The sequence below is a fragment of the Flagellimonas sp. B-3 genome, assembly GCF_056857835.1.
Genome location: NZ_JBSXNW010000020.1, coordinates 1 through 57,671 on the forward strand (window position 1 = coordinate 1; position 57,671 = coordinate 57,671).

48 protein-coding genes and 1 pseudogene (1 of these 49 running past the window's edge) are annotated in these 57,671 nt (G+C 42.8%); 24 read left to right on the plus strand and 25 right to left on the minus strand.

Going from position 1 to position 57,671, the window contains the following annotated elements; genetic code table 11:
- From AC13CS_RS09310 to AC13CS_RS09360, 11 genes and pseudogenes are all read left to right on the plus strand, one after another.
- A pseudogene (locus AC13CS_RS09310) lies at positions 1 to 190 on the plus strand (gluconate 2-dehydrogenase subunit 3 family protein); the annotation flags it as partial.
- 199 nt (positions 191 to 389) lie between these two features.
- A complete protein-coding gene (locus AC13CS_RS09315) occupies positions 390 to 3,143 on the plus strand; it encodes a Two component regulator three Y domain-containing protein (protein ID WP_293162290.1) in 2,754 nt (917 codons plus the stop codon).
- 233 nt (positions 3,144 to 3,376) lie between these two features.
- Positions 3,377 to 6,415 (plus strand): SusC/RagA family TonB-linked outer membrane protein, encoded by a 3,039-nt coding sequence (locus AC13CS_RS09320; RefSeq protein WP_293162293.1) that lies wholly within the window; start codon positions 3,377 to 3,379, stop codon positions 6,413 to 6,415.
- A gap of 13 nt (positions 6,416 to 6,428) precedes the next feature.
- Positions 6,429 to 7,979, plus strand: coding sequence for a RagB/SusD family nutrient uptake outer membrane protein (locus AC13CS_RS09325; protein ID WP_293162296.1), 1,551 nt, complete (start codon positions 6,429 to 6,431; stop codon positions 7,977 to 7,979).
- Between the two features lie 24 nt (positions 7,980 to 8,003).
- Positions 8,004 to 10,376 (plus strand): LamG-like jellyroll fold domain-containing protein, encoded by a 2,373-nt coding sequence (locus tag AC13CS_RS09330; RefSeq protein WP_293162299.1) that lies wholly within the window; start codon positions 8,004 to 8,006, stop codon positions 10,374 to 10,376.
- 38 nt (positions 10,377 to 10,414) lie between these two features.
- Positions 10,415 to 11,791, plus strand: coding sequence for a glucoamylase family protein (locus tag AC13CS_RS09335; RefSeq protein WP_293162302.1), 1,377 nt, complete (start codon positions 10,415 to 10,417; stop codon positions 11,789 to 11,791).
- Positions 11,784 to 13,163 carry a glucoamylase family protein gene (locus AC13CS_RS09340; protein WP_293162305.1) on the plus strand — a complete coding sequence of 460 codons (1,380 nt, stop codon included), beginning with the start codon at positions 11,784 to 11,786 and terminating at the stop codon, positions 13,161 to 13,163. The genes AC13CS_RS09335 and AC13CS_RS09340 overlap by 8 nt, the downstream gene beginning before the upstream one ends.
- Before the next feature lies 1 nt (position 13,164).
- On the plus strand, positions 13,165 to 13,968 hold the full coding sequence (locus AC13CS_RS09345) for an alpha/beta hydrolase-fold protein (RefSeq protein WP_293162308.1): 804 nt from the start codon (positions 13,165 to 13,167) through the stop codon (positions 13,966 to 13,968).
- 26 nt (positions 13,969 to 13,994) lie between these two features.
- The gene (gene bglX, locus AC13CS_RS09350; RefSeq protein WP_293162311.1) at positions 13,995 to 16,262 is read left to right on the plus strand and encodes a beta-glucosidase BglX; all 2,268 of its coding nucleotides are present in this window, start codon (positions 13,995 to 13,997) and stop codon (positions 16,260 to 16,262) included.
- 7 nt (positions 16,263 to 16,269) lie between these two features.
- The gene (locus AC13CS_RS09355) at positions 16,270 to 17,898 is read left to right on the plus strand and encodes a sulfatase family protein (protein ID WP_293162314.1); all 1,629 of its coding nucleotides are present in this window, start codon (positions 16,270 to 16,272) and stop codon (positions 17,896 to 17,898) included.
- A gap of 40 nt (positions 17,899 to 17,938) precedes the next feature.
- The gene (locus AC13CS_RS09360; RefSeq protein ID WP_293162317.1) at positions 17,939 to 18,865 is read left to right on the plus strand and encodes a TerC family protein; all 927 of its coding nucleotides are present in this window, start codon (positions 17,939 to 17,941) and stop codon (positions 18,863 to 18,865) included.
- A 161-nt stretch (positions 18,866 to 19,026) separates the two neighbouring features.
- Here AC13CS_RS09360 and AC13CS_RS09365 read toward each other — a convergent pair whose 3' ends face one another.
- The 3 genes from AC13CS_RS09365 to AC13CS_RS09375 form a co-directional block, all read right to left on the minus strand.
- Positions 19,027 to 21,204, minus strand: coding sequence for a TonB-dependent receptor (locus tag AC13CS_RS09365; protein ID WP_293162320.1), 2,178 nt, complete (start codon positions 21,202 to 21,204; stop codon positions 19,027 to 19,029).
- 70 nt (positions 21,205 to 21,274) lie between these two features.
- Complete coding sequence (locus tag AC13CS_RS09370; RefSeq protein ID WP_313790323.1) at positions 21,275 to 21,604, minus strand: DUF6660 family protein; 330 nt, start codon at positions 21,602 to 21,604, stop codon at positions 21,275 to 21,277.
- 93 nt (positions 21,605 to 21,697) lie between these two features.
- Positions 21,698 to 22,273: a Crp/Fnr family transcriptional regulator gene (locus AC13CS_RS09375; RefSeq protein WP_293162326.1), complete on the minus strand. Its 576-nt coding sequence runs from the start codon at positions 22,271 to 22,273 to the stop codon at positions 21,698 to 21,700.
- Between the two features lie 228 nt (positions 22,274 to 22,501).
- Here AC13CS_RS09375 and mgrA point away from each other — a divergent pair, with 228 nt between their 5' ends.
- Together mgrA and AC13CS_RS09385 are read left to right on the plus strand one after the other, a co-directional pair.
- Complete coding sequence (gene mgrA / locus AC13CS_RS09380; protein ID WP_293162329.1) at positions 22,502 to 23,509, plus strand: L-glyceraldehyde 3-phosphate reductase; 1,008 nt, start codon at positions 22,502 to 22,504, stop codon at positions 23,507 to 23,509.
- 81 nt (positions 23,510 to 23,590) lie between these two features.
- Entirely contained in the window at positions 23,591 to 24,334 is a 744-nt protein-coding gene (locus AC13CS_RS09385; protein WP_293162332.1) for an NIPSNAP family protein, read from the plus strand.
- A 167-nt stretch (positions 24,335 to 24,501) separates the two neighbouring features.
- On the opposite strand, the gene AC13CS_RS09390 is transcribed toward AC13CS_RS09385, so the two are convergent.
- The 14 genes from AC13CS_RS09390 to AC13CS_RS09455 all read right to left on the minus strand — a co-directional run bounded on the left by AC13CS_RS09390 (position 24,502) and on the right by AC13CS_RS09455 (position 35,456).
- On the minus strand, positions 24,502 to 24,882 hold the full coding sequence (locus AC13CS_RS09390; protein ID WP_293162335.1) for a group III truncated hemoglobin: 381 nt from the start codon (positions 24,880 to 24,882) through the stop codon (positions 24,502 to 24,504).
- Between the two features lie 19 nt (positions 24,883 to 24,901).
- On the minus strand, positions 24,902 to 25,225 hold the full coding sequence (locus AC13CS_RS09395; RefSeq protein ID WP_293162338.1) for a hypothetical protein: 324 nt from the start codon (positions 25,223 to 25,225) through the stop codon (positions 24,902 to 24,904).
- Positions 25,226 to 25,323: 98 nt separating this feature from the next.
- Complete coding sequence (gene ric, locus AC13CS_RS09400) at positions 25,324 to 26,040, minus strand: iron-sulfur cluster repair di-iron protein (protein WP_293162340.1); 717 nt, start codon at positions 26,038 to 26,040, stop codon at positions 25,324 to 25,326.
- A 64-nt stretch (positions 26,041 to 26,104) separates the two neighbouring features.
- The gene (locus AC13CS_RS09405; RefSeq protein WP_293165222.1) at positions 26,105 to 26,539 is read right to left on the minus strand and encodes an Rrf2 family transcriptional regulator; all 435 of its coding nucleotides are present in this window, start codon (positions 26,537 to 26,539) and stop codon (positions 26,105 to 26,107) included.
- A gap of 143 nt (positions 26,540 to 26,682) precedes the next feature.
- The gene (locus AC13CS_RS09410) at positions 26,683 to 27,885 is read right to left on the minus strand and encodes a hypothetical protein (protein WP_293162342.1); all 1,203 of its coding nucleotides are present in this window, start codon (positions 27,883 to 27,885) and stop codon (positions 26,683 to 26,685) included.
- Positions 27,886 to 27,914: 29 nt separating this feature from the next.
- Positions 27,915 to 28,697, minus strand: a complete 783-nt coding sequence (locus tag AC13CS_RS09415; protein WP_293162345.1) for an ABC transporter permease — start codon at positions 28,695 to 28,697, stop codon at positions 27,915 to 27,917.
- Entirely contained in the window at positions 28,690 to 29,400 is a 711-nt protein-coding gene (locus AC13CS_RS09420; RefSeq protein ID WP_293162348.1) for an ABC transporter ATP-binding protein, read from the minus strand. The genes AC13CS_RS09415 and AC13CS_RS09420 overlap by 8 nt, the downstream gene beginning before the upstream one ends.
- Complete coding sequence (locus AC13CS_RS09425; protein ID WP_293165224.1) at positions 29,397 to 30,596, minus strand: nitrous oxide reductase family maturation protein NosD; 1,200 nt, start codon at positions 30,594 to 30,596, stop codon at positions 29,397 to 29,399. The genes AC13CS_RS09420 and AC13CS_RS09425 overlap by 4 nt, the downstream gene beginning before the upstream one ends.
- 132 nt (positions 30,597 to 30,728) lie before the next feature.
- On the minus strand, positions 30,729 to 31,196 hold the full coding sequence (locus AC13CS_RS09430) for a pyridoxamine 5'-phosphate oxidase family protein (protein ID WP_163626392.1): 468 nt from the start codon (positions 31,194 to 31,196) through the stop codon (positions 30,729 to 30,731).
- 2 nt (positions 31,197 to 31,198) lie between these two features.
- The gene (locus tag AC13CS_RS09435) at positions 31,199 to 31,633 is read right to left on the minus strand and encodes a nitrous oxide reductase accessory protein NosL (protein WP_293162355.1); all 435 of its coding nucleotides are present in this window, start codon (positions 31,631 to 31,633) and stop codon (positions 31,199 to 31,201) included.
- A complete protein-coding gene (locus tag AC13CS_RS09440) occupies positions 31,630 to 32,253 on the minus strand; it encodes a hypothetical protein (RefSeq protein WP_293162358.1) in 624 nt (207 codons plus the stop codon). Before AC13CS_RS09440 ends, AC13CS_RS09435 begins: the two co-directional genes overlap by 4 nt.
- Positions 32,254 to 32,378: 125 nt before the next feature.
- Positions 32,379 to 34,331, minus strand: a complete 1,953-nt coding sequence (gene nosZ / locus AC13CS_RS09445) for a Sec-dependent nitrous-oxide reductase (protein WP_293162361.1) — start codon at positions 34,329 to 34,331, stop codon at positions 32,379 to 32,381.
- Positions 34,332 to 34,356: 25 nt separating this feature from the next.
- On the minus strand, positions 34,357 to 34,938 hold the full coding sequence (locus AC13CS_RS09450) for a fasciclin domain-containing protein (RefSeq protein WP_293162364.1): 582 nt from the start codon (positions 34,936 to 34,938) through the stop codon (positions 34,357 to 34,359).
- A 5-nt stretch (positions 34,939 to 34,943) separates the two neighbouring features.
- On the minus strand, positions 34,944 to 35,456 hold the full coding sequence (locus tag AC13CS_RS09455; protein WP_293162367.1) for a c-type cytochrome: 513 nt from the start codon (positions 35,454 to 35,456) through the stop codon (positions 34,944 to 34,946).
- 116 nt (positions 35,457 to 35,572) lie between these two features.
- Between AC13CS_RS09455 and AC13CS_RS09460 the strand changes: the two genes are divergently transcribed.
- Complete coding sequence (locus AC13CS_RS09460; protein ID WP_293162370.1) at positions 35,573 to 36,004, plus strand: RrF2 family transcriptional regulator; 432 nt, start codon at positions 35,573 to 35,575, stop codon at positions 36,002 to 36,004.
- Between the two features lie 17 nt (positions 36,005 to 36,021).
- On the opposite strand, the gene mobA is transcribed toward AC13CS_RS09460, so the two are convergent.
- Together mobA and AC13CS_RS09470 are read right to left on the minus strand one after the other, a co-directional pair.
- The gene (gene mobA, locus AC13CS_RS09465; protein WP_293162373.1) at positions 36,022 to 36,609 is read right to left on the minus strand and encodes a molybdenum cofactor guanylyltransferase; all 588 of its coding nucleotides are present in this window, start codon (positions 36,607 to 36,609) and stop codon (positions 36,022 to 36,024) included.
- Positions 36,603 to 36,980 (minus strand): DUF7009 family protein, encoded by a 378-nt coding sequence (locus AC13CS_RS09470; RefSeq protein ID WP_293162375.1) that lies wholly within the window; start codon positions 36,978 to 36,980, stop codon positions 36,603 to 36,605. Before AC13CS_RS09470 ends, mobA begins: the two co-directional genes overlap by 7 nt.
- Positions 36,981 to 37,177: 197 nt before the next feature.
- On the opposite strand from AC13CS_RS09470, the gene AC13CS_RS09475 reads away from it, so the two are divergent.
- Positions 37,178 to 38,794 carry a carboxylesterase family protein gene (locus AC13CS_RS09475; protein WP_293162376.1) on the plus strand — a complete coding sequence of 539 codons (1,617 nt, stop codon included), beginning with the start codon at positions 37,178 to 37,180 and terminating at the stop codon, positions 38,792 to 38,794.
- Between the two features lie 278 nt (positions 38,795 to 39,072).
- On the opposite strand, the gene AC13CS_RS09480 is transcribed toward AC13CS_RS09475, so the two are convergent.
- The 5 genes from AC13CS_RS09480 to AC13CS_RS09500 form a co-directional block, all read right to left on the minus strand.
- Positions 39,073 to 40,116 carry an LLM class flavin-dependent oxidoreductase gene (locus AC13CS_RS09480; RefSeq protein ID WP_293162378.1) on the minus strand — a complete coding sequence of 348 codons (1,044 nt, stop codon included), beginning with the start codon at positions 40,114 to 40,116 and terminating at the stop codon, positions 39,073 to 39,075.
- A 36-nt stretch (positions 40,117 to 40,152) separates the two neighbouring features.
- Positions 40,153 to 40,422 (minus strand): ArsR/SmtB family transcription factor, encoded by a 270-nt coding sequence (locus AC13CS_RS09485; RefSeq protein ID WP_293162381.1) that lies wholly within the window; start codon positions 40,420 to 40,422, stop codon positions 40,153 to 40,155.
- A gap of 190 nt (positions 40,423 to 40,612) precedes the next feature.
- Positions 40,613 to 42,010 (minus strand): Gfo/Idh/MocA family protein, encoded by a 1,398-nt coding sequence (locus tag AC13CS_RS09490; protein WP_293162384.1) that lies wholly within the window; start codon positions 42,008 to 42,010, stop codon positions 40,613 to 40,615.
- A 25-nt stretch (positions 42,011 to 42,035) separates the two neighbouring features.
- Positions 42,036 to 43,394, minus strand: a complete 1,359-nt coding sequence (locus AC13CS_RS09495) for a TolB-like translocation protein (protein ID WP_293162386.1) — start codon at positions 43,392 to 43,394, stop codon at positions 42,036 to 42,038.
- A gap of 55 nt (positions 43,395 to 43,449) precedes the next feature.
- Positions 43,450 to 44,151 carry an arylesterase gene (locus AC13CS_RS09500; protein WP_293162389.1) on the minus strand — a complete coding sequence of 234 codons (702 nt, stop codon included), beginning with the start codon at positions 44,149 to 44,151 and terminating at the stop codon, positions 43,450 to 43,452.
- 43 nt (positions 44,152 to 44,194) lie between these two features.
- Between AC13CS_RS09500 and AC13CS_RS09505 the strand changes: the two genes are divergently transcribed.
- The 7 genes from AC13CS_RS09505 (at position 44,195) to AC13CS_RS09535 (ending at position 55,829) form a co-directional block, all read left to right on the plus strand.
- Positions 44,195 to 44,872, plus strand: a complete 678-nt coding sequence (locus AC13CS_RS09505; protein ID WP_293162391.1) for an ABC transporter ATP-binding protein — start codon at positions 44,195 to 44,197, stop codon at positions 44,870 to 44,872.
- A 1-nt stretch (position 44,873) separates the two neighbouring features.
- A complete protein-coding gene (locus AC13CS_RS09510; RefSeq protein ID WP_293162394.1) occupies positions 44,874 to 47,411 on the plus strand; it encodes an FtsX-like permease family protein in 2,538 nt (845 codons plus the stop codon).
- A 307-nt stretch (positions 47,412 to 47,718) separates the two neighbouring features.
- Complete coding sequence (locus tag AC13CS_RS09515) at positions 47,719 to 49,173, plus strand: efflux transporter outer membrane subunit (RefSeq protein ID WP_293162397.1); 1,455 nt, start codon at positions 47,719 to 47,721, stop codon at positions 49,171 to 49,173.
- Positions 49,163 to 50,371, plus strand: a complete 1,209-nt coding sequence (locus AC13CS_RS09520; RefSeq protein WP_293162400.1) for an efflux RND transporter periplasmic adaptor subunit — start codon at positions 49,163 to 49,165, stop codon at positions 50,369 to 50,371. Before AC13CS_RS09515 ends, AC13CS_RS09520 begins: the two co-directional genes overlap by 11 nt.
- Positions 50,372 to 50,379: 8 nt before the next feature.
- Positions 50,380 to 53,526, plus strand: coding sequence for an efflux RND transporter permease subunit (locus AC13CS_RS09525; protein WP_293162403.1), 3,147 nt, complete (start codon positions 50,380 to 50,382; stop codon positions 53,524 to 53,526).
- 85 nt (positions 53,527 to 53,611) lie between these two features.
- Complete coding sequence (locus tag AC13CS_RS09530; RefSeq protein ID WP_293162406.1) at positions 53,612 to 54,454, plus strand: ATP cone domain-containing protein; 843 nt, start codon at positions 53,612 to 53,614, stop codon at positions 54,452 to 54,454.
- Between the two features lie 4 nt (positions 54,455 to 54,458).
- Entirely contained in the window at positions 54,459 to 55,829 is a 1,371-nt protein-coding gene (locus AC13CS_RS09535) for an MBL fold metallo-hydrolase (RefSeq protein ID WP_293162409.1), read from the plus strand.
- Between the two features lie 4 nt (positions 55,830 to 55,833).
- Here AC13CS_RS09535 and upp read toward each other — a convergent pair whose 3' ends face one another.
- Positions 55,834 to 56,487, minus strand: coding sequence for a uracil phosphoribosyltransferase (upp, locus tag AC13CS_RS09540; protein WP_293162412.1), 654 nt, complete (start codon positions 56,485 to 56,487; stop codon positions 55,834 to 55,836).
- Between the two features lie 177 nt (positions 56,488 to 56,664).
- On the opposite strand from upp, the gene AC13CS_RS09545 reads away from it, so the two are divergent.
- Both AC13CS_RS09545 and AC13CS_RS09550 read left to right on the plus strand, forming a co-directional pair.
- Positions 56,665 to 57,579, plus strand: a complete 915-nt coding sequence (locus tag AC13CS_RS09545; protein WP_293162415.1) for a J domain-containing protein — start codon at positions 56,665 to 56,667, stop codon at positions 57,577 to 57,579.
- Positions 57,580 to 57,585: 6 nt separating this feature from the next.
- A protein-coding gene (locus AC13CS_RS09550) for a chaperone modulator CbpM (protein WP_163626425.1) crosses the window boundary here: on the plus strand, positions 57,586 to 57,671 show its beginning. The gene runs 205 nt beyond the window's last position; the window shows 86 of its 291 coding nt (coding positions 1-86); the start codon lies at positions 57,586 to 57,588; the stop codon falls past the right edge of the window.

Here is a 57,671-nt window from a genome sequence, read left to right on the forward strand (position 1 = left end):
CACGAGCAAGATCGGGATAGAGGAGATCGGTTATAAAGGGAACCAGCCGAACGTATGGGACGGCGTTCCGGAGGATGTACTGGAACAGCACGGGGTAAGCTACGACGAGGAATGGCTCGCCAAGTGCGTGGACCAGAGCAAACGAGGCGTTATTGCCGAGTGGGACGAGGACGGAAACCTCTTAACGTAATGTATATGGAATAACCAAAGCTTCTTTATGGAAAATTCAGCCATAGATTGGATTTGAGTTAGTTTAGTTAATTTGATACAGGCTCCTTTTTAGGAGCCTGTATTCATTAATTCACATCACTTTTTAAATAAATTGAAAATTCCTGTGGTTTTGTATATTCAAAGATTCGAAAGATCTTTACCATACATAACTATACAGTATGCATTTCAGGCTTTTATCAATTGTATTATTGATCTGTTTATCGGTTAACGGACAACAATTATTACCACCGATCCAAAATTATCAATTACTGGATTATAAGGGGGGAAGTAAAAACTGGGATGTTTCTGTAAATGATAAGGGTGAACTTTTTGTAGCCAATAATAAAGGATTGCTTCATTTTAATGGGGAGCAATGGACTTTGAACAAATTACCGAACAATACCATAATACGTTCTGTAGAGAGTATTGGCGATAGAGTGTATACAGGTTCGTACGAGGAGTTTGGTTACTGGACCAAAAACAAGTTTGGAGAGTTGGGCTATACCTCTTTAACACACCTTATTAAAGACCATGCTTTTACCAGTGAGGAATTTTGGGAAATTTTTCCATCTAAAGATGGAAAGGTAGTGTTCCGCTCCTTTTCAGCAATCTATTTCTATGATAACAATGATATATCCGTTGTGGATCCACCAGATGTGGTTTCTGATTTTATTGAGTTCAATGATAGATTAATTGTAGCGGGGGGATCTGTAGGTCTTTTTGAGGTGAAAAAGGAGGGGTTGGTGTCCTTGCCAAACCAAGATATTTTGTTGGGTAAGACCGTTAATGATATGGCCATTTTCCAAGACAAACTTTTGATCGGGACTAAACTACATGGTTGTTTTTTGTATGATGGCAGCACATTATCACCATGGTCGGCTCCCATAAATGACGACCTAAAACAACATCAACTAAATAAGATAACCCTTTTGGGCAATGGCCTTTTAGCTTTGGGAACCATTAAAAATGGAATGTACCTGTACGATACGGTTTCTAGGCGTTACAGCGTATTGAATAGGGAATCCGGTCTTCAAAACAACACGGTACTATCCTCTTTATCGTTCAAAGATCAATTGTGGTTGGGGTTGGATAACGGAATTGCCCGGGTAAAACTGAACAACCCAATAGCATACTATACCGACTATACAGGTACGCTGGGCATGGTCTACGATATAGCATGGTACAACGGTAAATTATTCTTAGGAAGCAACACAGGGGTCTTTTATTTTGAGGGCAACGAACTTAGGTTTGTAAGTGGTTCACAAGGCCATGTTTGGGACTTGGAAGTTATAGAGGGTGATTTGCTCTGTGGGCACAACACAGGGACCTATAGGGTAACCGAGAACAGTTTTGAACTTGTTGGGACGATTGCGGGGGGATATCAAATAATCAAAGTGCCGGATGCGAACTCAACCTTTGTTCAGGGTACGTACAACGGACTCGCAAAGTTCAAAAAACTGGATAACGGCCAATGGGAAGTGACAAAAATCGAGGGATTTGATGATCCCGTTAAACAGCTGTGTTTTGAAACACCCAATATTCTTTGGGCAGCACACCCCTACAAAGGCTTTTATAGGATTCACTTTGGAAAGGGAACATATGATAAGGTGGACAGGATCCAGAGTTTTGAGAGCGAAGGCGCTCCGAGTGAATACAATGTAAAGCTCTATAATATCAAAAACAATATTGTACTCAACAGTGAGGGCAATTGGTTTACCTATAATCCTATTGTGGATCACATCGAAAAGTTTGAAGCGTTCATGTATTACCAGAACAAAGAGCTGTTGTTTTATGATGAACAATATTTCTGGTTTGTAGATGATAAAGAGCAGAAGGCTATTATCCATACCAATTTAAAAGGCGATAGTCTACTAATTACGGATCTTCCCTTAAGGGAACGATTGGCACCGGATTCGCAGAAAGTGGTAAGGGTGAACGATAGTGCATCCTACATAACTTTAACGGATGGATTTGCCAAGATAAACACCAATGGCCTTAAAAGTCTTTCCGAAAATCAGGAACTTCCTGTACCAAATTTTGTTGTCTTAAAGGATCAGAAAGCAAAACATTCCGTTTTGGGTGGATCTGTGGAAATACCCTTTGGACGCTCTCAATCCCTAGCTATTGAGGTGGCATCGCCAGAATATATATTGCCCCATTATTATTACAAGTTGGAAGGTCCTAAGGAATATTCGGAGTATGCAGAGAACGGGTTCATCAACTTTCAAAACCTGCCCTATGGCGCATACACCCTTAAAGTGGCTACCGTGGGTATGGGCAATGCCATATCCGAATCCAATAGCTTGAACTTTGAAATCTTGCCACCATGGTATTTCTCGTGGTGGAGTCTTTTTCTTTATGGGGCATTGGTGGTCTTGACAATTTATTTGGTAAGGCGGTACAACAGAAAAAAACTGGAAAGAAAGCATAGGGAGCTTATGGAACGTATGGAGCAGGAGCAACAGGAACGAATGGCAAAATTGGAAAAAGAAGAGTTGGCCAAGGAAGTAAAGCTCAAACAAAATGAGTTGGCCAGTACAACACTGAACATCGCCAGAAAAAATGAAATGATATTGGAGCTTAAGAATATGTTGGTGATGAACAAAGATAAATTCCCCAATTCCCACCGATACAGGTCCTTCATTAAAAAACTGAACAGTTCGATCGAGGATACGGAAGATTGGAAACGTTTTGAAGTCAATTTTAAGGAGTTGCACGAAGATTTCTTTGAGCGACTGCTCAAATCATACCCAGCATTGACTCCAAAGGACCTTAAATTATGTGCATACCTCAAAATGAATCTTTCTACCAAGGAGATTGCCCCCCTAATGGGGATAACGATCAGGGGAGTGGAAATACACCGTTACCGATTGAGAAAAAAACTCGATATGGACAGTTCGGAGAACCTTTCCAATTTTCTTATCACTTTTTAAAACCATAGAATCGCTTACTTAGGTATGTTAAAAGTGATTTAACAAACTACATCAACACTACATCATAGTGTTAATTCTTTTTACATCAAAATAAGGAGCACTACTGCAAACACGGTGAAATAAGGCTTTTGAGCTCTTTATTTGATGATGTAATTTTTATGTATTCCAACTAGCCTTTGATCACAAGCTACTTTATTAATTTAGTAAAAATCTAACTCTATTTTTGCACAATTATGAAAATTAAAAGCAAACTATTGCTAATCTCGTTTTTGTTGTTTCAGGCTGTACTTTTAGCTCAAGACAATATAACGATTTCTGGGACGGTCATGGATGATCAAGGACAACCGTTGCCCGGGGCAAGCATAGTGCTACAGGGCACTACTACAGGAATTCAAACAGACTTTGATGGTAATTATCGTTTGGAGAACATTCCGGGTAACGGAACATTGGTGTTCAGTTACGTCGGATTTACAACTCAAACTGTACCTATTAATAATAGGACTACCATTGATCTGACCATGCAGGAAGACACCCAAAACTTGGACGAAGTGGTCGTGGTAGGTTACGGTACCCAAAAGAAAGCCGATTTAACGGGTTCCATTGCCACAGTGGATGCGGAACAAATTGAAAAAACACCATCGGCAAACCCAGTTCAATCTTTGCAAGGCAAAGTGGCCGGGGTTCAGATTGTATCGCCAGGTTCACCAGGAGCTTCTCCTACAGTTAGGATTCGTGGTTTGGGAACCTATTCCAATGCAACCAGTTTGCTGTATGTGGTAGACGGCATGTTTTACAGCAATATAGATTTCTTGAACCCCAACGACATCAAGTCGATGAACGTACTAAAGGATGCTTCCTCTTCGGCCATTTACGGGGTAAGGGCGGCCAACGGTGTTATCATCATTGAAACAAAGTCCGGCGGAAAAAACAGAAAACCTACCATAGAGTATAATGGCTATACAGGTATTCAACGTGCCCAAAATGTTTTACAAATGGCCAATGCCGAACAATTTGTCACCATGGCTGTTGAGTCTGGCTCCGAAGCGGACGTCCAATTTATATTGAATGCCATGCAACGCTATGGCAGAAGTCGTATTAATCCGAACGTGCCCGATGTAAACACGGATTGGTACGATGAGATCATTCGTGATGGACTTATTCAAAATCACAGTATAAGTGTTACCGGAGGTACCGATAATGTATCCTATTCCCTTGGTACAAACTACTTCTCCCAAGAAGGTCTGTTGGATATGAAAAACGAGTACGAACGGTTCAATATCCGCTCCAAACTGGATGTGGACGTTCTCGATAATTTAAAAATGGGGGTGAATACCGTTTTCAGTAATGCAACGCAGCAAACCCCTGAAAACTCAGCTTGGTTCAAAGCATATTTTGCCGTTCCTATTCTTCCTGTTTTTGATGATATGAACACCGAGGCAACACCCACACGCTATGCCAACGCTCAAGCATTGGGGTACAGGGGCACACAAAACCCTTTCCCGGATATGGATTACAACGATAACAGGTTGAAAATCCGTAAGTTGTTGGCCAATATCTATTTGGAAACAGATTTGATAAAGGACAAGCTTACCTTTAAGACCACCTATAATATAGACTTCTCCGCACTGGAAGAGCGCTACGTAAACCTCCCTTACAATATGGGCTTTGGTGACCAAAGAATTTCATCAATTAATAGGAAGCAGAACAATTACTATAACCAAATTTGGGACAACGTTCTTACCTATTCCGATACCTATTCCGAAGACCATAATGTGACCGTAATGGCAGGTACATCTTTTAGGGACGAGGCTTCCAATAGGTTTGAGGCAACTGGTAGCGATATTGCCGGAATCAACTATGAGACATCGTGGTATTTGGATTTTGCCGATCCGTTGTCGTTCAACAACAATGTAGAAGAAGAAAACAAAAGAATTTACGGACAATCCTATTTTGGAAGGGTATCTTACAACTTTAAAAACCGCTACTTGCTCTACGGAACATTTAGGGCAGATAGATCCTCGAAGTTTACCAAGGAGCAGTGGGGATATTTCCCTTCAGTAGGTGCCGGTTGGGTAATTTCCCAAGAACCGTTCATGGAAAACGTGGGCTTCTTCGATTTCTTAAAATTAAGGGCCGCATGGGGTCGATTGGGTAACGACAATGTTCCTGCAAGTGCCGGAGCCAATACTATTGAAAATGAAACTGTTGATTTGGGCGATACCCCGAATACAGGGGTTACCGCTACAAGTACATACACCGATTTAACCTGGGAGGTAGTGGAAGAGTTGGACTTCGGTTTCAACATGAATACCTTCAACAATCGTTTATCACTTGAGGCTGATTACTACATAAGGGACACCGAAGATGCCATTATGCCCGTATACATTCCCATTGCGGACCAAACAATCTCAAGAAACTCAGGTGTTATCCGTAACTCGGGAGTAGAGATTGCATTGAATTGGAGTGATGAAATTACGTCCGATTTCACCTATACTGTTGGAGCCAATTTTACCACGGTAAAAAATGAGGCCATTGAGATTGAGGACGAAAGAGGTTATATTGATTCAGGTTCTGCCGAGTTTAGACAGCGAACTATGGAGGGAGAACCATTGTATGCATTTTATGGATACGAAACCACCGGAGTTTATCAAAATCAAGCCCAAATTGATGCCGACCCTGTGGCACAGAGCGCCATTGCGGACGGACAGAATATTCAACCCGGTTACTTGATATTCAACGATAGGGACGGGGATGGCGCCATTACAGACCAGGATAGAACCGTATTGGGCTCGTTCCTTCCCAAGTTCACCTACGGTGGTAATATTGGATTAAATTATAAGGACTTTGGTTTCTCCTTGAATTTCTATGGTCAATCAGGAAATAAAATCTTGAACAGAAAACGGGGCGAGGTCATCTTTACCAACGATACCAATATGGATGCCGATTTGGCCAAAAACCGTTGGCACGGCGAAGGAACTAGCAACAGCTACCCCTCATCGGCAGGACTTAGAAACAGCTGGAACCAACGATTGAGCAATTTTTGGGTAGAGGACGGAGATTTCTTCAGAATCCAGAACATACAGTTGGCTTACACCTTACGTGGTGATAAACTTAAGGGCAACATGCCCGATTTTAAATTCACATTGACAGCCGAAAGACCTTTGACCATCTTCAGTTACAATGGATTTAACCCAGAAGTATCCGATGGGGTTGATCGACAGACCTATCCCGTTCCGGCGATTTACACCATAGGTGTCAATGTTAAACTATAAAAAGAAAATTGTGATGAAAAATAGTAATAACCCAGTATATAAAATAGTATTTGTCTTGATTGCGATACTCTTTGTCCAATCATGCTCCGACAAATTTGAAGATAGGGAAGGTCAGCTTAATGCAGACGACCTGGATTACACTGCGACCGAGGATATGGTCCAAGCATTGATCGGCTCCTATTATGTAATTGCCACAAGAGGATGGGAAGAACCCTTATTGCTTTCCGTTCGTGGAGACGATGTAAACGCAGGGGGACTCGGAGACCAACAACCTTTTGCGGACACCGATAATTTTGTTTACGATCAAGGGTATTGGATGTACAACTCACTTTGGAATGTCCATTATGGTGACATAGTCGAATTGAACACCCAGATAGAGCTGATAGAAAATTTCAAGGACTTCGCCGATGAAAGCGAGAAGGCAACAGCAGACCAATATATTGCAGAGATAAAAGTGATGAGGGCGTGGTTGCATTTCAATCTGGCAAGGGTTTGGAACGATGTTTTTATCATAGAAACCACGCAGCCCGATGCTGAAATAGCCAACGGACCTGCCACCAAGCAAGAGATGATGCAATACATATCCGACCAAATGGATGAGGCTATTCCGGTATTGCCCAACTTAAGGCCAAATGAAAGAACGGACATTCCCGGTGGTGTAACACGCTATACGGCTTATGCATTAAAAGCCATGGCTCACATGGAAATGGAGGATTATCAAGGTATGGCAGACGCCTGTGCCGCGATAATCAACTCCAATAAATTTTCTTTGTACCCCGATTTTTATAGCCTGTTCAAAAAACCTGGCGAATTGAGCGATGAGAGTCTGTTCGAACTACAATTTTCCGATTACGGTTCCAGTACCAGCGATGAGTTTTACCACCTTTATGCACCTTTTGGTCCCCAAGGTTGGACCCCTGCAAGGGAAAACGCATCCGATGGGTGGGGCTTTTACGAACCAAGCATGAAGTTTATCAAATTTATGCTGGACAGGGACGAAGCTGTTCGCTTGGAGACTAGTGTATTGTGGACAGACCGTGGCATTGCAGAATTACAAACAGACCCGAATTATGCCACACTCCCCTCTTTTGTGAACAATACCACAAGAGATGGCGATGTCATCAATGACTACGCAAGAGCCTTGTTCGCCAGTGGTAAGCACTACTTACCATCCGTACAATTAACAAATCAGAGAAATAACTATGGTGGCGGTAAAAACATGATTGTAATACGTTATGCAGAAATATTGCTGATGTATGCTGAAGCCTTGACCCGTGGTGCAAGTGGTTCTGGTATGACCGCGGACCAAGCCGTAAACTTGGTTCGTAACAGAGCGGGAATGCCTTCGTTGTCTGGAGTTTCATCCAGTGATGTAATGGACGAAAAATTTGCCGAGTTAGGTATGGAATGGGGGATTCGCTATTATGATATGATTCGCTTGGATAACTACTCCGAACTGAGCTACGATGGTAGAACCTTTACGGCAGATAAAGAACTATTGCCATACCCACAAGCCCAACTGGATGCACTTCCGACCTTGGGTGGGGGAAGTAGCGATGATTAATACTAACTAAATAAACAACACAAGATGAAATACATAGTTAAATCCATAATGATGCTCTTGGGCCTTCTGGTGGTTTCTTGTAATGAGGGAATCGACCCTATAACGGCAGTCGATGCCGGGGTGGATGAAACAGCCCCACAGGTTACCATAACCTATCCTACCGAAGGAGTGGAACTCATGCCCTTCGAAGAAGAAACATCAATAGATATAACATTCGAGGTTACCGATGATATTGAGGTAGCGAATATTACCGTGTCCATGGATGGGTCACAAATAGCTGCATACAACTCTTTCAAGGATTATAGAATTGTTATGGAAGAGGTAACGTACGATGGTTTGGGGAACGGCGACCATACAGTCACCGTAACAGCAACCGATATAGAGGGTAAAACAACTACACAAGAAACAAACTTTGCCAAACTGGCGCCATATAGTGCACAGTTTGATGGCGAGGTTCTCTATATGCCGTTCAATGCGGATTATATGGACTTTATTAGCTTCCAAGAGGCTGGGGAAGTAGGCAATCCAGGTTTTGCTGGAGATGCCTTTTTGGGTGCAGATGCTTTTCAAGGTGCCGTGGATTCATATTTGACTTTCCCGATGGATAACCTAAAAAGTACTGAATTTAGTGCCGCATTCTGGTACAAGGTCAACCCAACACCAGATAGAGCCGGAATTTTAGTGGTTGGCGACGGTGCTGAAGACAGAAACCAGGGCTTCCGTTTGTTCCGCGAAGGAAACGCCGACGAACAACGAATCAAATTGAATGTAGGTACCGGTTCCGGCGAAAGTTGGAACGATGGTGGAGTGATTGATGTAACTGCGGGGGAGTGGGTTCACGTAGCCGTTTCAATTTCCCAAACCCAGAGTACCATATACTTTAACGGAATCGAAATGTTAACCTCCGATATGGCAGCACCAATAGATTGGACAAGTTGTGAGGAATTGCATATTGGTGCCGGGGGACCAACTTTTGACTATTGGGATCATGGCTATGACGCCAGTCAATTGGACGAGCTACGCATTTTTGACAAAGCATTGACGCAAAGCGATGTTCAAATTATGATAAATGCAGCCAATCCATACATCCCTCAATACGATGGCGAATCATTGTATATGCCATTTGATGGAGATTACATTGATCTAATGGGAAGCAAAGCTGCTACCCAGGTAGGTTCGCCAAGTTTCACCGATGAAAGTCAAGTAGGGGAGCAAGCGTATTTGGGTGCCACCGATTCCTATATCAACTATCCAGCAGAAGGATTGATGACTTCCGAGTTCAGTGGATCCTTTTGGTATAAAGTGGATGCCAACCCAGATAGGGCGGGGATCATAACAATTGGAGATGACGAAGTAGATCGTTTTCAAGGTTTCCGATTGTTCCGCGAGGGAACTGTCGATGAGCAACGCATCAAATTAAATGTAGGAACAGGTAGCGGCGAAAGTTGGAACGACGGCGGTGTAATAGATGTAACCGCAGGTGAATGGGTTCACATCACTTTTACCATATCAAATAGTGAAAATGTTATCTATTTCAATGGGATCGAAGTATTGTCATCTGCTATGTCGGCACCGATTGATTGGACGGGTTGTGATACCTTCACTATAGGTGCAGGCGGACCAACATTCGATTATTGGGGACATGCATCGGATAATAGCATAATAGATGACCTGAGATTCTATAGCAAATCGCTTTCTCCTGAAGAAGTAGCAGAAGTTTTTGGAGGAGAAGTCACACCAAAAAACTACGGCTCCACACTTTACATGCCTTTTGATGGATCTACTATTGATGACAACTCCGGACTAGAAGCTACAGTGGTAGGTACGCCTAGTTTCGCAGGTGAAAGCGCCGTAGGTAGCAACGCCTATGCCGGTGCAACCGATTCTTACCTTACTTTCCCGATTGATGGGTTGTTCAATAATCAATTCAGTGGAGCTTTCTGGTACAAGGTAAACGCTGACCCGGATAGAGCTGGAATCTTAACGGTAAGCCCTCCAATGAACGGAACAGATAATGATCTTTCCTCAGGCTTTAGGCTAATAAGGGAAGGCGATGCATCGGAGCAACGAATAAAACTTCATTTGGGAACCGATGCCGGAGACGTTTGGAACGACGGAGAAGTTATTGATGACACCGCAGATGTGTGGGTGCACGTAGCCTTTACCGTTACCGAAACGGAAACCTTGATTTATTTGAATGGAGAACCTGTTGTCAACACAGGGGATATGGCTGGAAAAACCATAAGTTGGGAAAACTGCTCTATACTTTCAATAGGTTCCGGCGCACCAAATTTTATTGGTTGGAACCACTTATCCGATTTGAGTTACATCGATGATCTATATCTATTTGATAGAACATTGACCCAAGAGGAAATCCAAGAAATTATGAACAATTAATGTGCTATAGCACTATAAAAATTTGATTCAGTTAGTTTATGAGGTTAATCATTTTACCATTGGCCATTGTTACTTTACTTGTAGGGTGCAATGGCCAAAAAACTAAGGAAGAGGCCAAAAAGTCAACCGAAATAGATGCGGACAGTCTTGCCATTGCCGATGAGGTGATGCTCGACAGCGTACAGTACCAAACCTTCAATTACTTTTGGGAGGGTGCGGAACCTATTTCAGGATTGGCCAGGGAGCGTATGCACATGGACGGGATTTATCCCAACCACGATAAGGATATTATAACCACAGGAGGATCAGGTTTTGGCCTCATGGCTATCCTGGTCGGTGTGGAAAGAGGGTTTATTTCCCGTGAACAAGCTCTCGAACGCTACGAGCGTATCGTTGGTTTTCTGGAAAAAGCAGATCGCTTTCACGGAGCGTGGCCCCATTGGCTATTGCCATCCGGCAAAGTAACCCCTTTCAGTAAAAAGGACAATGGAGGGGATTTGGTGGAGACCGCCTTTTTGGTTCAAGGCCTTTTAACGGTCAAGGAATATTTTAAAAATGGCAACGAACGCGAAAAACAACTGGCCCAAAAAATACAACAACTTTGGGAAGAGGTTGAGTGGGACTGGTACACCAAAAACGGTGAAGATGTATTGTACTGGCATTGGAGCCCAGAGTATAAATGGGAAATGAACTTTCCTGTCGGTGGCTATAACGAAGCCCTTATTATGTACATTTTGGCGGCAGCTTCCCCAACACACCCGATTGATAAATCCGTTTACGAAATTGGTTGGGCCGGTGAGGGTGAAATCTCACAAGATACCACCTACTACGGTCTGGAAACAGAACTGAACCATTATGAACATAGCGATGCTCCCGTAGGTCCACTTTTCTGGGCACATTATTCCTATTTGGGATTGAATCCAAAAGGACTAAAAGATCAATTTGGGGATTATTGGAAATTGAACCGGAACCATGCGCTAATCCATTATAAATATAGTGTGGACAATCCAAAGGATTACGAAGGATATGGAGAAAACTTATGGGGCTTGACCTCTAGTTATTCCATCAACGGCTATGCAGGGCATCGTCCAGAAGCGGATTTAGGAGTGATTTCACCTACGGCGGCACTCTCTTCCATGCCCTATACCCCAGAGGAGAGCAAACAGTTTTTGAGGTTTATGTACAACGAACAGGATAGCCTAATAGGGAAGTACGGACCTTACGATGCCTTTAGTTTGGAAGACTATTGGTACCTGCCAAGGTATTTGGCTATAGACCAAGGCCCCATTCCCGTAATGATTGAAAATTACCGAAGCGGGCTGTTTTGGAAGTTGTTCATGGCCAATACAGAAGTACAAGAAGGTCTAATAAAATTGGGTTTTGAAAGCCCAAATATGGAAACTGTAAATGATTAAAAAAGCATTATACATTCTTCTTTTCGCCGCATTGATTACATCTTGTGGTGGAGGAGACGATTATACCTATATTCCTACTGAACCTGAAATCCCGGGAAATGGTTCTGAAGAGGAGGAGGAGGAAGAACCATCTATAACGGATGAAGAATTGCTCGACCTTACCCAGGAGACCACCTTTAAATATTTTTGGGTCTTTGCCGATGCCGATTCTGGAGGAGCCAGGGAAAGATACCACCCAAACGACCCTGGAAACAGTGAAGGAGTCGTAACCACTGGAGGCACAGGATTTGGGTTGATGGCCATTTTGGTCGGAATCGAAAGAAGCTTTATCTCCAGAACCGAAGGGTTGGAGCGATTGAATACTTTGTTGGATTTCCTCGAAAATGCCGACCGCTTTCATGGAGCTTGGTCCCATTGGATCAATGGTTCCAGCGGAGCCGTAATTCCTTTTAGCGAGCTGGACGATGGAGGGGATTTAGTGGAAACCGCTTTTTTGGCACAAGGACTTATCTGTGTAAAGGAATATTTCAAAAACGGTACGGATACCGAGCAAGCTTTGGCTCAGCAAGCCGATGAACTTTGGAAAGGTGTTGAATGGGATTGGTACACCCAAAATCAAGATGTGTTGTATTGGCACTGGAGCCCCAACCACGGTTTCGATATCAATCTTCAACTTAAAGGGTATAATGAGGTGTTGATCACTTACATTATGGCTGCTGCCTCACCAGATTTCGGCATTGAAAAGGAAGTATATGCCAATGGTTGGGCCTCCGGTGGAGGAATCAAATCTGCAAATACCCAATACGGTTATCCCCTTTTGGTTAGGCATAATGGCTCCGAGCAATTTGGAGGCCCTTTGTTTTGGGCACACTATTCTTATTTGGGATTAGATCCAAGAAATCTGTCCGATGAGTATGTGGATTATTGGGACGTTAATGTAAACCACACCATGGTCAATTACGAATACTGTGTCAACAATCCGAACAATTATGAAGATTACGGGGAAGATTGTTGGGGATTGACAGCCAGTTATTCAAGAAATAATGATGGAAGCATGGGGTACAATGCCCATAGCCCAAGCAACGACACAGGAATCATATCCCCAACAGCGGCAATAAGCTCAATTCCTTATGCACCCGACGAATCTTTGGATGCAATGCATTACTTTTATAGAAATAGAGATGATTTATTGGGTCCAGCCGGGTTTTATGATGCCTTTAGTCCAGAATACGATTGGGTGGCAGAAGCATATCTGGCCATAGACCAAGGCCCGCAGATCATCATGATAGAAAACTATCGGACGGGTTTGCTTTGGAACCTATTTATGGGTAATGAAGATGTTCAAGCCGGTCTGACCAAACTTGGATTTTGATATGACAAGACAATTATCATTTTTTCTACTGTTTCTTGCTTGTAATTTGGTCGCTGCACAATGGCAATCTAAATACGAAGCCAAAATGCTTATTGATGGGAAAGATACTTTAAGATATCGCATTATGTATCCCAAGAACTTTAATGAGGATAGAAACTATCCCGTGGTACTTTTTCTCCATGGAGCAGGAGAACGCGGAAGCGACAACGAAAAACAATTGATGAACGGAGCCAAATTGTTTGCCACCGATTATTTACAGGAGCGATATCCTGCAATTGTAATATTTCCGCAGTGTCCAAGAGATAGTTACTGGGCCAGTGTAGATGTTGACAGGAGTTCGTATCCAATCAATTTGGATTTTAAATATAGCGAGGGACCGACCAAACCCTTGAAAATGGTAATGGATTTGTTGGAAACCACTATCCAGAAGCCCTACACCAACGACAATCAAATTTATTTGATGGGTCTTTCCATGGGAGGAATGGGAACTTTTGAATTGTTGAGTAGAAAACCTGAGGCATTTGCTGCAGCAATTCCAATTTGTGGGGGAGGGGAACCTGAATCCGTTTCGGTGTATGCCAAACACACACCATTGTGGGTTTTTCATGGAGCACAGGACAATGTGGTAAACCCCTTGCAGTCCATGGAAATGGTTTCCGCTTTATTAAAAGCAGGTGCCCTCCCAAAATTCACCATGTACGATTTTGCCAATCACAACAGTTGGGACCCAGCGTTCGCCGAACCGGATTTATTGCCTTGGTTGTTCTCGCACACTAAAAAAGCAATTCAGGAAACATCAGAATAAAGGGATAATACCGAAAACAACCTATTATGAGCTATACAAAATCACTTTTCGCCCTTTTAACCTTAATTTTTTGGGGTGCCAATGCCCAGGAACAAATACCTGAAGTAGAGGAGCTTTTACAAAAAATGACCATTGAAGAAAAAATTGGTCAGTTAAACCTTTTGACTCCAGGTGGCGGAGTGGCCACGGGAGAAGTGGTAAGCGAAAATGTCAGTAGCAAAATCAAGGCAGGGCAGGTTGGAGGCCTTTTTGGAGTGACTGGTCCAGATAGAGTTAGAAAAGCTCAGGATTTGGCAGTTAAGGAAAGCCGATTGGGCATTCCCCTGTTAATAGGTTCCGATGTGATCCACGGGTACAAGACCACATATCCAATTCCCTTGGGGCTATCATCCACTTGGGACATGGATTTGGTAAAACAAGCCGCTCAAATGACTGCTAGGGAAGCAACCGCGGATGGGATCAACTGGAATTTTTCTCCCATGGTGGATATTGCCCGCGACCCACGTTGGGGGCGTATCGCCGAAGGGGCTGGTGAAGACCCGTATCTTGGTTCCAAAATTGCCGAAGCCATGGTGAAAGGTTATCAAGGAGAAGATTTGGCCGCTTCCCATACCATGTTGGCCTGTGTAAAGCACTTAGCGCTCTATGGTGCCGCCGAGGCTGGTCGTGATTATCACACGGTGGATATGAGCAAGATCAAAATGTTCAATCAATATTTGCAACCGTATAAAGCTGCCATTGATGCCGGGGCCGCTAGCGTTATGAGTTCGTTTAATGATGTGGATGGTGTGCCAGCAACTGGCAACAAATGGTTGCTCACCGACTTGCTTCGCTCACAATGGGGTTTTGATGGTTTCGTGGTTTCGGATTACACATCGCTCAACGAAATGGTTCCGCACGGATTGGGAGACCTTCAGGCCGTTTCGGCATTGGCGTTAAAAGCTGGTTTGGATATGGATATGGTGGGTGAAGGTTTTTTGACGACCTTGAAAAAATCTTTGGATGAAGGAAAAATCACCGAAGAAGATATTACCAAGGCTTGTAGAAGGGTGTTGGAAGCCAAGTATATATCTGGACTTTTTGAGGACCCATACAAATATTTGGATGCCAAGCGCCCCAAAAACGATATTCTGACAAAGGAAAACAGGGCATTGGCACGTAAATTGGCAACTCGTTCCTTCGTTTTGCTGAAAAACCACAACAACCTACTTCCTTTGGAAAAGAAAGGGAAAATCGCCCTGATTGGCCCACTGGCCGATAGTAGGGAAAATATGTTAGGGACTTGGGCACCAACGGGTGATTTTAACCTTGCAGTTACCATTTTGGAAGGCTTCAATAATGTAGCATCAAATGCAAGCATCAAATATGCAAAAGGCGCCAATATTTCTGACGATGCCGATTTTGCCAAGAATGTAAATGCTTTAGGTCCAAGAATAGTAATGGATGAACGCTCACCAGAAGCCATGTTGAAAGAGGCTGTGGATTTGGCCAAAACTTCGGATGTTGTGGTGGCCGTGGTCGGTGAAGCTACTGAAATGAGCGGAGAATCTTCCAGCCGCACCGATATTTCAATCCCAGATAGTCAAAAGAAATTGATCAAAGCATTGGTGGAGACAGGAAAACCTGTCGCATTGGTGTTGATGAGCGGTAGACCGCTGACCATACCAGAAGAGCTCGACCTGCCCGTGTCCATTTTACAGGTTTGGCACCCGGGAGTGGAAGCAGGGAACGCTATCGCCAATGTGGTTTTTGGAGATTACAATCCCTCTGGAAAATTAACGGCTACCTGGCCTGTGAATGTGGGACAAATACCCATATACCACAGTGCAAAAGTCACTGGTAGGCCGGCACCGGAAAGCGGAGAGTTCCAAAAGTTTAGGTCAAACTATCTGGATGCACCCAATGCGCCCTTGTTACCTTTTGGATATGGTTTGAGCTATACCACATTTGACTATTCCAATCTGCGGTTGAACAAAAAAGAGATCCATCAAGGTGAAGCTATTTCTGCTACTGTGACAATCACCAATACAGGTAATTTTGACGGGGAAGAAGTAGTGCAATTGTACCTTCGGGATGTGGTGCGAAGCATTACACCGCCAAAACGGCAGTTAAAAGGTTTTCAAAAGGTGATGCTGAAGAAAGGGGAGCGTAAGGAGGTAACCATCAATTTGTCACCAGATGACCTGAAATTCTACAATGCCCAACTGGAATTTGTGTCGGAACCAGGAGAATTTGAAGTGTTCGTGGGAACCAATTCCGATGCCGAACTATCAGAAACATTTACGCTTAAATAAATGTAGCATGCGAATAGGATTAGCCCTTGTCGGTTTACTTTTAATTGTTTCATGTAAACAACAAGAAAAACCAAAGGATCAAGTTGTCAAAGGCCCACCGAACATCATTTTTATTATGTCGGACGATCATGCTTTTCAGGCCATTAGTGCCTATGGGCATGAGTTGGGGAAATTGGCGCCGACCCCAAATATTGACCGCATCGCCAAGAATGGAGCCATTTTTCAGAACAACTTTTGCACCAATTCCATTTGTGGACCCAGCAGGGCGGTGATTTTAACGGGAAAGCATAGTCACATCAATGGTTTTCGGATGAACGGGGAACGGTTTGACAGCAGTCAGCCCACATTACCGAAGCATTTGAAAAAATTGGGTTATGAAACCGCGATTGTCGGAAAGTGGCATTTGCACGGTAAACCCACAGGATTTGATTATTGGGATATTCTGAACGATCAGGGGAACTATTACAATCCTGAATTTATTCAAGGTGAGGATACCACCGTGGTCGAAGGTTATGCCACCGATTTGATAACGGACAAGAGTTTGGAATGGCTAAAACAGCGGGAGGGAAACCAAAAGCCTTTCTATTTAATGGTGCACCACAAGGCCCCGCATCGCAATTGGATGCCGGCACTACGTCATTTAAATGTTTATGATTCGATTACATTTCCCTTGCCCGACACTTATTTTCCAGAATTTGAGAATCAACGGGCCGCTGCCGAACAACAACAGACCATTTACAAAGACATGTACGAGGGGCATGACCTAAAAATGAGCGATGGTTATGGAAGCACAGATTTGGCCCATAATCCATGGACTACGGATTTTGACCGAATGACCCCGGAACAGCGTGACATTTGGGACGAGGCCTATCTTCCAAAAAACAATGCTTTTTATGAGGCCAATTTACATGGTAAGGAACTGGCAGAATGGAAAGGGCAACGTTATTTGCATGAATATTTGGCCACGGTAAAATCTGTGGATGAGGGTATCGGGAAAATTTTGGACTATTTGGAAGCGACCGAATTGGACGAAAACACATTGGTGGTCTATACCTCGGATCAAGGATTTTATTTGGGTGAGCACGGGTGGTTCGATAAGCGTTTTATGTACGAAGAATCCATGAAAATGCCTTTGTTGATGCAATTGCCAGGGGTGATTGAACCAGGAACCAATATTGATGCCTTGGTGCAGAACTTGGATTTTGCCCCGACCTTTTTGGATTTGGCAGGAGGCCAAGAGTATGCCGCTAACATGCAGGGAGAATCTTTTAAGGGACTATTGGAGGGTGCCGAGGACGAATTCAAAGATGCTGTATACTACCACTACTATGATTTTCCAGCCTTTCACATGGTAAAACGGCACTATGGGGTGCGAACAGATAGGTACAAACTTATCCATTTTTACGACGATATTGATGAATGGGAGTTTTATGATCTAGAAGAGGATCCCAAAGAATTACACAATGCCATCAATGATGAAAAATATAGAGGTGTAATAGCCTCCATGCACAAAAAACTGGATAGTTTACAAACGTATTACAAAGTAACCGACAAGGAGTTTGGAACTACGCCGAAGGAAAAGGTGGACAAAACTCATAAAGCTTTTGAAAAACTGCGCGGAATACCGATTCAATAGTGTTATATTTTTTAATTTAGCCAGCTAAATCTTCGAAATTATGATCGTTTGGATACTGTTCCTTTTGGGAATCCTTGTCTTTTTGGCCTTGGACCTTGGTGTTTTCAATAAAACCCCCCATGTCATAAGCGTCAAGGAAGCGTCCATATGGACCAGTGTATGGGTCAGCTTATCCATTTTATTTTCAGGGGTCGTCTATTGGCTCTATGGTAGCGGAAAGATAGATAACGTGGATGCGCTTACCCCCATGGATGCCAGCTTGAAATATATCACTGGTTACCTGATCGAGCTTTCGTTGAGTATTGACAATATTTTTGTTATAGCGGTGATTTTCGGATCATTTCAAATTCCACAAAAATACCAACATAGGGTATTGTTCTGGGGAATATTGGGAGCTATTGTTTTTAGGGCGCTCATGATATTTTTTGGAGTGGCATTGATTAAGAAGTTCGGTTTTATGACCTATATCTTTGGTGCTTTTTTGATTTTTACGGCCATAAAAATGCTGGTTTCCAAGCAGGAGGCCTTCAATCCCAAAAAGTCGTTCATCTATAGGAACCTTAGAAAGGTTATGCCCATCACTACGCATATGCAGGGCCAGAAATTCTTTATCAAAATACGCCATATTACCGCCGCCACACCACTGTTTATTGCTCTTGTAATTATTGAGTTTACGGATATTCTCTTCGCTTTGGACAGTGTTCCGGCCATTTTGGCGATTACATCCGATCCCTTTTTGGTCTTCAGTTCAAACATATTTGCCATTTTGGGCCTAAGGTCGATGTATTTCTTCCTATCGAACATGATAAGTAGGTTCTACTACCTCAAATACAGTCTCGTGGCCATACTTAGTTTTGTGGGTATAAAAATGATTCTCGCACACCACTATACTTTTCCAGAATGGGTTTCGTTGTGCTTCATTGGAATTGCCCTGTTTGTTGGCGTGGTCGTTTCCAAGAAGAGCTGATGGTAAAGTACTAAAATTGGATACAATTAATAATGGACAATATGTATGTCCAATATCATCAAACTCTATTTTAAATTTATGTAAAGAAAAAGGGATGCCGATATATTGATGGTCGACACCCCTTGAACCTAATGCCTGCCAAGCTAAATTTGATTTAATCTCTATAGCTGTATTTTAAAACCGCCATTGATGACAAAGCCATCGACCGGTGCATAAATATCCAAAAACTCTGGGTCGCTCAGGTTCCCTGTGTAAATTGCACCGAAACGGGTTTGCCTGGTATCCAAAAAGTTTTCAAAATTTAGAAAAATCGAAAATTTCTCACCGAGTTTCTTTTCACTCATCAATCCAAGAATCCAATAGGATTGGCCCGTTTCACCATTACCCAGTTTTTGTGGACTGTAATAATAGGCTTCGAGCCCTACCCAAAGATTTTCCTCCTTTTCGTACATCAGCACATTATTTAAGCGGTGTTTGGCCACCAATGGAAAATCTGACACCATTCCGTTTTCATGTTGTTTAACATTGGCATGGGTGTAACCGGTGAACAACTTGAAATCACCATACTTAACTTTTAGGTTGACCTCGGCACCACGGGTGTCGACATATCCGTCTGGTTGCTGAAAGCTATAGAACCCATTTTCATTTGGGACCAACGTTATGGGGTCGTTGATTTTGGTATAAAAAAGGAGTGTATTGATGGACATCGTCATTCCCGGCATTGGAACCCACTTATAGTTTACATCAAAATTACCCCCCAGGGAGCGTTCAAGGTCGGCATCATTTGTATTGATGGGCAGTACGTTCCTGAATTGCAGGCGTTCCGCATCTTCTGTGAACACCGTAGGAGTTTTGTATCCCATTCCACCACCCAATCTAAAGGTCAGTGCGTTATGGGGCTCGTAAAGTATCGATAATCGCGGAAGGGCCATGGCTCCATAATCGGAATGGAAATCGGCACGAAAACCGGTTTCCACGGAAAAAGTCTCGTCGATGGGCCATACATTTTGTGCAAACAGGCCAAAAATCTGATAGGATTGGTCCAGGGCATTGGTATCGCTATCCCTTGTATCATTAAAGTATTCTGTCCAGAGATTGGCTCCAAAGACCCATTCCAGGTCATTTTCTGAATTTGCAGAAAAGTTTAGTTCGCTAAAAGAAGAGCGTTGGTAACCTGTAAATGTGAAATCGGGAATCGCTATACTTCGATCATAAAAACTGAAACTGTTTTTGACTTCCAATCGTTTTTGATCAGTAAAGGTATGTTTAAACCCCAATTGGGTGGAGATTCGCTCCGTTTCATTGGATTCAAAATAGGGATTGGACACGGACTCGCCTTTTACATAATCCATGTTTCCCCCAAGACGATCTTCCCAAATGGAATTAAATCCCAAAAGAAGTTCGGTGTCTTCGCCCATGTACCAATATAATTTGGGGTTAAGGGTAAAGCGGTCAAACTCTGGGATGGCTGTTAATCCGATATCAGCGGGGTCGTAGGGTGTGCCCAAGTTATAAGAAGCGAATACCGTTGTTCCTATTTTGTTGAATTTTTGGGAGTAAAAACCACTAAGGTCCAACCCAAGGGCAGAGGTTCCGTTTGCCATAAAGCTAAGCTCGGGCTCCTCCTCGGGCGTTTTGGAGATTAGGTTTACAAGCCCCGCAATAGCCCCACCACCGTATAGGGTTGAGCTAGAACCCTTGATTACCTCTACCTGTTTTAGGTCCAAAGGTGCGATTTGCATTAAACTGAGCCCGCTGGCAAACCCCGAATACAACGGAAATCCGTCACGAAGAAGTTGGGTGTACTTGCCATCCAGCCCTTGAATACGTATGCTTGAATTGTAACTTGTGGCAGATGTTTGCTGTGTTCGGATGCCTGTACTCTCGTTAAGCAACATTCGAATATCCCCAGGCTTCATATTGCCTTTTTCGGAGAGTTCCTCCCCCGCAATAACCTCGACCCTGGTAGGAATGTCCTCTATGGTTCTGGTGCTTCTTGTTGACACTAGTGTAATCTCTTCCATCTCCTCTGTTTGGGGCACAAGGAAAAAGTCCTGTCCTTGAACCGTCCCATCCAAAGGAAAGGAAAGGCTGCGTTCCAGGGTTGCATAGCCCATATAGCTCAACCGTAGTTTGTAGATGCCATTGGGGATATTTTCCATATGGATTTTACCCGCTTCGTCGGAGATGGTTCCTTGGTTTAGGGAAGGCAAAACCGCAGTAACCCCAATTAACGGTTCATTGCTGAGGGAATCCTTTACTGTAATGTCAAGTGTGTTTTGTGCGTATATGGATACCATCCCGAGAAGGGACAATATCATAAATAATTTTATTTTCATTGATATGGATTTTGAAGTATGCTGAATTACGGCCAAAAAAGAATTGACCAAGATTTAATCTTAAGGTAAGCTACACTTCAAGAGTACGTGGGGGTTTCAGGGAAAAGAAATATACTTCTTTGGGAAGCAGTTCAATGTAGTGGGGGATTGGATGGTTTTCCTTTGGAAGTTCCAAGGCTGCGAAATCCAATGTTTCAAAATTCATTGTAAACCCGGGACAGCGTCCACAGGCATAAAATGGGGAGCAAGGAGTGCTGTCTCCTTCGGACTGTTCTTCAGAACCGTCATCGTCACAGTGATTCACGGTCGTAGTGTTTGTACAAGAAACCGTTTCCTGACAACATGGATACGAAGACAGGAATATGGTAAGCAAAGACAAAACGATCACCAGGAATTTCATGCATCAAAGATAATGAATTCCAAAGGTTGGATATGGAACAGTTTAAAGTGTGGATAGTTTTTTTATGACCAAGGATTTTATATACTTCAACATTTATTGGTGCGCTCTCTTTCTTAATTTGCTCAGGAATTCTTGGGATATTCCAAGATAGGAAGCAATATGATATTGCGGAACACGCTGTACAACGGTAGGGTATTGCTCAAGGAATGTCAGGTATCGGTCCATCGCATTTCTAGACATATTTTGGAGCAATCGTTTTTTAAGGACGTGTACATGACGCTGCATCATAATTCGGAACATTCGTTCTACGGACGGAACTGCTTCAATAAGTTCTTTTTTTGATTCCAAGGAAAGGAACAATATCTCGGTTTCCTCCAAGGTTTCGATACTTACTTGGCTGGGAACCTTGTTCTCAAAACTATTGATTTCGCTGATCCACCAATCTTCAACCGCGAATTCAACCGTATGTTCGTTGCCCTTATGATCGGTAAAAAATTCTCGGGCACAACCTCGTTTAATATATGCCTCAAAACTACAGATGTCTCCCGAGCGTAAAATAAGTGTGTGCTTCGGGATTTTCTGATACTCAAAAAACTGAAGCGCCATATCGGATTCCTTATCCGATAATTCGATAAAACGTTCCAAATATTTTTTTAGCTCATTTTTCATAAAACATTAATTGAAAAAACCGAAAGTAATTTCTTGTCCTAGTTCAATAAAAAGGGGTGAAAAACCCAATAAATTTGTTTCTGGCAATGTATCAAAGAATTTTGAAAGAAACATCTTTTCAATAATTGATGCCATGTTTTATGATAAATGAAGTACCTAGTATTTTACTGTACCATAAAATTGTTTATGGACTATTATGCATTGGTATAAACTTTTAATTTAACTGTTATGGATTACCGACCAAACAAGAATAGATATAATGAAATGACCTATAATCGCTGTGGCGATAGCGGTTTGTTGCTACCTGCTTTTTCCCTGGGCCTCTGGCATAACTTTGGCCAAACGGATAGTTTTGACAATGCCCGGACGATAGTGCAAAAGGCATTTGATGCAGGTATCACCCATTTTGACCTTGCAAACAATTATGGTCCCCCACCTGGTTCGGCCGAAACTACTTTTGGTAAAATCCTAAAATCGGATTTGGCCCAATACAGGGATGAAATAATTGTGAGCACCAAAGCAGGGTGGAAGATGTGGGAGGGTCCTTATGGTGATTTTGGCTCCAAAAAATACTTGGTCTCCAGTTTGGACCAGAGTTTACAACGTATGGGGTTGGATTATGTAGATATTTACTATCATCACCGTCCGGACCCAAACACACCTTTAGAGGAAACCATGGGAGCTTTAGATTTAATCGTCCGGCAAGGAAAGGCACTTTATGTTGGAATATCCAGTTACAATGCAGTTGAAACAAAGGCTGCCCTAAAAATATTAAAGGAAATGGGAACCCCATGTTTAATACACCAACCTAGATATTCCATGTTCGATAGATGGATAGAAGAAGATGGTTTGTTGGATCTGTTGGGGAATGAAGGTGTGGGAAGTATTGTGTTTTCACCCTTGGAGCAAGGGTTGTTGACCAACAAATATCTTCACGGAATTCCAGAATCGTCCAGAGCTGCTTCTGGACGTGGAAACGGTGCTTTGGAGGTTGACCAAATTACTCCAGAAAAGCTGGAGACCGTAGCAAGATTAAACAAAGTGGCAAAAGAAAGAGGTCAAAGCTTGGCCCAAATGGCACTTTCATGGGTAAAGCGGGACCCAAGGGTTACATCCGTCTTATTGGGGGTAAGTAGGCCCGAACAGTTGGAAGACTCGTTGCGGGCTTTGCGAAATCCTGATTTTGACCAAGAGGAATTGAACACAATCGAAAACATCCTTTCGGGTAAAGGATAATGTGCAACACACCTTGCTACATTAATTTAAAAGGGTATACCGGTGATAATTTACCCGACAAGTAATAAATCAACAAGAAAGATGAAAGAATTTTTTTCAATACTGTTTATTTTGATGCTGAACTTCAATAGTACGGCACAAGAGCAAGTCTACGAACTGAGGACCTATGAGTTGGAATTTGGTAGGCCAGAACACATACTTCACGATTATTTCAAGGATGCATTCATACCGGCCATGAACCGCCAGGGCATCAAAAATATTGGTGTGTTCGAAGAAGTAGGGGAGCGTTTACCAAAAAAAATATATGTGCTCATCCCTTATGATGACATCACTACATTTCAAAAAAGCAAGGAGTTATTGATCAAGGACAAAAAGTATCTGGAAGATGCGGGTACTTACCTTAAAGTAGCTGAAAACTTAATCCCGTACAGTAGGATTTCCACCGATCTTATTCAGTCTACAACAGGTTTTCCAAGCCTTCAGAAACCAGCCGAGAATGCAGACTTTTTTGAACTTAGGATTTACGAAAGTTACAATGAGGACGCCCTGCGAAGAAAGGTCAAAATGTTCAACGACAGTGAATTCAGTATTTTTGAAGATGTTGGTCTTCCTACTGTATTTTTTGGATCTAACATTGCCGGGAACAATATGCCATGTTTAACCTATATGTTGGCCTTCAAAGATAAGCAGGCCCACTCGGAAGCATGGAGCAAATTCGGGCCTCATCCGGAATGGAAGCGAATCTCTAATTTGGAAGAATATGCACATGCCATGAACAGTATTATACGGGTGTTCTTAAGGCCAGTTTCGTACTCCCAATTATAAATTCAAGAATAACCTTAAATCCTTATATGTTCCATTCAGAATTTATTTTTTAAGATTCATTGGACACATGTGGTTTAAGGTTTTGCCCCAATTTTTGGGGGAAGCTGTATGTAAAAAGTAACCGAATAGGCCGTCGAAAGTTATAGATGTATTGTTGCCTTGCTGATTCAGGTGTGTTTCTGGATATATTCAATTTTCAACTGGAACATTTCAGCCATTTTCTCGGCTCTAAATTTAGCCTCCACAGCTTTTTCTCCATGAAAATTTTCATCAACAGTCTCAAAAAATAATTGTTTCCACCGGTTAAAATGCGCTTTGTTCACACGAAGCTTGGCATGGGGAGCGAAAGGGCTACCTTGGTAGGTGTGCTCCTGTAATAATACTGTTTGCCAAAAGCGGTACATTTTCTCTAAATGGACAGGCCAATTGTCCTTTATGACAGCATTGAATATGTCTGCCAATAAGGGGTCTTTTCGGACTTTTCCATAAAAGAGGTCTACCAATTGCTTTATCTCCTCCAAGCTTTGGATTTCCTTTTTTTGCACCATTTTTATAGATTCTCCAATATTATATGATATGGGCAATAATAACTAAAGAACTAAAGACAACACTCAAAATTAACAGATTAAATGTGGTCAGGGGTTTTAGTTGGGCCAATACGGCCCCATTGAACGCCATACAGAAAATGGTAACAAAAAAGAGCAGTATCATTTTTAAGACCATGTCCATTCCCCCCATCAAAAGTGCCATGGCCGCAGCGGAACCAAGGCAGCTCTGTGCTATAATGGCGATGGTGGAATAACCCAATTGTCTTTTTTTGAACTCATTGAACATGAGCCTGTAAATGTTTTTCGATCCATTTGTGTTAGGTGCGGTTTTAGAATGGGCCATGTGTATTGTTGTTGAATTTTCCATTGTTTTTTTTGATGTTTGTGAGATGCTTTATAAGAGGGCACTGTACATTAAATGCGTGTGCCCCCATATTCAAATCAGTTGTTTAATACGTTGTTTTCCAAAATTTCAGCCTTGGGAAAGAGGATGTTGTTCTCCAAATGGATGTGGCGGTGAAGGTCTTCCTCAAATTCCTGCAATAGCGAGAAGGCTACCCGATAGGTATTGCATGCATCGGCCGGAGGGGTATAATCATGGCTCAATTCAGCGATCTTTCGGAAACGCTCGCCTTCATTGTCGTGTTCTTCCATCATCATTTTGATGGGATTTTTAACGGTTCCAAAATGCGGCTGTTCATTTGTAGGACCACTTACCATTTTACGTATCCACGGAAAAAGTACCAGTTCCTCTTTTTTCATGTGCATGGCTAGTTCACCCGCGGATGCATTGAAATGTTCAAAAATATTAAGCAGTTCAGGATGTCTTTCCCCGTGGACCTTACAAAGTTTGGTTAGGTATTGTTTTAGAATTGGGATTTGTTGCTCCACATAACGATGGTGCTTCTTTTCAATATAGTCGGCCAAAAGATCTAAAGGCCAGGTTTTAAAATCGGGCTGGTTACTTTGGTTTTGATTTTGTACTACATCAAGTTCTTGAAGCAGGCTGTCCAAATCGAGCCCTTTTTTCTCCGCAACCTCTTGGAGCGTGCGGTTGCCTTTACAGCAAAAATCTATTTTGTGATTTTTGAAAATCTGGGCAGTTCGGTAATCCTCTGCTACCATTTGCCCTATCGTTTTATCCAAGGTATCGTTCATGATAATTAATTTTATAGGTTCATGTATTAATCGGACAAAATTGTCCTTTATTTGTTCAAATTTTTTATCGTTTCAAATAGGTCAACCCAACCTCCAATCCCGTGGCCAGTTCAAATAAACTGGTACTTTTCAGCATCTTGCTCAAATCGGTACGGATATCAACAAATTTGTCGTGCAGGGGACAGGGTTTTTGGGCATTACATTCTTTGAGTCCCAGACCACAGCCCACATAAATCTTGTCACCATCAATGGCTTTGACTATCATATTCAATTTTACCTCATCCATATCTTCCCGAGCAATTTCAAACCCACCAGTGGGTCCTTTAACGGAGTGGATAATGTTGTTCCTTGAGAGTTGTTGCAAAATTTTCGCCGTGAAAGCTATGGGCGAATCTATTTCCTTGGCAATTTCATTTACACTGACACGTCTTCCATCCAAGGATTGCAGCGCAATATAAACCGCTGCTCGAATGCCATATTCACAGGCTTTTGAAAACATCATAGGGAACTTTTACAGGTACAAAGATACCATTAAAATTTAATTCGGACAAAATTGTCCTTTATTATTTTTGAAAAGATTTTTTTCAAAGAAATCAAATATACGCCATTGTAAGGGAGGTCACAGAGGCTCATGCAAAAAACTTAATTGGGGGCTCGGTTTTCTATGAGCATCATTGCAATCCCCAAAGGAATTAAAAGAGTGAGCAGCGCCAAGATTTCTAAATGCCCATTGAAGATGTTCCACTGCAGCCAGGCAGCCATACCCCTATAAAAAATGAGTGCTTCGGTGAGAAGGAACCCCAAAAAATACCATGAGTATGATTTCTTCGATATTGGAAACAAGCTAAAATAATCCATGAAAAAGAATAGACCAATACTGATGATGCCCAAAAAGGTCAAATGCAGATATCCAATGGTCAGATCAAGATAGTTAGCCGCCATGTTGGCAAAATAGGGGAGAGCGGTCAAAAGTTGCAATACCATTTTGATCCAAATCAAAACCAGTACTGTTCTGAACAGTAAAAACTGCACTTTTGACAAAGATAATTTATCGATGTTACGCTTTAACATGCCCCATAATACTGCAAAGGCATAAAGCTGTGCCAAAGCTCCCAGACCTGCCAACAGATAGAACCAGAACGAAGGTTTTGTCCAAAGTGTGGACAAGAAAAAGGTGAGCACAACCCCCACATTTAGACTTATAAAAAAGCGAGCGAAGGTTTTTGCGGGAATTTCAAGACCGCGCTGTTCCCAAACATAGATGAAAAGCCCTACCAAGGCCAATATCATCCAGCCATTGTATTGAAAATGGAGGTAAAAATATATCGCCAACCGGTACCAAATGGATTGAGCTCCCAAACTGTTCATGATCGCTCCCAAGGCCCAAGGTCCCAAACTGGAGATTACCATATAGATCAGAGCCGCTTTAGCACATTGCAATCCTTTGCTGTGCCTGTATTTTGGGTTGATGTTTTTCCAAAAATGGTAAAAGTAGACATACGACACGATCAGGAACAGCGTAGAAAAAATAATGGAAAACAGCGCATATCCTTGAAAAGGGAAGGTCACCAACATACCCACCAAGGTGGCTTGCGTACACCAAAATATACGTTTGTACCTTCTGCTGGAAGCATCGTTATCCACAAAACAGTAATGCAACAAGGTGGTTAGGGCCACATAAACCCAACCCAAGAGGGCTATGTGAGAATGCGCATGGACAACAAACCTGTAGTTGAAATCAAGAGCGAAAATAGGGTAGGAGCGCAACAGCAACCCCAATAGGGCCGCCACAAGAAAGTAAATCACGGCAATCAGGATATGCGATTGATACGACTTATGCTTCACCGTGAGTTGTTTATTGTTTTCAATCAACCTTAAAAATCCTTTTTTCCAGCTTTATAGCGTAAGCCCAAGATAGGCAGAATGGTCCATAATAAAAGAATTGCTATGGAAATCAGAAAACCTAGGTCGGTCCCAAAAAACTTTTTAAAAATGGCACCGGTATACCCCAATAGTGCCGAAATATCCAACTTGAGCAATATCAAAATTCTGGAAAGATCTATTGGATTTAGCGCAGTGGCCACCAAGGAAAAGGTATCCAGCGGATACTCCTCAAAAACAATCAGCGACATCAGAAACAATCCATCATAAACCACGGCCAAGAAAAGCCAAAGCAATACGGCATATCCAAATCCTTTAATTTTGTTTTCGTTGGAAATGGCAATCACAAAGGAAAGTCCCACAAAAATAAAGGTGAGAAAGGCCCCTGTGACCAGTAAAAGGGAAAAATCAAAAATAGCATTGCTTCGCAAAAGTCCATATAGCACAAATGGAATCCCCAGCCCCAACACCAGACTTAGCGTCAACGAACCTGCCACACCAAAGTATTGTCCCATAAAAATGGAACTCCGTTTTATGGGCTGCGCCAATAAGAGCTCGGTAAATTCCCGGGAATTGTAGTAGTACATCACTCCAAAAATGGTACCTATCAAAGGAATCAGGACAATGATCACGTTCATTAGGGTGATCACGGCCTTGGAAACATCGTTGTTCAAGAACAACAGCACAAATCCAAGGGCAAGGTAAAACAGAAAATACACGTAGCTCCATCGGCTTCGTATCAAATCGTAAAAACTGTATTTTAATATTTTAAGCATGGCTACCCGTTGTTATGGCCGCAATGGCGTGTTCAAAATTGGTTTGTTTGGTCTGTTCCAATAGTTTTTGAATACTTCCTTTAAAATAAATTTCCCCTTCCAGTAGGTATAGGATTTCATCGGCCATTTCTTCCACAAATTGCATAATGTGCGAAGTGATCAAAATGGTCTTGCCATTGGTTTTTTCTTTTTGGATCAATTCTTTTAAACGAATCAAAGCCCTGGGGTCCAGGCCCGTTGTGGGCTCATCCAAAATAATCAAGGGACTGTCGAACATAAAGGTCAATACAATGTTCACTTTTTGCTTGGTACCGCCCGATAGGGTGGACAACTTTTTGTTCAGAAAGGGTTCCAATCCAAAGAGCTCGATAAGCTCCGCTTCGGTACTTGGGCTATTTCTTAGGTCCTTGATCATGTTGATCAATTCCTTGACCTTGATATTTGGGGGGAAATTGGCAATCTGGGGCAGGTAGTCGATTTTTTTGCGGTACTTCCACCCTTTTTTAATGGATTGTTCCAACACGGATATTTCTCCTTTATCTGGGATTACCATACCCAGAATACTCTTGATCAAGGTGGTTTTTCCCGAACCGTTCGGACCAAGTATGGCATAAATGCGTCCTTCGTCAATGGAAAGGTCTATTCCTTTCAATACTTGGTTTTTGCCAAATCGCTTATGAAGGTTGTGTATTGCAATGGTCATGGGCGTATTTTCATTAAGGGTTGGGCATCTTTTAAATTATCGGGCGTAAAAACGGGGGATACTCGTTCGGAAAAATCAATAATATCCATGAACAAGCTCCGTAAAAGTACAATGGTCTCGGGGGTGCGGTTCACTACATAGGAAAATAGCTTAACAGGGCGGTAAGGGACATCCCCAACACCGTCTTTGTCCAGGTCATAACCCGTGTAGCTGCTCCAGAAATTACCCTCGAACACATTATCGTTGAGTTTGCTGTTGTAGGAGATATCAAAAGAGTTATATAAAAAATTATTGCCCTTAAAACTATTGGTATAGCAGGCTCCGACCACTCGTATGGCCCAGCCATTGCTTATAAAGTCATTATCGGCGTACTTGATGCGGTTAGAGCCTTCGATATTGATGCCGATGGTATTTTCCTCGAAGGTATTCCCCACAATCTCAGCATCAGTAATCTCTTTCAATAGCATGCCGTAGGCCGCTGTGCCCCAATTCTTGCGAAAAGTGTTGTTTTTCATGGTGATGAACTTGGAGAACATCACAGCAACTCCGGCACCGTTGTTTTCGAACGTATTGCGGGTATACACATCATGGTTGGAAAACATAAAATGGAGTCCGTAGCGGAGATTGTTCATGCTCACATTATCGGAGATGGTGATGCGGTCGGAAAACTCCAGATAGATACCATCCCGAGTGCCCTGGACATGGTTTTTAGCCACTTCTATATCCGAGGAATACCAAAGTTGAATGCCATTGCCCGAGTTATATTCGTCCACAGCTTCGCCAATAATTCTATTGTGGTAGACCTTGCCGTGTGATGATTTTTCCAAATAGATACCAAAGAACAATTGCTCCAATACCATATTCTGGATGAGGAAATTTTTGCTTTGTACCACCCGTATGGCCGCGTTGTCCTTGGTGTAACTAACCCCTACATTGATGACGAAAAGCCCATCCAATGTAACATCATCCGATGTGATTCTAAAGATTTCTCCCTTTTTTTCGCCATCAACAATGGGATAATCAATCCCTTTGATGACCAAGGGTTTGTCCACCAAAATCTCAAATTCCTTGTAGGTGCCTTTTTCAATCAACAGGGTGTCGTAGGGGGCAGCACGTAAAATGGTTTCCTTGATGGAACTGTTCTCGCAGGTGCTACAAACGGTCCAGGTGTTTGCCAAGCCTATTTGAAAGCCCATCAAAAATGCAAATCCTAGAATACGTTTTATATGTTGTACATCTAATTTCATAAAATAATTCGATTCTTGCACTAAATCCTATAGGTGGCGCAAAGTCATACCGAGAGCCATAATTTCCATTTTTTATTTGAATTATGTTAAATCTTCCACTGACTTTCCTGTTATTTTAGTTACTGCAATGCGGTATACCACGGGCATTTCCGCTTCTTGCAATTTTCCTGAAAAGTGGCTTAAAAAATGGGGGCGTTCAGCATTTTTACTGTCTATGGTTCGCTGTACGCCGTCTGCAAAACGTTTTAAACATAGCTTGGCACTATCTCCGGTAAGTTCTTGAAATGTACCATGTACTTGTACCGATTGCCAATTACGAAACGACTCGATACTATCCACTTGAAAAGAAACGGTATTGCATTTTCTGAGGGCGTTTATCCGATGTCCGTTGGATGCAAAACACAAAATACTCTTTTCATCCTTGTCAAAAAAATAGGTCGACGGTACTACATGAGGTTCATTATTGGCAATGTAGGCCAGATGTCCCACATAATTGTCCGTTAAAAGTCCGGTGCATTTTACCAGTTCCAAATCTGCGATTGTACTCATATTCAAAGTTTAAATCGGTTTTTAATTTCAGCCCATGTATAAAGTTCCCCACCTTGGTTGGTCCTAGTTTCCTTGGCAGTTTCTTCATTGGTAAAGGCACTTAGGTATTCACCCATGGGACTGGGAATGTTCTCACTGATCAGATAGGTAGCCTCTTTGGCATCCACCAGTTCACCGGGTTGGTCAAAATCATTGACCAAGAAAAGGGCCATGGTTGATTCATCTTCATCCTTTAATTGGTTCATCATACATTCAATGGCATCAAAATTAAAGACCTTGCCTTTTTTGGTCACCAATTGCGCGGCATGTTGTTTGTCCACAATGGTCATGCTGCAATAATGACAGCCCACATGGCCATAATCAATGGGTTTTGGTGCCACGGTGCATCCTATACTGCAGATAAGCACGATAAAGAACAATGTTATGTGTTTTTTCATGGTCTACTTTTTACTGTTTTTTGGTTTTTCCACCCAAGGAATGCGGCAAGTAATGTTAGCATCATTCCAGCGAACATTAACCAAGCTCCGGAAGCAGGTAAAGAGGTTACATCAAAGTTGAGCATTTTTACATGTCCCAGCAATGGAGGTTTATAGGTCATTGGGCTTCCGTCGGTGTTGGTCAATTTCATAATGGCATTGGGATCCAAATTAGTACCATAGTCTATCAACCATTCATTAAAATCGTACATGCCCAATACACCGAGAACGGACATGGTCAAGAACCATCCCAAGAACCATTTGTAGCTTAGTTTGTTCAAGTAGCCCAAAATACCGATCAAAACCCCAAGGGCAACCATAATCCCTATAACGATCGGAAAAGTACCAAATTCCCACATTTCGTTTGCTTTGGGCAGTGTTTGCATACCAATATAGTGGTTAAGGCCATCAATGTTCTGAATATCAAACTCGTTTACCCCCTTGAGCCCACTAATGTAAATGTTCATTCCCAAGGGATCTGGGTATTGAGGGGCGCCCAGCATGATGTTCCAAAGCGGAAAGATGTAGAGGCCCAATAAAAGCAACGGGCCAACAATCATTATAATACTAGCCTTTTTCATTTTTTATGATTTAAAAGTTACAAACTGAGTGTGGCTTTTTGGAGGGTAGATGGTATTCCAATTTGTAAGAAAAGCGGGCAGGTCGTGGAGACAGCCCGCTTTTTTCAATGGTGACTCAATCCGAATTATTCACCAAGTGACCATTTAAGCTCCACATTGGAGTTAGCGGGGGAAACCCTAACGTATCCTTGCATTTCTTGGTGCAGTGCAGAACAGAAATCTGTACAATAGAATGGCCATACCCCAACTTTTTTAGGCTCCCAAACCGAAGTTTTGGTCTGTCCAGGCATAACCAAAAGCTCGGAGGTGTTTTGTCCTATCATGGCAAAACCGTGCGGAACATCAAAATCCTGTTCGTGGTTGGTAATATGGAAGTATACCTTGTCACCAACCTTGATACCTTCAATGTTGTCCGGGGTAAAGTGACTTCTAATGGTGGACATATATACATGTACCTCGTTTCCTTCGCGTACCACTTTAGAGTCGGTGGGGGATAATACGGCATAGGGGTGTTTGTTCTCATCCAATCTATATATTTTCTTGGATTTTGGTGCCAAAATCTCAGCTGGGATTCCTGCGGCATAGTGAGGTTCACCATGCGTGGGGAAGTCATAGATTAACTCCATTTTTTCTCCAGAGATGTCGTAAATCTGGGCTGAGTGTTCCATTTCGGGTCCTGTGGGCAAGTACCTGTCTTTGGTAATCTTGTTTAGTGCCACAACATATTTGCCGAAAGGTTTTCTGGAGTTCCCTCCGGGAATCATCAAGTGACCTACGGAATAGTATGTAGGTTTCCTGTCAATAACCTCCCAAGTTCCTAATTTCCATTTTACCACTTCGGAAGAGATAAAGAAAGTAGTGTATGCATTTCCTTCATCGTCGAACTCAGTGTGCAATGGCCCTAATCCGCCACTTTTTACCTGACCTGCCAGCACATCTTCAAATTTGAGAATTGGAATGCCGTAGGCTTCTCCATCAAATTTTTCGCCTTCAATGGCGGCAATCATTTTATCAAAGGAGTGTACAGTCAAGTCTGCTGACAATTTACCGTTACCAATAATATACTGTCCGGAGGGATCTACATCGCAACCGTGGGGAGATTTTGGGGTGGGCAAAAAGTAAACAGCCCCGGGAACTTTTAATGGATCTACCGTCAACACCTCTTTTTTCATGGTAGTGGTAGCTGTATGGGTACTTTCATCGTATATATTGTGGGCGTATTCGGCGGGCACCTTGGTACCTCCGCCATTGTTCACATATTCCTCAATTTTCTTCCAGTTGACGGCGGCAATAAAATCCTTGTCGTTTTGAGAGGAATTTACCTCTTGAAGGGTGTGTGCCTCTTCTGTGTTATAGGTAGTGAAGAAGAACCAACCATGGGATTTTCCCCTTCCTGGATGGGAAAGATCATAGTTGAAACCGGGCATCATCAACTGGAATTTGATGTCCATGTGACCGTGTTCCGGGTCTACGCTGATAAAGGACAACGACCCTTTAAAATTGCTTTTGTATTCATTGATGGGGATGTCCCTTTGCGGAATGGGGACAGAGAAACGGGTTCCTGCCACTACATATTCCGTGTTTTCCGTGATAAAAGAAGAACTGTGGTTACCGGCACTATTTGGTACCTCAATGATTTCTTCGGTCTCAAAAGTGCTAAGGCTGATACGTGCAATTCTGGGGGTATTGTTCCCATTGATAAAAATCCAACGTCCATCCAATTCTCCATTGGTCTGTGATATGTCAGGGTGGTGGGCATCGTCCCAAGGCACAAAACCATGGGAAGTGTTGAGCATCGGTTTGGTTTCTTCGGAGTAGCCATAACCTGATGTTGGAAATTGCGAGAATACCGGAATTTCCTTGAACATTCGTCCGGAAGGCAATCCGTAAACAGTAAGGTTTCCGCTATAACCGCCCGACATAAAGGCGTAAAATTCGTCCTGCTCACCCGGAGCTACGTATACTTTTTCGGCAGCACTGGACGACAGCGCACCGTTCGAACTTTGGTTTTGTTGGCCGCATGAAACCAGTAATAAGGTTGCTCCCAGGGCCGTGATTAAATGACTATAGATTTTCATTGTATTAGTTTTTGTGTTATACTTATTATTGAGTAGGAGGTAGGATTACCTTGTCCACTACATGGACGATTCCGTTTCCTGCCGTTATACTTGCAATTATTTTGGCACCGCCCACATAAACCTCGTTATCCTTTACCTCAACGGCTACATTTTGATCATTGGCCTGGCCCAATTTTTTGAAATTCATCAAAAATTCTTTGGAATAGTTCCCAGGGGTTACATGGTATTTAAGGATATTGGCCAGGGCATCTTTGTTTTCTGGCTTCAATAGGTCTTCCACGGTACCTTCGGGCAGTGCATCAAAAGCAGCATTGGTAGGAGCGAAAACCATTAGTGGGCCAGCATTGACCAGTACGTTTTCCAAATCTGCTGCTTGAACAGCGGCAACAAGTGTGGTGTGGTCCGCTGATTCCAAGGCTATTTGCAGGACATTGGGCGTGGATTCGTCATCGGCTATAAAGGCTTGCCCTTTGTTGTTTTCCGAATTAATAATGGCCTCGTTTTGACTGGAGTCCGTTGTTTTGTTTTGAGACTTGTTTTTACAACTGCTGATAAGTGTGAACAGTGAAAACAATCCCATCATACTGAGTTTAATGGACGATTTCATAACGTTTATTCTAAGGTTCTAAAATATTCAAGAACTGCCCTGGCCTGTTCCTCAGTCAATCCTTGGTTGGCCATGGGAGATCCGTTGAACTCTTGGAGAAGATCTTTTGCCAAGGGATCTTCTTTCACCATGTTCTCAGGGTTCAAGATCATGTTCATCACCCATTCCGGGGTTCTTCTTTCCAATATTCCATTAGGAGCTGGTCCAATGAATTTTTTACCGATCCTGTGGCAGGCCAAGCACATTTGGTCATATACTTTTTTACCGTTTTCCGCCATGGCTTGGTCAATTTCTGCCGATAATTCAACAGATGTAATGGGGCCAACCCCCTTTGTGGTCATGTCCACTCGCTCAGAAGGTTTAACTTCATCAGTGGAGCTGGTTTCGGCCGGCTGTTCTGTTTGAGCCTTTTTGCGTTGTACGCTAAAGCCTTCCTCTTTTTTTTCCTCTTTCTTTCCACCGCAACTAATCATAATAAGGGCGAAGAGCAGGGCCATACTTTTTACTATTGCTTTCATGTGATCAATGGTTAAAATTTCGTTTCAAAAGTATATAGTGGCATAGACCTATAACATGATATTAATCATAAAAAGGATAAAAATGTCTTTTAATCTTTGCTTAACATTTTGATGCCATGCTTTCCAATTCATCCAAATATGCCATAAAAGGGGTACTCTATTTAGCTTTGAACTCCGATGAGAACCATAAGGTCATGGTCAGGGATATTTTTGAGGTAGTGCATGTACCGGAAGCTTATTTGGCAAAATTATTACAGGAACTATCCCGACATGGTGTCATATCATCGACCCGGGGACCAAAAGGAGGTTTCTATTTGAGTGAAGATGACCGAAGGCGTACCTTAATGGATATTGTAAGGGTAATCGATGGTGAAAAGCGTGTGCACTCCTGCGTCATGGGTATGAGAAACTGTGATATGGACAACCCCTGTGTGCTTCATAAACTTGTAGGGGCCAATAAGTCTAAATTTATCAGCGTTCTGGAAAATACGACCATTCTGGACTTGGTTGATGGCAAACAGAACATTGAGGAGTTTTTCCCATTATAGTCCAGAACTGCCTATAGTTAGGTTTCTTTTTTAAGATTTTGGATCGCTTTAAAATCTTCTAGTGTATTAATGTTCCATACTGACTTGGAGTGGGACTTGGGCACATCAATGGTTTTTGTACGCATTGCTGCCAGCAGTTTTAGCAAGCCCAGCTTTTCCTCATCAATGGCTTCCTTAAAACAAGCTATGCCACTTTTTCTGTAGATACCGATCAATGGCATAGGTACATCTTCATGTTGTACGATAAAGCCATCATGCTCATCATCAATTCCATCAATTAAAACACCAATGGTTTCCTTGCTCAATAAAGGGGTGTCACAGGCAACAACAAGGTTAAACTCGGTACTTGAGTGGACCAGACCAGTATAAATGCCGCCTATGGGGCCAAGACAGGGAATCAGGTCAGCGTGCCTTGTTACGCCCAAACTATCCAATTTTTGATTGTTTGATATGATGAGGACATTTTCAGCACATTGTTTTACTGTTTCTAAAATATGGGAGATGAAAGGTTTGCCCTCAAGCATCAAAAAAGCCTTATCCTTGCCCATACGGGTACTTTTTCCACCCGCTAAAACAATGCCCGTCAAATTTGAAGGATTCAGCATTCGGTAGTGCTACTTTTTGGGTTGGGATAATTGTCCGATTGGTCCTCGGTAGTGTTGTCCAAGCAAGCAAAATCCTTTTCAACCAATAACGAAAGCTGTTTTCCGTTGGGTAAATCCATTATGCCGCTAAAACCAACCTTATCCGAAATGTCCCATCCCGATTGTTTCTTATCGGCCAGGTACAGGGTAATGGTATTTTCCTCAAAAGAGGCCTCTAGGCTATCAATGCCTTTCTTTGCTTTTAGCACATAACTGAATACACTGTGACCAAAATCTGTGGTTTCCTTGTACAATCCTGTTTTGCAGAAGGTTTCCACTTCGGTCTTCGTCAATCTGTACCGTATCGAATTTCCTTTTATCCTAATCTTCATACGTTTCTTTTTTGGTATTGTCCAAATTGTAATTATTGATGATCTGGTAAATATTGGTTTCTGCCAGCAAATCAAAACTTACATTTCTTTTTTGTTATAATCATTCAAAAACAGGTGTTCTTTGATAAGTTATATCCCTGAATCAAAAAAAATACATTACATTTTACACGTAAATATATCAACTAAACAAGCTAAAAATGAAATTAAAAGAATTACTCTTTTTATCCCTAGTTGTAATAGGGATGGGTTCTTTACATGCACAAACCGAAGTTATAACCGGCGCAGATGTCGCTGTTACCGATACCGAATCGGGAAAGGTCCGGGGATTTATCCAAAATGGAATATATACCTACAAAGGGATTCCCTACGCAAGCGCGGAACGCTTTTTGCCCGCCCAGAAAGTTGAACCTTGGGAAGGCGTAAGGAGTTCGACCATGTACGGCCCCGTTGCTCCCTTGATGACACCCACTACAGAGGTTCGGGATGAACCTGAATTTGTTTTTGACCACGATTGGGGCTACACCAGCGAAGATTGTCTTCGTCTTAACGTTTGGACCCCGAGCATTGATGATAATAAGAAAAGGCCCGTACTTTTTTGGTTGCATGGGGGCGGGTTCACTGCAGGGTCCAGTCAAGAACTGCCATCCTATCATGGCGAAAACCTGAGCAATAAGGGTGATGTTGTAGTTGTTTCCATTAACCATAGATTAAACATACTGGGCTTTTTGGATCTATCAGCCTATGGCGATAAGTACAAGGAATCGGCCAATAACAGTATGTTGGACATTGTTGCCGCTTTGGAATGGGTGAAAAGCAATATTTCCAATTTTGGTGGCGACCCAAACAATATTACCATTTTTGGTCAGTCCGGGGGAGGAGCCAAAGTAAATACATTGATGGCCATGCCCAGGGCTAAGGGACTGTTTCATAAAGCAATTAACCAAAGTGGGTCGTTCAGGGGCAGTTTGTCCAAAAAGGAAACCACAAGGGCCATTGCAGCAGAGGTACTGAACCAACTTTCGCTATCCGAAGACCAGGTGGACAGTCTTCAAACCATCCCGTTCGATAGATTAAGCGCAGCGGGAACAGCAGCCTTGCAAAAAGTAGCCGAGCAAATGAATGCCAAAGGTATTGTTCCTGTGGGATTGAGCCTCAATTGGGGGCCAAGTATGGATGGGAATGTACTTCCGCACGATTTAATGTCCGACGAAGCATTCGAACTTTCCAAAGATATTCCCTTGATGTTGGGAACCACAAAAAATGAATTTACACCATTTATGAACGGACGTTTTTTCCAAGCATCCGAAGAAGAAGTGATGGCCCATATAAAGGAAACGTACAAGGACAAGGCAGATGATTATGTGGCAGCTGTAAAGAAAGCATACCCTAACGATACCAGACCATCCGACCTGTTGGACATAGATGCCACATTTAGGCCAGGGGCCGTTTTCCAGGCCAACAAAAAGTCAGAATTGAATGGCGGGGCATCCGTTTATATGTTTATGTTCACATGGCAATCCCCTGTTTTTGATGGTAAGTATAAAGCCCTGCATTGCATGGAACTTCCTTTTGTTTTTGATAATATTGAACGTGCCCGACAAATGACAGGTGGTGGACAGGAAGCCCATGTACTTGCCAATAAAATGAGCAGTGCCTGGATCAATTTTGCGAAAACAGGAAACCCGAACCACAATGGATTGCCGCAGTGGCCTGAATATACCCCAGAGGATACACCTACCATGTTTTTTGACAATACTTGTGAGGTAAAGCCACAGCACGACAAAGAGTTTTTGGCCCTGATGGCGGAGATGTAAAAGCGATCCAAGGTTTAATCAAAACACATCATAAAAATAACTACAAACTTGAGTTCGATTATGGTTATGAAATTAAATATACTGAAAAATCAGTTTTTTATACATTCAAAGACTGTGTCACTTCGAGAGCAGTCGAGAAGGCTTTTAAATTTTCGAACTGTTAAATAGATCTCGACTGCGCTCGACCTGACACTTTGAAGTTAAAACTCTGAATTTACTCTTCATTAACAATCGAACTTAGGTTACAAGCATGGATAACCGTCCATGCTTGTTTTTTACTACTCCACAGTAGATGTTTTGTGGACTTTGGAACTTTCATTGATCTCCATCATAATCTCCGCGAATAGTTCAGCCGATTTTATTCGGTCTTCGGCACTGTACATTATGGATGAAACCATTAGTTCATCAACCTGTGTTTCGTCAATAAAGCCCTGAACCTGTTTTTTTACCGTTTCCTTGCTACCTACAAATGAGTATCGCGTCATTTGCATAATGGCAGGGTGCTGTCGTACCTCTTGTAAACTCGCGCTCATTTCGGTAGGAGGTTCTATAAACTCGCTTTGGGTCCCCGACAAAATATTGATGACCATTCTTAAGGCCGATGTATACAAACGTTCAGCTTCCTTGTCGGTATCGGCTATGATCACGTTGATACCAGCAATAACATAAGGTTCTTGTAATACTTCCGAAGGTTGAAACTGCTCCCTATAAATTTCTAGGGCATTGAAGAGTTGGGCCGTTGCAAAATGACTGGCAAAGGCGTAGGGCAATCCTTTTTGGGCGGCCAATCGAGCACTGCTGGTACTTGAACCAAGAATGTAGATGGGCACATCAACCCCTTCGGCCAAGGTTACCCTAACTTTGGATGTTTTGTTGTCGGTTGAAAAATAGTTCTGAATTTTTTCAATATCGCTCGGAAAAGAATGCGTAGCCTCAATAAACCCCGGATTAATGGCACGGGCCGTTTGTTGGTCGGTGCCCGGTGCCCTGCCCAAACCTAGATCAATACGGTTCGGGAACAAATTCCCCAAGGTCCCGAATTTTTCGGCAACAACAAAAGGGGAGTGGTTGGGCAACATTACCCCACCCGAACCTACACGTAAAGTAGAGGTGTGCTGGGCCACATGGCCAATTAAAATTTCGGGGGCACTACTGGTAATGGCGGGCATGTTGTGGTGTTCTGCAAACCACATCCGTTCATACCCCAAAGTCTCGGCTTTTTGGGCTAGGGCTACCGTGTTTTTATAAACTTGGTTAATAGAGCTTCCTTTAGGAAGAACGGCCAGTTCCAGAATAGAGTACGCTATTTTTTTTGAATTCATATATTTATATGTATCGATGTATTGTCGAAATAAAAATTAAAGTTTTTTGAGGGCTTTCAAGTAGTTTTCCATCACATCTTTGTTGAGTGAATAAAAATAGAACCGTCCCTCTTTTTGAGGTTCGATCAATTCAGCATCCACCAATTTTTTTATATGATGGCTTACAGATGGTTGCGATAGATTAAGTGATGCAGTAATCGTGCTACATTCAAGTTTGTCATCACAACATTGGATTGCTTGAAGAATCTTCAAACGATTGACATCGCTCAAAGCCTTTGATATTTTTTCTACTTGCTTAAGGTTCAAAACGAATTATATATTGAAACATGTAAATATATCAATAAATATAATTGTGACAATGGTGGAGGGTGTAATTCTGGGCAAAACATCTCTTTTGGGGGAGACAATAGGATATCCAAAGTATGATAAAACAATCCGATGTACCATTGAAAAAGCTCCTAATGCCTCCAATATCTTCCAAAAGAAACTTGGAAATTTAGGCCAATTTCATATTTATGGGATCCCAGGTCATTATTTTCTTGTCAAAATAACTGGTGTTACAGGCCAAGGCCGGAGCCGCTGCCCTAAAGCCAAATTCAGCATCTTCCACCACTTCTTTTCCAGACCTTATGGCATCAAAGAAATTGGTAAAATGGTCCAAATGGGCACTATAGCCTTCGGGCGCTTTGTAAATAACATCGCCTTTTGGATGTTTATTTTGTTGCGCTTTGGTCCATTTGGCGTTGTAATCGGCCGCCATCCGATCTTGCATTTCCTTTGGAAAGGTGAATACTGAGTCGTACCCACCAAAACCTGGTGCTTCGGGCATTTTGCTGTACCCAACGGTAATATCATTTCCGTTTATGGTGATGGTACCTTCGGAACCTATCATTTGTATAATTTCCTGGCCTCCCGTACCGCTGATAAAGTTTACGCGCAGATTTAATTGAAACGCAGGGTGTTCCTCACTATCCGGGTATTGCATTACACCGGACATTACATCGGGCATGTTTCTACCATCTTTCCAATAACTAAATTGACCTGTACTATAAATATCTTCCGGTCCTTTGGAATTCGTAATAAAATGGGTTCCGCTCAACAAATGGATATAAAGGTCGCCAGCTACACCTGTACCAAATTCCTTAAAAGCCCGCCACCAAAAGAATTTTTTGGCATCAAACTCCATTTTATCGGTTACCTCTATAAAAGTGTCCCAATCCGTGGTTTCCGCACTGGCGTCGTCAGGAATGGTATATTCCCATGCCCCGATGGAACTTTGTCGGTCCCAGGCCGCTTGCACCATGTTAAGGTCGCCGATTTCACCTGCGGCCAAAAGTTCTTTGGCCTTGGCATACCCAACACTACTTACTCTTTGACTACCTATCTGAACAACCTTACCGGATTTTTTGGCCGCTTTCATCATAGGGTAGCCCTCCTCAATTTTGTGCATCATAGGTTTTTCCAGATATACGTGTTTGCCTTTCGCAAGGGCATCCAATGTTATTTGGGCATGCCAAACATCGGTAGTACAAATTAGCACGGCGTCAATATCATCCCTGTCTAATAGATTTTTATAACTTCGGGTAACAAACAGGTCTTTTCCAAATTCTTCTTGGGCCCGGACCAACCTGCCTTTGTACAGGTCACAGATACCCGCAAGTTCAACCCCGGGAACTTGTAGCGCGGTGTTTAGGTCAAAATGCCCTTGTACCCCGTATCCGATTACTCCGATTCTTATTTTATCGTTGTTAGAAAATCCTTTTTCATATCGTAACATGCGCTCTTCTGCTTTTTTTTGTGCTGCAAAAGATGCGAATGGGGTGGCAGCAGAGGCCAAAGTAGTGGCTCCTATCTGTCGTAAAAATTTTCTTCTTTTGTTTGAATTGTTTTTCATCAATTGTTGATTTTATATATAGGTTTTAGTTTACTGAATAACTCACAAAGGCCAATTTTTTACTGTCCGGACTCCAAGAAGGCACATTGATGGTACCTTGGCCACCAAAGAAAACAGGGGTAATATCTTTTATGGCCTTCGTCTCAATGTTCATAAGCCTAAGTTTTACTTGTTTGCCGAACAAATGGTCTTGCTTTTGGTCGGAAGTGTAGGCGATATACGCAATCCATTTTCCATCGGGCGATGGATGTGGAAACCAATTGGAATTTTTATCAAAGGTCAACTGCTCTTGCTTTCTTCCGTTGGCGAGCATCCGCCAAATCTGCATGTGTCCAGATTTATAGGAGTTGTAATAAATATATTTTCCATCGGGCGAATATTCAGGACCATCGTCCAGCCCTTCGGCCGTGGTCAACCTTTTTTCTTTTCCACCATTCACACTGATGGTATACACATCGTAATTACCGTTTCGTTCTGCGCAATAAGCCAATCGTTTTCCGTTGGGAGACCAACCGTGCCAGTAGGATGGCACTTTGGAAGTTACTTTTCTAGGTTTTCCACCTTCAACAGGCATCACATAGATAGCGGATTTATAAGGTTTGGGCGAGGGATCGGTCACATCGTTGTGGCTAATGGCCAGCCATTTGCTATCTGCGGAAATCCCGTGATCGTTGTTGCTCTGGTTAATAAAATCGGTGTCCAACACCTCCAAATCTTTGGTTTCCAAGTCCAAAGTGTACAGTTTTCCCTTACTGTTTACAATAAGATAATTGTCCGGATGCCAATTTGGAGCCTCAAAATGTTCGTTTATGGCAAGTACGGTCTCAATACTGCCCGTTTCAATATCCACTGTTTGTATGTAGCTGGTGGTATCAATTTTATTTTCTGGTGGATGATCGTAAAAATGGATGGATTGTGCCACCAGTTTCCAATGGGCATCAAACTTTTCCAAAAAACGAAATTCAGTGGATAGGCTTTCTTTGCCATAAGTATCCACGGAAACCTCATCATGCGTTACCCAAGCTGTATTGCCACCAATTTTCATTTTATGGTTGCTATGAAAAGCAAAACCACCATTCCCGATCATATCGGATGGAGGATCTATGATGGACTCTATTGGAATATCAATGGTGCGCCCATCCGCGGTAGATACCATAAAACGACTATAAGACCGTTTTTCCCAGTATTTCGTATGAGCTTCTTTGTCGCCCATTCGCCAAGTGAGCCCTTCATTTTCCAAAAGTTTGATGATAGCAAGTGAATCTTGCTGCTGGGAATACAGGGAGAAACTGCATAGTGCCCCCAGAAAGAACAGGAAATATTTTTGAAACAACCCTTGTGTGCTGCCAAAAGTATACTCCTGAAGTACATAAAATGACTTCATGATGTTTAGTTTAGTTTTGTGTGCTCGATAAATATACACTTTGCGCACAAAAAATTTAGAGCATTGGCCCTAAAACCTCCCAAACATTTTCAGCCACTAATTTTTGTCCCTCAACGGTGGGATGGATGCCATCCCCCTGATTGAGCTCGGGAATTCCAGCTACGTTTTCCAATAAAAAAGGAATCAATGTTATGTTTTCCGAAGATGCCAACTCTGGAAAAAGGCTCTCAAATTTTGAAGTGTAATCGGGGCCCATGTTCGGTGGAATCTTCATTCCCGCAAGAATGATCTTGGCATTGGGCAATTTGCTTTGGACGGTGTCCACCATGCTTTGAAGATTCGATTCCGTTTCCCTAAGCGGGACACCCCGCAGCCCATCATTGGCACCCAATTCTATGATAATGAAGTCGATATCGTCTTCCAAAACCCATTCCAACCTATTTTTTCCGCTTGCCGTGGTTTCTCCACTGAGCCCGGCATTGATTACGGTATAGTCCAAACCCAAAGAGTCTATTTTTTGTTGGATAAGCGCGGGAAAGGCCTGACTGACCTCCAACCCATAGCCGGCGGTTAGACTATCACCAAAAAACAAGATTTTTTTATTGGAATCGGGGGTCTCGGTTACGGTTGTTTCTTGGGGTGGAGAGGTCTCCTCGGCATCCTTTTTAGCATTCTTTTCCCCACAACCAAGGAGTAGTAGCGATAAAAAATAACAAAACATTAACGGTAATGGGAAGCTCGGGGTTTTCTTGGTCATGATCTATTTTAGTATTTTGAGAGTTTTTAATCTAAAGCGTGGTATGTCAAAGATATTAAAAGTTCAACACCTCTCTAAAACCTATCGAAGTGGGGAACACGACCTCAATGTACTCAACAATGTTTCATTTGAAGTGGGAAGTGGAGAAAGTTTTGCGATTGTCGGCCCATCGGGCAGTGGAAAAACCACCTTGTTGGGACTCTGTGCGGGATTGGATACCACGGATGAAGGCGAGATTTGGCTTTGCGGCCAAAATTTGTTTGAACTTGATGAAGACGGAAGGGCACGATTACGAAATCAAAATGTAGGTTTTGTTTTTCAGGACTTTCAATTGCTCCCTACATTGACCGCTTTGGAAAATGTGATTGTTCCCTTGGAACTTCGAGGTGTTAAAAAAGCCGCGGATCTGGGGAAGGAACTTTTGACCAAGGTTGGATTGCAGGATAGGGAAGGCCATTATCCGTCCCAATTATCGGGCGGGGAGCAACAGCGTGTTGCATTGGCGCGTGCCTTTGCCAACAAACCTGCCATACTTTTTGCCGATGAGCCCACAGGAAACCTAGACGATGAAACAGGTACCAAAATAGAAGATTTGCTTTTTGAACTCAACAAAGAGCAGGGCACCGCACTTGTAATCGTGACCCATGATCTGGAGCTGGCCAAAAAAACAGATAAAAGTATTCGCCTAAGATCGGGTAAAATCGAGGAAACCGTTGGTTAATATGGGGAAGCACAACACTGGATTTTCTTGGTTGCTAAAAATGGCATGGCGCGATGGCAAGGCAAGTTATGGTAAACTATTATTGTTTGTATTCTCTATAACCTTGGGCGTGGCCGCTGTGGTCAGTGTCCAGTCATTTAGTGGATTGCTAAAAGAAAACATTGCTAAACAGTCCAAAGCACTTTTGGGTGCGGATTACCTTATAGAAAGTGATAAGCCCGTCAACGATAAAGTAATGGGGATTATGGATTCCTTGGGAGGGGCCGATGCACGCGAGATCAATTTTCTGTCCATGGCAGCCTTTCCTGGAAATAATGGTACCAAGCTCATGGAGGTTAGGGGAGTGGAAGGCGGTTTTCCATTTTATGGAGAATTGGAAACCACGCCCGTTTCAGCGGTAAACGATTTTAGAAATGGTGGAGCATTGGTGGATGCCACTACCATGCTTCAGCTCAACCTAAAGGTTGGCGACAGTATAAAGTTGGGGGCAGTTACCCTTCCCATAGCAGGGGAATTGGAAACAGTTCCTGGCAGTACTTCGGTTTTTGGGGCGATTGCACCACCTGTTTTGATTCCTTTTCAATTTATTGAATCAACAGGTCTGGTACAAACAGGTAGTCGGGTTGAGTACAAATATTATTTCACGGCCGATGAAGGCCAAGATATGGCCGTCTTGGGCGAAAAAGTGGAACCCATACTGGATGCCGAAGAAGCCGATTTGGACACCCACCTATCCGAAGCTCGACGCTTGGGACGCCGTTACGAAAATTTTGGAAAATTTCTCAATCTGGTCGGTTTTATAGCATTGCTTTTGGGGTGTGTAGGTATTGCCAGTGGCATGGGAATTTATGTTCAAATGAAGATAAAATCCATTGCCGTGCTCAAATGTTTGGGGGCTTCAAAACGGCAGAGTTACCTTATCTTCTTTATTCAAATAGCCTGTATGGGAATCTTGGGTGGATTGCTGGGAACAGCCATTGGTTATTCGCTCCAACAATTGTTTCCCATTCTTTTGGGTGATTTATTGCCCGTGGATGTTGATATTGCCCTATCCCTTCAAAGTGTATTGCTGGGACTTTCGTTGGGATTGGCGATGTCCGTGCTCTTTGCCCTTTATCCTTTAATGAAAACCTTGTATGTTTCGCCTTTGCAGGCCTTGCGCGTGGTTCAGGAAACCAAATCCCGATCAAAGCGGGCCACCATGGCAGTTGGTTTGGGCATTGTGTTGTTTATATTCAGTTTTTCGTTTTGGTTGCTTGGCGACTTCATGCGCTCCTTGTTTTTTGTTGGAGGGCTTTTGGTCGTCTTTTTGGTTTTGACGGCAGTAGCCCGATTCTTTATGGCCATGTTGAAAAAATTTTTCCCGTATTCGTGGAGTTTTATTGCCCGCCAGAGTTTGAAGAATTTATTCAGACCTCAAAATCAAACCTTGGTATTGGTATTGGCCATTGGCATCGGAACTTTTTTGATAAGCACCCTGTACTTTACAAAGGATATGCTCTTGGAAAAGGCGGCCATTGAAGATAGCGCCAACAGTGCCAACATGATTTTGATGGACATTCAGAACCAACAAGTTGATGATATTTCCAATAGTATCAAAGCTTTGGGGTATCCCGTGATCGATAAAATTCCGATCGTGACCATGCGGGTGGAAACCCTTAATGGAAGACATGTGGAAGCTATCAGGAAAGATACCACATCGCAAGTGAGCAGATGGATTTTGAACCATGAATTTAGGGTGACCTATCGGGACAGCTTGATCAATTCCGAACGTATTTTGGAAGGGGACTGGGTAAGCAGCGTAGATGCCGATTCCGATGTTCCCATCTCTGTGAGCAGTGATTTTGCCGATAGGGCCAAAGTAGCTATTGGGGATGCCGTTACATTTAATGTACAGGGCAGGATTATGAACACGGTGGTGCAGAGCATACGAGAAGTAGATTGGAGCAGGTTACAACCTAACTTCTCCATAGTTTTTCCATCGGGAGTACTCGAAAATGCCCCACAGTTTGGAGTAATGACTACTAGGACCGCCGAAGATAAAGGCTCTGCCCAACTCCAGCAACAATTGGTACGTGATTTTCCCAATGTTTCCATTTTGGATTTAAAACGAATCCTAAGTCTGTTGGAAGATATTTTGGGGAAAATCGGATGGGTCATCAACTTTATGGCCTTCTTTAGCATATTTGTTGGGGTTGCAGTGCTTATGGGAGCCATTTACAGCAGCAAGCACCAACGTGTAAAACAAGGAGCCTTGCTCCGGACTTTGGGGGCCCAAAGCTCCCAAATTTTAAAAATGATTGCCATTGAGTACGCCGTCCTCGGATTTTTAGGAGCTTTTATGGGGGTGTTGCTCGCTGTGGTGGGAAGTACCTTGTTGGCCTATATGTTGTTTGAAACCACTTTTACTCTTTCATGGGTGCCGTTCTTTGTGATACTTCCCGCCATTACCTTATTGGTTTTTGCCTTGGGTGTGGGAAATAGTATAAGTATTGTAAGGAACTCTCCGCTTTCCGTTTTAAAGAAGGAAAAGGAGTAGTGAACCCATATGGTTATCTTAACCATTATCCATATACCAACCTTGTGGGATAATGATTACAGCAACAACCATTGAGAGAGTTGGAGTTGAAAAGAAAGCTGCTAAAAATCCCAACCTTAAACAAATTGGGGAATTTTTCCTATGGGCGGAACCCTTAAATCCGTTCAAAACCTGCTTTTTGGGGCAATTTTTGTTGTTGACGGGGTCTGTACGGTTGTTTGAACGTTTTTTTTTTCAAACGATCTTGAAATTCACTTAATTAAAGTGGTGGAGTTTTTTGTTAAACTTAGTTTATCAAATCAAGACAATGGGAAAAAACAAAACAGAGGGGTATTATTTATACATCAAAAACAGACAAAGCTTCACAGTTTTGTTCCTTTTTTCTTTTTTTGGATTGCTCTATTTCAATTGCTCTCCCAAATATGCAAACCTATCACCTCCAATTGATGATTTTCAAGAGTTTACAGCTAGTGGAGATTCCTTGGTCACTGATAAGTGGTGGGAAGTCTTTAATGACGAAAAATTGAACATATTGATAGATAGCGCAATGCAGTCCAATTTAAACTTGGCTGCCACTTGGCAACAATTTTTGTCGACCAGGGCCACGGTCAGGTCACAAGCCTCCAATAAATGGCCGGCCATTGAAGCCTCGGCCCAGACGGCAAGAACCCTTCCAGAACCGGATTTCGTTGGTGGCGAGAATACTCAGTTGGGATTTTTGTCCAGTTACGAACTCGATTTATGGGGTCGTATCGGTACTGCCGTAAACGCAGAAAAATTTAGGTCAGAAGCCAGTTATTTCGACTACCAGACCCTTTCCTTGTCACTCTCTGCCGAAATTGCCACAACTTGGTATCAATTACAGGCCGCTAAAAGACAATTGCAGATAACCGAAGACCAGATCAAAACCAACGAAGCCATCATTAAACTCATACGTTCTCGTTTTGTGGGAGGTCAACTACGAGCGGTAGATATTTTACGGCAAGCCCAGTTACTGGAAAGTACCAAGGAACAGAAGATAATTTTTGAAACCAACATTCAGCTTTTAAAAAACCAATTGGCCGTACTTTTGGGTAAACAACCTCAAGAAGGAATTGTCTTGGATGGGGCTACAATGCCCACTGTTCCTGAATTGCCAAAAACGGGCCTGCCCTTGGAATTGGTTCGCAGAAGGCCTGATTTAAAACAATCCTTTGCAACTTTGTTGGCCGCAGATAGGGATATGGCCTCAGCGGTCCAAAGTAAATATCCACGAATTACTTTGAGCGGTCGCGGACAGCTTCGTTCCAATAATTTTGATAACCTTTTTGATAATTGGGCGTATTCTTTAGCAGGCAATATTTTGGCACCGCTTTTTTATGGAGGACAATTAAAGGCCGAGGTTGATAGGGCCACAGCGATTAAAAAGCAACGATTATACGAGTATGGGCAGGCTACTTTGGTCGCTTTTAGAGAAGTTGAAGATGCCTTGACCCAAGATATGAAACAAGCAGAACGATTGGATAATATTGCTAGGCAACTGGAATTGGCCGAAAAAAGCAACAAGCAATTACGGGTTGAGTTTTTAAATGGCTTTAGTCCATACCTGGATGTGCTATTGGGTCTGGACCAAGAACAACAGTTGCGAAGAGATTATGTTGCTGCCCAATTGCAGCACGTGCAAATAAGGATAGCCTTGTATCGGGCATTGGCAGGAGGATTTGATACGGGAAGAAATTTAGATGAACAAAAAAATAAATGGGACGAATTCTATGAGCAATAAAAAATTAATTTTGATTTGTTTGGCCATTCTCTTGGGAGGAATTTTGGTAACAACACTCATATTTTCCACAGAACCAGAAGCACAGCAGGAAGGAGCCACCATTGAAACCGCTATTTTGGTAGATGTGGTCTCGGTGGAGAAAGGTACTTTTGCCCCGACCATTGTGGCAACAGGTACCGTGCAACCCGTGGAGGATGTAATTCTCAGTCCTTTGGTTTCGGGGCAGATCATTCGTCGAGATCCAGCATTCACTCCCGGTGGTTTTGTAAAAAAGGGAGAAGTGCTGCTGCAGATAGACCCCTCAGACTATCAAAACACATTGGAGCTCCGAAAAAGCGAACTTTTGCAATCCGAAACAACTTTGGCCACCGAAATGGGACGTCAGCAGATTGCTGAACAAGACCTTCAACTCATAAACAACGATTCCTTGTTCGGGGATAACCCACTTTCCGATAACGAAACACAGTTGGTTCTCCGTAAGCCCCAATTAAATGCAGTCAAGGCTACCATTGAAGCTGCACGAGCATCCGTAAACCAAGCACAATTAAATTTGGACCGCACCACCATCCGTGCACCTTTCGATGCCCATATTTTGAGTCAGAATGTTACTGTGGGGAGCCAAGTAGCGCAAGGAGACGATTTGGGTAGAATTGTTGGGACTGATAGTTATTGGGTAACAGCAACTGTACCAATTTCCCGACTGCAATGGTTAAAGTTTCCCGAATCGAACTCAGAAAGAGGGTCTTTGGTCCATATTAAAAACCCATCGGCATGGACAAAAGGCGCTCACCGTGAAGGTTATTTGGATAGACAAATTGGTGCATTGGACGCTCAGACCCGACTGGCTAGGGTTTTGGTCAGGGTAGAAGACCCATTGGCAACATCAAAAGAGTTGAAAGGCTCCCCCAAATTGATGATAGGAACTTTTGTGGAAGTGAATATCGAGGCAGATTCCATTCCCAATGTTGTGCGCATCGATAGGGATTTGGTCAGAAGCAATCAAACCGCATGGGTTATGAAAGATGGGCTTTTGGAAATACGGGAATTGGACATCATCCTCACCGATAATGAATACGCTTATATAAGGTCAGGCTTGGAACAAGGAGAAAAAGTGGTTGTCACAAACTTGAGTACGGTTACTAACGGGATAGAATTGCGTACAGGAGGCAAGGAGACTTCGCAAGAGGAAAACGACTAAAAGTTGCTATGATGGAAGAAAAGGATTCGGACAAAAAAGTGAGAAAAGAAGGGGCCATAGGCTTTATGGCAAGAAATTCCATTGCCGCCAATTTATTGATGCTGATATTATTGGGCGGTGGGATATTTACCATGTACACCATCCAAAAAGAAGTTTTTCCCGAATTCCAGCTTGACTTTGTGGATGTATCCGTAGCCTATCCCGGAGCATCGCCTGCCGAAGTGGAACAAGGCGTGCTCCAGCCTGTGGAGGAAGCCGTGCGCGGTGTTCAGGGCATCAAGGAAATCGTTTCGCAGGCCAATGAGGGTTCTGGGGAAATCAGCATTGAACTCGTTGCCGGTTTTGAGCGTATGAAAGCCTTTCAAGACATTGATCAGGCCATCAACCGTATCCGAACATTTCCAGCCGATATAGAACGACCCGAAGTAAGCTTAAGGTCACGACAGCGGGATGTACTGCAAATCGGTCTATACGGAGAAACCGATATCTGGACCCTGCGGATACTTGCGGAGCGATTACGAACCATTTTGTTGAGCAATCCCGAAATTACACAGGTAGAACTCAACAATGTCCCCGATTACGAGACCCGAATCGAAATTACAAGGAACAACCTTCAAAAATACAACCTTACCCTCGGGCAGGTAGCCAACATTATTCAGCAAAGCAGTAACGATGTGCCTGCAGGTGCGGTACAGACCCAGAGCGGGGAAATTTTACTTCGGATGAAAGAGCGTAAACAGTGGGCGGAGGAATACGGAAACATCACTGTTGTAACGTCACCTTCCGGGGCAAAGGTAAGTCTCAGCGACATTGCTACCATTACCGATGGTTTTGAAGAAACCGGGTTTCACGGTCAATTCAATCAACAAAATTATGTAGGACTTCAAATTTTTAGGGTTGGAGACCAATCCCCTTTGGAAATTGAAGATGCTGTGCTCGGTATTTTAGAGGACTTTAAGTTGCCTCCAGGTGTTAATCACCGTGTTGATAGCAATAGAGCATCCGATTATAGGGAGCGATTGTCCCTATTGACAGAGAATGGTATTCTGGCCATTATAATTGTATTGTTGATCCTTACGTTGTTTTTGGAATACCGACTGGCATTTTGGGTGATGATGGGTATGACCGTATCCTTTGTTGGAGGGATAATTTTCTTGCCCCTTATCGGAATAAGCGTCAATATGATTTCCATGTTCGGATTCCTGGTCGTACTAGGTATCGTGGTGGACGATGCCATTGTGGTAGGGGAAAATGTATACGAATACCGCAAAAAAGGATTGAGCCCCCTAAAAGCGGCAATTGCAGGAACCAAAGATGTATCCAAACCTGTTATTTTTAGCATTACCACCACCATTATTGCCTTTGTACCCTTACTGTTTATGCCGGGCGAAACAGGTAAATTCTGGCAACCATTGCCCGCGGTGGTCATCGTAATATTAGCCGTATCATTGTTGGAAGCTTTGTTCATCTTGCCATCACACTTGGCGCATTTAAAGAAAAATCCAAGCAAGAACAAATGGGTGCATAAATTGGAGGGGTGGCAAAGTTCTTTCGCCAATGCATTCAATGAATTTGTGGATAGGCGCTATCGTCCATTGCTGGATAAGTGCCTGAAACACCGTTACATTACATTGTGCAGTGCCATAGCCCTTTTGTTGATTGTGGGCGGATACGGGTATAGCGGCCACATGGGAATGATCATGATGCCCGAAGTAGCGGCAGATGAAATTGAGGCGGGGGTGCGGTTGCCCGTAGGTACCACGCCCGACCAAGCAGCAAAGGTCGCCCACGATATTTCTGATGCCACCCAAAGAATGTTCGAAGAACATAACCTGTACGAAGTTGCCGAAGGCATCAAGACCAATGTAAGGGGACAGAACTTTATTGATGTGGAAATCGTGATGCTGCCACCCGACCAAAGGGATATTACCGCAGCAGAGGTAATTGCACTTTGGCGAGACAATATTGGAGATATCGAGGGCGTGGACCAAATTACTTTTGAGGCAGAACGTGGACCGGGAGGGGCACGGCAAGCCATAAGCATTGATTTGAGCCATACCGATATTGAGGTGCTGGAAAAAGCCAGTGCTGCTTTTGTGGAGCGTATGGAAGCTTTTTCCAATACCCGAGACGTTACCGACAACTACAACAACGGGAAGATGCAATATGATTTTAATCTGTTGCCACAGGGCAGAAACCTTGGGTTAACATCCAATGATATAGGGAGACAGGTAAGAAATGGCTTCTTTGGGGCTCTGGCGATGCGTCAACTCAGAGGCATGGATGAGGTAGAAGTACGGGTAAAACTGCCCATGGAAGAACGAAAGGATATCAGAAATCTGGAAAACTTTCTCATTAGAACGCAGGATGGGGTAGAAGTACCCTTAATGGATGTTGTTGAGGTAAAACAACGTGAAGCGTTTACCAGTATCAACCGTAGGGATGGCCGTAGAGTGGTCAACGTTGGAATGGACGTGGAACCCGCAAATACCGTAAATAGGGTCATCGCTAAAGTACAGGAAGAAACCTTGCCCCAGCTTAGGGCGGATTTTCCCGGAATAACATGGACTTTTGAAGGAAGTCAGGCCGATATGCGGGAAAGTACAAGTACGCTGCGTTCCGGTTTTGCCATTGCCATGTTGTTGATCTATGCCTTGTTGGCCATAGCTTTTGGCAGCTATGTGCAACCCTTGATCGTGATGACGGCCATTCCTTTTGGAATCGTTGGAGCCGTTATCGGCCATATTTTGTTGGGCTACGATCTTTCCTTGGTGAGTCTTATGGGAGTTATAGCATTGTCCGGCGTGGTGGTCAATGATTCTTTGATCATGATTGACTATGCCAATAAACGCCGAAAAGAAGGACACCCTATCTACAAATCCATTCACGAAGCAGGGTTACGAAGGTTCCGTCCCATTATTTTAACGACCATGACCACCTTTGGTGGGCTGGCCCCCATTATTTTGGAAACATCCAGCCAAGCCTTTTATTTGATTCCGATGGCCATTTCCTTAGGATTTGGTATTGTGTTCGCCACGGCGATCATCTTGGTGATCGTACCCTGTCTTTATTTGGTTTTGGAAGATGTTCGGCTGTCCATTCAAAAAGGGAAGACAGTTAAGGAAGTCGATGTCTCTGAAAGCGCCATTTCATAATACCGATTTCATATAAGCATTCCAACCACATCCGATTTTGATCAAATTTGAGGACGGTAACTAAAAGGTTGCGTATTTTAGAGGTATGGCAACAAAGCAGTTTCATATTACAAAGTCCACAGGGGAAAAAGTGGATTTTTCCATGGAAAAACTCAAGAATTCCCTTCAATTCAGTGGAGCTTCGGAAGCATTGGTAGAGGACATTGTACAGCGTGTGCAAGATGAACTTTACCAAGGTATCACCACTCGCGAAATTTACAACCGGGCCTTTGCTCTTTTAAAGAAAAAGGAATCGGTCTATGCATCAAAATACAAACTGAAAAAAGCCATTTACGAACTTGGCCCAACTGGCTTCCCTTTTGAGAAATTTGTGGGCGGTATTTTACATTATTCCGGTTATCAAACCAAAGTAGGAGAAGTGCTGCAAGGCAGTTGTGTGTCTCACGAAATTGATGTTTTGGCCATAAAAAACGAAACCTTGAACATTATCGAGTGCAAGTTTCACAGTGAGGATGGACTAAAATGCAATGTAAAGATTCCCTTGTATATACATTCCAGGTACCAAGATGTTAAGTTGCCTTTGGAGTCCCAAAACAATAAGGACTTTAAGGAAACCAAAGGTTGGTTGGCCACCAATACCCGTTTTACGCAAGATGCCCTCGAATATGGGAAATGTGTCGGGCTCTATCTTTTAAGCTGGGATTATCCGCATGGAAATGGCCTTAAGGAAAGAATAGACAGATTGCGATTATACCCCATCACGGTTTCAACATTATTGTCCAATAGGGAAAAGCAATTTTTGTTGGAGCGTGACATTGTACTGTGCAGGCAATTGATAAAGAATAGCTTTTTGCTCGACCATTTGGGGGTTTCCAATGGCAGAAAACAACGGATTCTGAAAGAAATGAAATCACTTTGTAATTCGTAAACGGATGAAAAAACTTCAAATTTATTTTTTAGGTGCTTCGGAAACGGTGACAGGTTCAAAATTTTACCTGCACTCCGAAGAAATCAAAATTTTGGTGGATTGTGGTCTGTTTCAGGGTGTAAAAGAATTACGAAAACAAAATTGGGAGTCGCTGCCTGTAGATGCTTCGCAAATGGATTATGTGCTGCTTACCCACGGACATTTGGACCATTGCGGATATTTACCGCTTCTGGTCCGACAAGGATTCAGGGGAAAGATACTCGGAACTGGCCCCACCTTGGAAATTGCCCGCATCATATTGGAGGATAGTGCCAAAATACAGGAGGAAGAAGCGGAGAGGGCCAATGAAGAAAAATACAGCAAGCATGATCCTGCCCTGCCATTGTATACAAAACAGGATGTTGCTTTTACCTTGAAGTTTTTTGAACAAGTCGAGGAGGGAGAGGAGATCTCCCTTTCGGACCATTGTTCCGTAACATTTTTGTACAATGGGCACATTATTGGTTCTACCTATTTAGATATGGATCTCTATGGAAAACGATTTGTGTTTTCAGGTGATGTCGGCAGGCAAAACGATGAATTGCTCAACCCGCCAAAACAACCGGAGCGGGCAGACTATTTGTTTGTGGAAAGCACCTATGGCGATAGGGATCATCCTAAAGAAAATGTAGAGCAGATCTTAACGGAACTCGTAAAAGAGACTTTACATAAAAAAGGTATTTTGATCATTCCTTCCTTTGCGGTGGAACGTTTACAATCCCTAATGTACCAATTGTGGAAGCTTTACAAGAAGAACAAGATACCCAATATTCCCATTTTTGTGGATAGCCCCATGGGGAACAATGTATTGGAAGTATTCAAGAGTTTTCCCAACTGGCACAAGCTAACATCGGCGGAATACAGAAATATGTACAACCATATCAATATAGTGAGCTCCTACGCCGAAACTTGGGAGACTATTGATGATCCCAGACCAAAAATTGTGATTGCAGGTAGCGGAATGGTTACGGGAGGTAGGGTTCTCACGTACATAAAGCAATTGGCGGACCTGGATTCCACTTCCATTTTACTTGTTGGGTTTCAAGCTGAGGAAACAAGGGGAAGAAAGTTGCTCGAAGGAGCAACGGAACTTAAAATTTACGGAAAATATGTCCCCATTAAAGCCAAAGTCCATCATCTGGAAAGCCTATCGGCACATGCGGACCAATCGGAACTGTTGATGTGGATGGGATCTATAAAAAATGTTCCTGAAAAAGTGTTTTTGGTACATGGGGAAAAATCTGCCATGGAGGCATACAAGGAAAAAATCCAACAAAAATTAGGTTGGAATTGTCATATTCCCAAAATGCACGAGGTTGTTGAGGTGATTTTGTAATGCATCATAATTTTACTCCGTAACTTAAATCGCCTGCATCACCAAGTCCGGGTACAATATAACCTTTGCTGGTAAGGCCTTCATCAACGGCAGCGATCCAAAGTTGTGTGTCCTTTGGAAAAACCTTTTCAACCTTTGCTACACCAGATTTGGAGCCGATTACCGATATAATGTGAATTTGCTTGGGGGTTCCATAACTTTTAAGGGCGCCGAGCACATTTTCCAAAGTTTTACCTGTGGCCAGCATGGGGTCGGTCAACACCAAAATTTTACCATCCAATGATGGCGCGGCCAAATATTTCACGATGACTTCAAAATCATCATCGTTGTTTGGATGATGGCGATATGCCGAAATAAAGGCATTTTCGGCTCCATCAAAATAACTTAAAATACCATGGTGCAATGGGAGGCCGGCCCGCAGTACCGAACAGAGCACTAAGTTGTCCGAACATAAAAACGATTTTTTAACGCCCAAGGGAGTTTTCACTTCGCTTTCCCCATAATCCAAGGTTTTGCTGAGTTCGTAGGCCAGAATCTCACCGATACGTTCAATATTGCGTCGAAAACGCATGGGATCTTTCTGGATTTCTACATCCCTGATTTCTGAAATAAAAGTATTCATGATGGAATTGGTCTGGTCAAACTGATGGACGATCATTATTTGGAAATTGCGTCTTCTTAAAGGTAAATGTTGTTGGCAAGATATAAAAATGAAAAACGTTGGCTAAAAGTGTCAGTTTGGATACTGATAAAGGTCATTGTAAAAAAAGAAGATTTTTGACGAAATTTGAAAGAGTGATGTGAGGTATTACGAATTCAGATTTCTGTATCGCCTATGGATTTTATTGATTATTACAAAGTATTGGGGGTAGATAAAAAAGCACCTACCGACGAAATTAAAAAAGCATACCGTAAGCTCGCAAGAAAATACCATCCCGATCTAAATCCCAACGACGAGGAGGCGGAGAAAAACTTTAAGCGCGTTAATGAGGCCAACGAAGTACTCTCGGACCCCGAGAAAAGGAAAAAATACGACGAGTACGGAAAAGATTGGCAGCATGCAGAAGAGTTTGAGAAAGCGAAACGGTCAAGAGCTCAACAAAGTCGAGGTGGGGATTATTCAGGCTATACCTACAGTCGCTCTGGAGGGTCTGCTCAAGATTTTTCGGACTTTTTTGAATCCATGTTCGGAGGGGGAGCATCTGGATTTGGCTCAGGAAGGCAAAGGGTTCGTTTTAGGGGGCAGGATTACAACGCCCAACTCCAATTGTCCTTGATGGATGTATACACTACCCAAAAACAGACAATCACCGTAAATGGGAAAAATATCCGCTTGACCATTCCCGCTGGTATTGAAGATGGACAGACCATCAAAATAAAAGGGCACGGTGGGCCAGGGATCGAAGGTGGCCCTGCTGGCGACCTGTACATTACGTTTTCCATTACCAACAATACCGCATTTAAACGCGATGGGGCAAATTTGTACAAAACAGTACAGATACCTTTGGTAAAGGCCGTACTTGGGGGAGAAATACAGGTGGAGACCTTGACCGGGAAAGTAAAATTAAAAGTGGCCCCTGGCACGGATAACGGCACCAAGGTGAAACTTAAAGGTAAAGGCTTTCCAAAATACAAGAAGGAAGGCCAGTTTGGGGATTTGTACCTCACCTATACGGTAAAAATACCCAAGAACTTGACCCAAGAACAGCAATCGCTTTTTGAATCTTTGGAGAAAACCAACCTAGAATAAAAAAACATGAAACAAGAGAATTACATATCCATTAAAACTTTTTGTGAATGCCATGGGGTTGGGGAATCTTTTGTTTACTCCATGTACGAATA

Coding starts and splice junctions, on each gene's coding strand:
- AC13CS_RS09345 (WP_293162308.1), top strand. CDS start 13,165: ATGACAAGACAATTATCATTTTTTCTACTGTTTCTTGCTTGTAATTTG.
- AC13CS_RS09430 (WP_163626392.1), bottom strand. CDS start 31,196: ATGAGTACAATCGCAGATTTGGAACTGGTAAAATGCACCGGACTTTTA.
- AC13CS_RS09530 (WP_293162406.1), top strand. CDS start 53,612: ATGGCAACAAAGCAGTTTCATATTACAAAGTCCACAGGGGAAAAAGTG.
- AC13CS_RS09365 (WP_293162320.1), bottom strand. CDS start 21,204: ATGAAAATAAAATTATTTATGATATTGTCCCTTCTCGGGATGGTATCC.
- AC13CS_RS09315 (WP_293162290.1), top strand. CDS start 390: ATGCATTTCAGGCTTTTATCAATTGTATTATTGATCTGTTTATCGGTT.
- AC13CS_RS09340 (WP_293162305.1), top strand. CDS start 11,784: ATGATTAAAAAAGCATTATACATTCTTCTTTTCGCCGCATTGATTACA.
- AC13CS_RS09335 (WP_293162302.1), top strand. CDS start 10,415: ATGAGGTTAATCATTTTACCATTGGCCATTGTTACTTTACTTGTAGGG.
- AC13CS_RS09425 (WP_293165224.1), bottom strand. CDS start 30,596: ATGGGCTTTCAAATAGGCTTGGCAAACACCTGGACCGTTTGTAGCACC.
- AC13CS_RS09330 (WP_293162299.1), top strand. CDS start 8,004: ATGAAATACATAGTTAAATCCATAATGATGCTCTTGGGCCTTCTGGTG.
- AC13CS_RS09510 (WP_293162394.1), top strand. CDS start 44,874: ATGGGGAAGCACAACACTGGATTTTCTTGGTTGCTAAAAATGGCATGG.
- AC13CS_RS09435 (WP_293162355.1), bottom strand. CDS start 31,633: ATGAAAAAACACATAACATTGTTCTTTATCGTGCTTATCTGCAGTATA.
- AC13CS_RS09470 (WP_293162375.1), bottom strand. CDS start 36,980: ATGAAGATTAGGATAAAAGGAAATTCGATACGGTACAGATTGACGAAG.
- AC13CS_RS09385 (WP_293162332.1), top strand. CDS start 23,591: ATGAAAGAATTTTTTTCAATACTGTTTATTTTGATGCTGAACTTCAAT.
- AC13CS_RS09450 (WP_293162364.1), bottom strand. CDS start 34,938: ATGAAATCGTCCATTAAACTCAGTATGATGGGATTGTTTTCACTGTTC.
- AC13CS_RS09500 (WP_293162389.1), bottom strand. CDS start 44,151: ATGACCAAGAAAACCCCGAGCTTCCCATTACCGTTAATGTTTTGTTAT.
- AC13CS_RS09395 (WP_293162338.1), bottom strand. CDS start 25,225: ATGGCCCATTCTAAAACCGCACCTAACACAAATGGATCGAAAAACATT.
- AC13CS_RS09325 (WP_293162296.1), top strand. CDS start 6,429: ATGAAAAATAGTAATAACCCAGTATATAAAATAGTATTTGTCTTGATT.
- ric (WP_293162340.1), bottom strand. CDS start 26,040: ATGAACGATACCTTGGATAAAACGATAGGGCAAATGGTAGCAGAGGAT.
- AC13CS_RS09475 (WP_293162376.1), top strand. CDS start 37,178: ATGAAATTAAAAGAATTACTCTTTTTATCCCTAGTTGTAATAGGGATG.
- AC13CS_RS09370 (WP_313790323.1), bottom strand. CDS start 21,604: ATGAAATTCCTGGTGATCGTTTTGTCTTTGCTTACCATATTCCTGTCT.
- AC13CS_RS09545 (WP_293162415.1), top strand. CDS start 56,665: ATGGATTTTATTGATTATTACAAAGTATTGGGGGTAGATAAAAAAGCA.
- mgrA (WP_293162329.1), top strand. CDS start 22,502: ATGGATTACCGACCAAACAAGAATAGATATAATGAAATGACCTATAAT.
- AC13CS_RS09525 (WP_293162403.1), top strand. CDS start 50,380: ATGATGGAAGAAAAGGATTCGGACAAAAAAGTGAGAAAAGAAGGGGCC.
- upp (WP_293162412.1), bottom strand. CDS start 56,487: ATGATCGTCCATCAGTTTGACCAGACCAATTCCATCATGAATACTTTT.
- AC13CS_RS09460 (WP_293162370.1), top strand. CDS start 35,573: ATGCTTTCCAATTCATCCAAATATGCCATAAAAGGGGTACTCTATTTA.
- AC13CS_RS09490 (WP_293162384.1), bottom strand. CDS start 42,010: ATGAAAAACAATTCAAACAAAAGAAGAAAATTTTTACGACAGATAGGA.
- AC13CS_RS09480 (WP_293162378.1), bottom strand. CDS start 40,116: ATGAATTCAAAAAAAATAGCGTACTCTATTCTGGAACTGGCCGTTCTT.
- AC13CS_RS09375 (WP_293162326.1), bottom strand. CDS start 22,273: ATGAAAAATGAGCTAAAAAAATATTTGGAACGTTTTATCGAATTATCG.
- AC13CS_RS09405 (WP_293165222.1), bottom strand. CDS start 26,539: ATGTTTTCAAAAGCCTGTGAATATGGCATTCGAGCAGCGGTTTATATT.
- nosZ (WP_293162361.1), bottom strand. CDS start 34,331: ATGAAAATCTATAGTCATTTAATCACGGCCCTGGGAGCAACCTTATTA.
- mobA (WP_293162373.1), bottom strand. CDS start 36,609: ATGCTGAATCCTTCAAATTTGACGGGCATTGTTTTAGCGGGTGGAAAA.
- AC13CS_RS09505 (WP_293162391.1), top strand. CDS start 44,195: ATGTCAAAGATATTAAAAGTTCAACACCTCTCTAAAACCTATCGAAGT.
- AC13CS_RS09495 (WP_293162386.1), bottom strand. CDS start 43,394: ATGAAGTCATTTTATGTACTTCAGGAGTATACTTTTGGCAGCACACAA.
- AC13CS_RS09355 (WP_293162314.1), top strand. CDS start 16,270: ATGCGAATAGGATTAGCCCTTGTCGGTTTACTTTTAATTGTTTCATGT.
- AC13CS_RS09515 (WP_293162397.1), top strand. CDS start 47,719: ATGGGAAAAAACAAAACAGAGGGGTATTATTTATACATCAAAAACAGA.
- AC13CS_RS09535 (WP_293162409.1), top strand. CDS start 54,459: ATGAAAAAACTTCAAATTTATTTTTTAGGTGCTTCGGAAACGGTGACA.
- AC13CS_RS09420 (WP_293162348.1), bottom strand. CDS start 29,400: ATGACCATTGCAATACACAACCTTCATAAGCGATTTGGCAAAAACCAA.
- AC13CS_RS09320 (WP_293162293.1), top strand. CDS start 3,377: ATGAAAATTAAAAGCAAACTATTGCTAATCTCGTTTTTGTTGTTTCAG.
- bglX (WP_293162311.1), top strand. CDS start 13,995: ATGAGCTATACAAAATCACTTTTCGCCCTTTTAACCTTAATTTTTTGG.
- AC13CS_RS09520 (WP_293162400.1), top strand. CDS start 49,163: ATGAGCAATAAAAAATTAATTTTGATTTGTTTGGCCATTCTCTTGGGA.
- AC13CS_RS09390 (WP_293162335.1), bottom strand. CDS start 24,882: ATGGTGCAAAAAAAGGAAATCCAAAGCTTGGAGGAGATAAAGCAATTG.
- AC13CS_RS09415 (WP_293162345.1), bottom strand. CDS start 28,697: ATGCTTAAAATATTAAAATACAGTTTTTACGATTTGATACGAAGCCGA.
- AC13CS_RS09360 (WP_293162317.1), top strand. CDS start 17,939: ATGATCGTTTGGATACTGTTCCTTTTGGGAATCCTTGTCTTTTTGGCC.
- AC13CS_RS09455 (WP_293162367.1), bottom strand. CDS start 35,456: ATGAAAGCAATAGTAAAAAGTATGGCCCTGCTCTTCGCCCTTATTATG.
- AC13CS_RS09440 (WP_293162358.1), bottom strand. CDS start 32,253: ATGAAAAAGGCTAGTATTATAATGATTGTTGGCCCGTTGCTTTTATTG.